Source organism: Sphingomonas sediminicola (assembly GCF_049991885.1).
GTDB classification, from domain to species: Bacteria; Pseudomonadota; Alphaproteobacteria; order Sphingomonadales; family Sphingomonadaceae; genus Sphingomicrobium; species Sphingomicrobium sediminicola.
The window spans coordinates 2665147-2721381 of sequence record NZ_CP178916.1 but is presented as its reverse complement, the minus strand read 5'-3'; the positions used below and the strand labels follow the sequence as shown (position 1 = coordinate 2721381).

The following is a 56235-nucleotide window of genomic DNA, read 5'->3' as shown; positions in this document are numbered from 1 at the left end:
AAAGATCGAGCGCTGGCCCGAGCTGCTTCTCGTAGTTGGCTATGTTCCCGGCTGTTTCGTGGTGCCCGATCAGCACGACTCCCTTCGAGCGTGCGTAGCGCGTCACTTCGGCGATATCGAAGTCCGGGTAGGGCTCGGTGAAGCTGAACTCGAACCCGCGTCCGAACCAGTCGCCATCCCAGCCCTTGTTCCAGCCTTCGACCAGCACGCCGCCGAATCCGTTCTTCGCGGCGAAATCGATCATGCGTTTGGTGTATTCGGTGGTCGCTCCATGCTTCGGGCCGGAATTCCACGTTTTCCGGTCAAGGTGCATGTCCCACCAGATGCCGACATATTTCATCGGCTTCACCCAACTCACATCGCCGAGCTTGTTGGCCTCATTGAGGTTCAGGATGATCTGTGCGGAGCGGTAGAGCGACGGCGCATCGGGAGCGATCATGATCACGCGCCAAGGAGTCGCGAATGGCGTATCGCGGCTGACCTTCGGGCCGTTGGAAGACGGCGTCAAAACCGCCTTAAAGGTCCGCCCGCCGACGCGGCGAAGGTTCATTCCTGAATAGTCGACCAGCGCCGCTTCATGGAACGACAGGTGAAGCCCGCTCACGGTGCGAACGGTCAGCGGAGTCTGAGCAGTCCCGACCTGCTCAATCGGCGTGCGGTTGTAGACATACTCCTCGCGGTTCCATTCGAACGCGGGGTCCCACCAGGCCTCCCCCGGCTCGGCGATCGCAAACTCGGTGAGTTCATCCGCGATGTTCGCATGTCCAAGCTTCGTCTGCTGCGGAAGCTCGTAACGGAAGCCGACGCCGTCGTCGTAGACGCGGAACACGACGGTCATCCGCCTTTTGTCCCAATTCTTCTCGTCGAACCTGACGGTCAGCTCATTGTAGTGGTTGCGGACACTTCGATACTCGCCCCATGGCTGTTCCCAGGCCTCGTCGAAGCCACGGGTCGACTGCCCAGCAAAGGCGAAATTGCGCAGCATCTCGGGGGCGTCGGTGAACAGGAAACCGAGGCGGCTTTCGGTGATGACCGGCTTGCCGAGCCGCGACACCTTGTAACCGACGCGGCCTTCCGGATTGAGCGTCACGTCGACATGGATCGTTCCCGAAGGAGAATCGACTCCCGCGACGGCACGCGATCCGGCAGCCGCCTGCGCCACGTCCTGAGCAGCGGCAGGGACGGCAACGAGGCACAGGACGAAGGCGGCAAGCATGCGAAGCAGGGTCATGTGATCTCCTCGATCACTGCCGAGTAAGGTCCGACCTTCCCGCCGTCGAGGCTGCCCGTGCTGAAGAAGGCTTTGCCTACCGCCACACCATAGGTCGCCGGTCGATCCGAGAGGTTGAACGTGCACCGCAATCGCTCTGATCCTGCAATCCGGTCGAAGACCAGCACGTCGCCTTCTGACTCCACGATCTCCATCGATCCTTGGCGCAGCGCAATGTGCTTGTTGCGGAGCCTCAAGGCTTCGCGTGTGAACTGCAGCAGAGACCCGCAGTCTGATTCCTGCTGATCGACCGCGAGCGCGGCGTGGCTCTCACCCACGGGAAGCCAAGGCCCCGACTGCGAAAAGCCAAGCTCTGGCGCATCACATTTCCAGGGCATGGGGGTGCGAGCGCCATCGCGGCTTAGCGTTTGCGGCCAGTTCGCGATCGCTTCAGGATCCTGCAGCCGCTCGTATGGCACATCGACCTGGGGCAGCCCCAGCTCTTCGCCCTGATAGAGAATGATCGACCCCCGCAGTGTCGCGAGAAGCAACATCTTCACGCGCGCGAATTGGTCGCGATGGTCTTCGTCGGCCCAGCGAGAAATCGCCCGGGGCGCGTCGTGATTCTCGAACGCCCAGGTCGGCCAGCCCGCGTCATTCGGCCAATCCTTCGCGACGCGCGCTACGAGCTGCGGTGTCAGCCTCTCCGCATAAAGGAAATCGAAGCCGTAGGCGCTGTTCAGCCGTGAATTGCCTTCGGTGAACGCGCGCATCTCTCCAAGCGCATGATCGCCACCGACTTCGGCAAGGGTGAAGCGGTCGCCATACTCGTTCGTGACCGCCCGCAACCGCTCGAGAAATTTCGCGATGTCGGGATGCGACTGGTTGTAGAGATGCTGCTGGAAATCGAACGGACGCGTGCGCTTGCCGCCGTTTGGAGCAGGCGGATTATCTCGCAGCTCCGGGTCGTGCATCGCGAAGTTGATCGCATCGATGCGAAAGCCGTCGACACCGCGATCGAGCCAGAAGCGCGCAACGTCAAGCAACGCATCCTGCACCGCGCAATTGTGCACGTTGAGGTCGGGCTGCTCGGGCAGGAAATTGTGCAGATAATATTGCCCGCGCCGCGCGTCCCAGGTCCACGAAGGCCCGCCGAAAACGGATTGCCAGTTGTTCGGAGGAGAGCCGTCCGGCTTTGCGTCCGCCCACACGTACCAGTCCGCCTTTGGATTATCGCGGTTCGACCGGCTTTCCTGGAACCAGGGATGCTGGTCGGAACTGTGCGAATAGACCTGATCGATGATGACCTTCAGCCCAAGCGAGTGCGCACGCTCGACCAACATATCGAAGTCACGGAGTGTCCCGAACACCGGATCGACACCGCAATAATCGGCGACATCGTAACCGAAGTCGCGCATCGGTGAGGTGAAGAAGGGCGACAACCAGATGCCGTCGACGCCGAGATCCCGGACGTAATCGAGCTTCTCGGTGATGCCGGGCAGATCGCCGATCCCGTCACCGTTCGAATCCGAAAAACTGCGCGGGTAGATTTGATAGATCGCCGCGCCGCGCCACCACGCAGTCGAAGTAGCGGCAGCGCTTTGCATACGCGCCTCGTCAGCGAGCATCGCACACCGCATAGCCGAGTGGCGGAAGCATGATTTGTACGCTTCCCGGCGCAACAGAAGTGGCAGGGCATGCACCAGCGAGCGTCGTGAATTTCGAAGACGCGGTCTCCACGCGGACGTTCTGCTCGATCGGCTGCGTCGACGTGTTGAAGACCAGCAGCACCTCATGGCCGTCCGCTGGGTCGAAGCGCGACACTGCGAACAGACCCGGCTTCTCCGACGCGAAGCGCACGACTTGGCGGCCACGAGTCAGCGCCGGATTGCTCGTCCGAATATGGGCGAGCTTCGCGATCTCGCGGTAGATCGGGTGGTTGGTGTCGAAGTTCGACTGCGCGGTCGTCGCGTTCGTCCCGAGCAATTTGTCCTCGATGTAGGTGGCGACCCGAGAAGCGAACATGTCCTGCCGTGCATCCTGGTCGCCGCCTTTGCCGACGAAACCCTGCTCATCGCCCGAATAGATGGTCGGTACGCCACGCAGGGTCAGAAGCATCGCGTGACCCAGCAGGTCGCGCTTGAGCAGCTCTTCGTTGTCCGCCTGAAGCCCGAACATCTTGAGGAGCGCAGGGAAACGGCCGGCGTCATGATTGCCGAGAAATGTGGGTAGGCGCAGCGCAGCCTCGGTGCCACCCTCGTACAGGGCGTCGGCGCGGAACAGCTTCGCGAGCTCGTCGGTGCCGGCCTTACCCGCGACGACGTCAATCACGGCGCGCGCGAATGGAAAGTCCAAGACGCTCGGCAATTTGTCGACGCGCGTATTCACGGCCGTGTGCGCCGGGTCCATTTCGCTGGTCGCGACCTCGCCGAAGATATGGAAATTCGGAATGCCTTTGGAGCGAGCCCTCGCCATTATTGCCGGTGCGAATTGCGCCCAGAATTCCGGGTTCACATGCTGCGCGGTATCAATCCGGAAGCCGTCGACGCCGAACCGATCAATCCACGATCCGTAGATGTCGATCATCCCTTGCACGACGCGCGGATGTTCGGTGAACAAATCGTCCAGCCCGACGAAGTCGCCCATCTGGCTGGACTCGCCCTTGAACGTCGTGTCGCCCCGATTGTGATAGTAGATCGGTTCGTTGAGCCAGGCCGGGACCTTGATGGCCTTCTCCACCGGCTTGACCGTGATGGTGTAGGCGTAATTGGGGTCGATCAGCTTCGAGAAATCGCGCCCGTCGAAGTCGGGGTTGATCGCCGCGCCGCTGACGCCGCCGCGCCGCTGGTACGGATAGTCAGCGATGCTGCGGTACGGGCACTCGCCCTTTCCTTCGCACTCCCTCGGATAAAGGACGTCCGCCGTGTGATTGGCGATGATGTCCATGTAAACCTTCATGCCGCGCGCGTGCGCAGCATCGACGAAAGCCTTGAAGTCGGCGTCGGTGCCGAGATGGGGATCGACGCGGGTAAAGTCCGTCACCCAATAGCCGTGATAGCCGGCACTTTCCTGCCCCTTGTTGCCCTGCACAGGCTTGTTCTTGAAAATTGGCGACAACCAGACTGCGGTAGCGCCCATTCCCTGGATGTAATCCAGCCGTTTGGTCAGCCCCCTAAGATCGCCGCCATGGAAAAAGCCCTTGCTCGTCGGGTCGAAACCGGTGGCGAGACGGTCACCCTTCAATCCACCCCTGTCGTTGGACGCATCGCCGTTCTCGAAGCGATCTGGCAGCAGGAAGTAGATGACCTCGTCTTCGGGAAGACGCGCACGGTAATCGGCTGCGGGCGCCGCAGCGGCCATCGCAGCAAGCGCAATCATTAGCGGCATCAGGCGTGTACCTCTTTACGTCGTGCGGACTTCGCGAGCATTGAATCGACGAATTCGGCGTGCGTCGGCAATGCAGCTGCAGCGCTGCGATAAGTGGCCGCGAGCTTGGCGAGATACGCCGCCATTTCGTCACGTGGGAGAGCGGCGGCCAATGGCGAGAACGAGCGCGGCTCCAGGCCCTGCCCGATCATGACTTGCCCCCAGCCTTCCTCAGTGAAAAGCTCGTTGTCCTCGCGCACGATGATTGCGGCCTCTTCGAAGAGCGCGATCTTCTCGGCCAGCGTGGCAGGGATCGGCATGTCGCGGCACTGATCCCAGAACGGCTCCCCAATACGCCGGTTGGCTTTGTAGTGGAGGATCAGGAAGTCGCGGATCTGCTCCCACTCGGTCGCCGTTTGGCGGTTGAACTTTTCGCGGACCGCGGGACCGGCGGAAGCCTTCGGAAGGAATGTTAGCAATCGGGCGATCGAGGACTGGATCAGGTGAATGCTCGTGGATTCCAGTGGCTCCATGAAGCCCGCCGAAAGGCCTAGCGCGACGACATTGTGCGACCAGACCTGCTCGCGCATGCCAGCGGTAAACCGAAGCGGCCGCGGATCGTCGAGCGCATCCCCGTCGAGATGCTCGAGAAGGATCGACGCCGCTTCGTCGTCCGAAATCTGACTGCTGCAATAGACGTGGCCGTTGCCGGTCCGGTGCTGAAGAGGGATGCGCCATTGCCAGCCCGCCTTGCGCGCAATCGACTGCGTGAACGGGCGGAAGTTTTCGCTTCTCGCACACGGAACGGCGAGCGCCCGGTCGCACGGAAGATAATTCGACCAGTCGCGGAAACCAATGCCGAGCGTCTGTCCGAGCAGCAGTGAACGGAACCCGGTGCAATCCAGGAAGAAGTCACCTTCGATCCGGCGCCCGCCGTCGAGCAAAAGGGCAGCAACATCACCGCCCTGCTCATCGCGTTCGACGCTGTCGATCTTGCCCTCGATGCGAGTGACCCCGCGCTCCTCGGCGTACCGGCGGAGGAAGGCCGCGAAGAGCGACGCATCGAAATGATAGGCGTGAACCAGTCCGAGCGCTGAATTCGCCGGCCCCTCAGGGATGGCCATCCGGCCCATGCGAGCGGCGACCTCGTTGAAATAATAGTGGCCAAATTCCTCGGCGAGGCCGTGGGAACGCGCGCTGTGCCAAAGCTGGCGGAACGGGATAACGCCGACCGCGCGGCCGACGATTCCGAACGCATGCATGTAGCGATGGCCGGGCTCCAACCAGCCGTCGAACTCGATCCCGAGCTTGTAGGTAGCCTTCGTCTCGCGAACGATGTCCGCTTCGTGGAGGCCCAGTCCACCTATGAACAAGTGTATTTGCGGGATCGTCGCTTCGCCGACGCCGACAATGCCGATCGCATCGGATTCAACCAGAATGATCGAAGTGTTTCCGAGGAAACGAGACAGCGTGGCCGCGGCCATCCATCCGGCTGTGCCGCCGCCTACGACGACGATCCGGCGCTGACCCGTTTCACTCATGTCACTCTTTCATCGCGCGGACCCGGCGACGCTTCAAGCGCCACCGGGTTCGCTCAAGATCAGCCGCGTTCGGGCGCCGGTGGCGGCGGCGGAGGCGGAGGCGGCGGAACCGGGCAAGCGTCGGTCGCCAGGATCACCGATCCATCCGCGCAGGTCTGCGTCGGCGGCGGGGCCGGCGGCGGTGGTGGCGGAGGCGCCGGAGGTGGCGGCGGCGGCGGAGCCTCTGCACCGAACTTGTACGTGAAGCCCGCAAGGAAGCGGCGTCCGTAAGTCTGGTACTTCAGGAACTGGAGGTCGTTGCTCGCACCTTGCGGAAGCGTCTTCGAAGGCTCGTCGGTAAGGTTCTGACCCTGCACGTAGAGCGACAGCCCGCGAAGCATCGACGACGTCGGGAAATCATATCCGACTTGTGCGTCGAAGATGGTTTCCGACTGCACCACCTGCCGGTCGAGGCCCCCGCTGTAGAGCGCGAAATCGCCCAGATATTCCGACCGGTAGCGCATGCTGCCGCGGAGATTGAATCCGCTATTCTCATAGAAGGCGGTCAGGTTGCCGACCCACTTCGAATAGCCCGGGATCGAACTGTAATTCCCGTTGAAGTCCTTCACCTTGGTCTTCGTGTATCCAATACCGCCCGTCAGGCCGAAACCTGCTAGCGCGTCGGAGAACACGTCGAAAGGAAGGGTGCCGGCCAACTCGGCGCCGTAGATGTAACCGCCCTTGGTATTGACCTGCCCGAACAGAATGCCGTCTGTGCTGACCGGCGGAAGGTTGGTTGGAGGCGGATAGCCGCTGTAGTCGAACGCGGTGAACCCGCTCGCGATGTAGCGGTCCATGTGCTTGTAGAAAGTCTGGAGCGCGATGTAGCCCTTCGACCCGAAATACTTCTCGAAGTTCAGGTCGACGCCCGTCGCCGCATACGGCTTCAGGTCGGGATTGCCGCCGTCACCCCGGATGATACCGCCAAGGGATAGATCGGTGAAATAATTGAAGTTGTTGGCCATGTCCGGCATCCGAGGACGGATGTGCTGCTTGGATGCAGCGAACCGGATGATGAAGTCGTTCGGCATCCGGAACGACAGGTTCAGGCTGGGAAGGACTTCCCAATACTTTCGGCTCTTCGTGCTCGAGATGAGTCCTGACACGCCGCTCGCCCCGACCAGGCCTGTCGAGCTCTGGTCCGTGTGAACGAACTGCACACCAACGTTGCCGGTCAGTTCCGTGCTTCCGAGCTGCGCATTGATCACGCCCATGACGTACGGCGTCCACAGCTTTTCGCTGACCTTGTAGGCCTTCTGGTCGCCCCAGGGAGCCGGCACCACGTCGAGCACTCCGGCGTCGATCAGGTCGCGCGGATCGTAGGTCAGGATCGGCCCGATGCCGCGATCCAGTTCCACGGGATCGAGGATTAGATCCGATGGAACGGCGATCTCGTCCACGCCGCCCGCCGGGGTCAGATAGGCCTCGACCGCACGAAGCTTCTTGCTGCGATCAGTATAGCTCACGCCGAGCTTCACTGAACTCAGGAAGGAGTCGAGCTCGCGTTCGATCTCGAAATGAGCCTGCTTGAGGTCGTCTCGGGTCTTGCGAAGGTTGTCGTAGCCTGCCTGATTGATCGGCCCGTTGAACCAGCCCCAACCCTGGACGTCTGTGAGCATAATCATGTTCGGGTCCGAATAATCGAGGTTCGGGCTGAAGACAGGACCTTCGTCAGTCCAGCTGAAATCGATGTTGTCGGAGGCTCCGCTGCGCCCGCGGCCAGTACCGACTGTCGTCTGGAGGAACCGATCGCTGCGATCGGTGCGCGACCAGCTGAGGTCGGCGAATCCTCTCCATCCGCTGTGGCTGTCGAACGCGAGGTTCCAGCCGACGGAATAGAGGTCGGCGTCGCGATCGTTCGCATAGTTCTCGACGATGCCGAAAACGTTGTTGAAAGTGCCGCCGGTAACGAGGCCGTCCTCGGTGGTGACGTTGGTCAGCGGGAAATTGCCGAACGCCGGAAACTCGAACCCGCGCTGGTTCACGTGATCCTTGAAGTTCGAATAGAAGGCATCGACGGTCGTGGAAATATTGTCGCTCAGACGAGCCTGGATGGTACCGTTGATTCCGAGGCGCTTGAGGTCGCTGGATTCGACCCACATCTTCGTTCCGTTGAAGATCTGGCTGGAATCGGTCGAGCTCAGGTTGGAATAGCCCCAGGAATTCCAGTCCTTCGTCTGATAGGGCTCGTTCGTGTAGGACGCCGACAAGGCGATGCCGACATCGCCGTTGCCGAACTGGTCGACGTAGGTGCCGTACACGCGATAGCCCAGGTCGTGAGAATCAGGCTGCAGCTTCTGGTCGACGTAGCTCCCGCGCGCTCCCACCGCGATGATGCGCTTGCCGGCATCGAGCGGGCGGATCGTGCGAAGGTCGATCGTGCCGACGAGGCCCTGGCTGGTCAGATTTGCCGCCGGGGTCTTGTAGACGACGACCTGGTTCAGGATTTCAGACGGGAACTGGTCGAACTCGACCGCGCGCGAGTCATTCGTCGTGGTCTGTTCACGGCCATTCAGCGTCGTCACGGAGAAGTCCGGACCAAAGCCACGGATGGAGATGATGTTGGCGCGGCCCTGTGCACGCTGCGCCGAAATGCCCGGAAGGCGAGCAATCGATTCGCCGATGCCATTGTCCGGAAGCTTGCCGATATCTTCCGCGGTGACCGCTTCGACGACCTGGTCGGTCCGCTTCTTCGTGGATGTGGCGCTGGCGAGAGCGGCGCGGAAGCCCGTGACGACAATCGCCTTGTCCTCGCTGGCAGGCTCCTGAGCCGCCGCTTGATCGGTCGTTTCCTGCGCCGCTGCGGCCGTTGTGTCTGCCGGCTCAGTCGTTTCGGTTTGCGCGCTTGCGGGCGTTGCGGCCACGAAGCTCAATGCGAGCGCAAGCGGGCTCGCCGCGGCGGCCAGACGCAGGCGCGAAGACGTGATGATCATCGATTTCGTTCCCCTGATTCACGGCGTTTCGCCGCGACGACTTCCTGTTGGGCATGAAGCCCTCTCCCGAAGATGAGGGATATCAGAGGTTTCAGCCTGCGGAACGGGGTCCGCGCCTATACATACGTATTCAGCCCGCCTAATCTGCTCCGAGGGGAGAAGATGCAGAGGCGGCCGACCTCATTCGACATCGCAGCGCTTGCCGGCGTGTCGCAGCCGACGGTCTCGCGCGCCCTCAACAATAGCCCGTCGGTCAGCGCCGAAACCCGCGCACGCGTCCTCGCCGCCGCAGAACAGCTCAATTACAAGGTCGACAAGAATGCGTCGGGACTCCGGCGCAGCCGCTCAAGGACCCTCGCTCTGCTCTTTGAGGAAGCGACGGCCGACGATAACCTCATCAACCCGTTCTATCTGTCGATGCTCGGCGCGATGGTCCGCAAGTGCGCGGACACGGGGTACGACCTGCTCATTTCGTTCCAGCAGCTCTCGTCCGACTGGCACGTCGATTATGCCGACACGCACAAGGCGGACGGGCTCATTCTCCTTGGCTATGGCGACTACTTCCAGTCAGAGCCCCTACTTCATCGGCTGGTCGATCGCGGCACGCATTTCGTCCGCTGGGGATCCACTGGCGGATCCCAGCTTGGAGCAACGGTCGGCTCGGACAACGAGCAGGGCGGCTTCGATGCGACGGAGCATCTCTTGCAGAGCGGACGCCGGAAGGTCGCCTTCATCGGCACTGTCCGCCCCGGCTTCCAGGAATTCCACGACCGCTGGCGCGGCTATTGCCGGGCGCTAAAGGCTGCAGGCATCGAGCCGGACGACAGCCTCTGCGTCGATGCCGAGCCGAGCGAACAGGCGGGGCGCGATGCCGTCGATGAGCTCCGCCGACGCAACGTGGAATTTGATGCAGTGTTCGCCGCCAGCGATGTCGCTGCGATCGGCGCGATGCACGCGCTTCAGAAACTCGGCCGGGCGATACCGGAGGAGGTCGCGATCGTCGGCTTCGACGATATTCCCGCTGCAAGCCTTTCGAGCCCGCCCTTGAGCACCGTGCGCCAGGACTCCCGCAAAGCCGGTGAGAGACTGGTGGAAGCAGCCGTGGAGGCCGTCGAGTTCGGGACCGCACGCAACCAACTGCTGCCGGTCAAGCTGGTGATCCGGGACTCGAGCCGGCCCGCCTGACCGGGCGAATTGTCCAACGCCGATTGTTCTGCCAGCTTGTGCGCGAGCGCATGAGGGAGAGAGCATGCCTGTGAGCGAAAAACCCCGGCAGAGTCTCGCCGGGCTCTGGAATATTTCCTTCGGTTTCTTCGGCATCCAGATCGGCTTCGCGCTCCAGAACGCGAACATGTCGCGGATATTTCAGTCGTTGGGGTCGAGCCTGGACGATCTTCCGGCCTTGTGGGTCGCCGCCCCGCTGACCGGGCTGCTTGTCCAGCCGATCATCGGGCACATGTCCGACAAGACCTGGCTAGGCCGGCTTGGGCGGCGGCGTCCTTACTTCCTGACGGGCGCCATACTCGCCGCTCTTTCGCTACTGCTCATGCCGCTATCGCAAGTGCTGCTGATGGCCGCCTTGCTGCTGTGGGTGCTGGACGCCAGCCTCAACATTTCGATGGAGCCATTTCGCGCTTTTGTCGGCGACATGTTGCCGCGCGACCAACACACTGCGGGCTATGCGGTCCAAACCGCGTTTATCGGCGCAGGCGCCGTGGTTGGCTCGATCTTCCCGTACCTGCTCGAACATTGGGGCGTCGCGAATGAGGCCGGGGCTGGCCAGATCCCCGATACCGTTCGCTACAGCTTCTGGGCCGGTGGCGTCGCACTGTTCGCGGCGGTGATGTGGACGATCGTCACCACCCGCGAATATTCGCCTGAAGAGGTGAGCGCGTTCGATGACGGTGAAATCGCGCATGACGGGACCGTAACCATCCGTGCACTCGCTGCGCGAACGCTCACTACCAGCATCGTCTGGATCGCGGCTGGCGCCGCCATTGTTGCCGGCACCGACGCCTTCGGTCTTGAGAAAGAAGTCTATCTGCTCGGCGGCCTGCTGATCGCCTATGGCTTGGCATCGATCGTCGGAATCCAGATGGCGAGGGGCGGCCGATCTTCGAACATGCTGTCAAGCATCGTCGGTGACTTTTCGGGCATGCCGCCGCTGATGAAGAAGCTCGCGCTGGCGCAATTCTTCAGCTGGTCGGCCCTGTTCATCATGTGGATCAACACCACGCCGGTAGTCGCGCAATATTTCTTCAGCTCGGCCGACGCGAATAGCGCCGCCTACCAGGAAGGCGGCAATTGGGTTGGCGTACTCTTTGCGACCTACAACGGCGTTGCCGCAATCGCAGCGCTGACGATCCTGCCATTCCTCGCGCGTCGAATTGGCAAGGTCAAGACGCACATCATCGGGCTGCTTTGCGGCGCGCTCGGCTACGCGAGCTTCTTCCTGTTCAAGAATGCCAACCAGCTGTTGATCGCAGAAGTCGGTGTCGGCATCGCCTGGGCGTCGATCTTGGCAATGCCCTACGCCATCTTGGCTTCGAACCTGCCGCAGAAGAAGCTCGGCATCTACATGGGGCTGTTCAACGTCTTCATCGTCGTGCCCCAGTTGCTGGTCGCAACAGTGATGGGCTCGATCATGAAGGCGTTCTTCCCGGACGAGCCGATCTACACCATGGCCTTTGCAGCCGCTGTCATGGCGCTGGCTGCGCTGGCGATGACCCGCGTGAGTGAGGAGAAGGCATGAGCGACGAAGAGCAAATCGGCGCAGTTATCGACGAAATGTACGCGATGATTTCCGGTCCCGCGGGCCCTCGCGACTGGTCGCGACAGCGGAACAGCTTCCTGCCGGAAGCGAGGCAGGTCCGTACCTGGGTCGACGAGCAGGGGCGTCCGGAAATGAAGATGATGGGCCTCGACGACTATGCGGAGAACACGACGCCCTTTTTCACGACCAACAACTTCTACGAGATCGAGACGGCTCGCCGGATCGATGTGTTCGGCAACATGGCTCACGTCTGGAGCAATTACGAGGCGCGGACGTCGCTCGACGATGCCGAGCCCGAGCGTCGCGGAATCAACTCTATCCAGCTCTTCCGCCACCCCGAGGAAGGCTGGAAGATCATCTCGATGATCTGGGACAACGAGCGCTAAGCGGGGACGAACTTCAGGGCGAGCCCGTTCATGCAATAGCGAAGACCGGTCGGCCTTGGGCCATCGTCAAACACATGGCCCAAATGCCCGCCGCAACGGCGGCACAGCACCTCGGTTCGCTCCATGAACAGGCTGTGATCGGCTCTCGTCAATATTGCATTCGGCAAGGGACGGAAGAAACTTGGCCAGCCAGTGCCGCTGTCGAACTTCGTCGCCGAACTGAACAAAGGTAGGCCGCATCCGGCGCAAGCGAAGGTCCCGCGTCGATGCTCCTTGTTGAGCGGGCTGGAATAGGGCCGCTCCGTTCCAGCCTCGCGCAGGATGCGATAGCGCTCGGGTCCGAGACGTTTTCGCCAGTCACTGTCGCTTAGCGCGAATTCGAAGCTCCTGCTCGCGCCATTGGCTCGTCCAACGGACAAGAAAGTCAGCGCCGCTCCGGCGGCTCCGGCGACGCCGATGAAGGCCCGCCTATTGATGTTCGTAAGTTCAGTCATCTGAACTCAGATTCGCGCCATCACCCAAAAAAGTTACAGGCTAATATGCGGAGACCACTCGTCCTACGCACTCGCCGAGCCCGATCCGCACTGCGCCCTCACGCTCACACCAGGCGCGTAGCGTCACCTCATCGCCATCTTCAAGGAAGCTACGCTTCTCGCCGGATTGCAGCTCGATCGGCTGCTTCCCGCCGCGGCTGATCTCGAGCAGCGAGCCCAGACCTTGATCGCTGTCATTCGACAGCGTCCCTGTGCCGATCAGGTCACCCGGCTGGAGGTTGCAGCCGTTCGACGAATGGTGGGTCACGATCTGCGCCGCGCTCCAGTACATCGCCGAATCCGCCCGGCCGCGCGACAGCACATGAGGCGCCTGGCGCTGCTGCCGCATCTTCTCGGTGGAAAGCGTAACCTCGAGCTGAATGCTCAGCCCCCCGCTCTGACGGTCGGCATCATTGCTCAAATAAGGTAGCGGGTCGGGATCGCCTTCCGGCCGCGGCGGCATCGGCGTGCGGAACGGCGCAAGCGCGTCGGCACTGACGATCCACGGCGAAATACTGGTCAGGAAGTTCTTGGCGAGGAAGGGCCCGAGCGGCTGATATTCCCACGCCTGCAGATCGCGCGCGGACCAGTCGTTGAGCAGGCAATATCCCGCGATGTGCTGACCGGCTTCGCCGATCGGAATCGGCTGGCCGAGGTCGTTCCCCCGCCCAATCCAGATGCCGAGCTCCAGCTCGTAATCGAGACGCCGGCTTGGCCCATATTCCGGAGCATCGGCCTCCGGAGGCTTGCGTTGGCCTCTGGGCCGGACCACCGGCTCGCCCGATGCCCGTACCGAGCTTGCACGGCCATGATAGCCGATCGGCACATATTTGTAGTTCGGAAGCAGCGGATTGTCCGGCCGGAACTGCTTCCCGACGTTCGTCGCGTGGTGAATCCCGACGTAGAAGTCGGTGTAATCGCCGATCAGGCAGGGCAGGTGCATCCGCACTTCGCTCTGGCCGATCAGGTTTATCTCGACATCGTCGCGATAGCGTTCGTCGCTCAGGATTTCGGACAAGCGCTGGCGCAACGCGCGATGCGCTTCCGGACCGCGCGACAACCAGGCGTTGAGGATCGGCTGCGACAAATCCTCGCGCCACTCCTCATCGAGAAGGTCGGCTGATGCAGTGAGGTCGAGAATATAATCGCCGATCGCGACCCCGGGCCGCCGAAGACCCTTCGCCTCCGAGAAGATTCCGATCGGTAGGCTCTGGATCGGAAAGTCGCTGCCGGGCTCAGCGCCCTCAACCCAGCTGGCGAGCTTCGGATCGTGCGTCTGGTCCAATGTCATTACCGCAACTTCGCCTTTGGGAAGCCCGCCCAGGCTTCGTCATAATCGGGCTGCGCTCGGTCGAGCGCGAACTGTGTCGGCCGGTACGGCCAGCAAGTCTCGACCATGAAGGCGAGCGTGCTTTCGATCTTGGCCGGCTTCAGCTCGGCCTCGCTCGCTTTCTTCCAGCTTTCGACATCGGGACCGTGCCCGCTCATCAGGTTGTGCAACGACAGACCCCCGGGTGCGAAGCCCTCTGCCTTCGCGTCATATTCACCGTAGATCAGCCCCATTGCCTCGCTCATCACGTTGCGGTGGAACCAGGGCGGCCGGAACGTGTCCTCGGCGACCATCCAGCGCGGCGGAAAGATCACGAAATCCGCGTTCGCCCTGCCCGGCACGTTGCTCGGGCTGGTCAGCACCGTGAAGATCGACGGATCAGGGTGGTCGTAGCTGACGGTACCGATCGTGTTGAAGCGGTTCAGGTCGTAGCGGCACGGAACGTAATTCCCATGCCAGCCGACCACGTCGAGCGGCGAATGATCGAGCGTCGTCGTCCACAGGCTGCCCAGATATTTCTGGATGACCTCGGTCGGTTCGTCGCGGTCCTCGTAGGATGCGACCGGCACCTCGAAATCGCGCGGATTGGCGAGGCCGTTTGCGCCGATCGGGCCAAGGTCAGGAAGGCGAAAAGGAAGGCCGTGGTTCTCGGCGACATATCCGCGCGCCTCGCCGTCCAGCAGCCTGACGCGGAACCTCACGCCTCTCGGAATCAGCGCAATGTCGCCCGGACCCGCTTCGATTCGGCCGAGCTCGGTCTGCAGCTCGATCGGGCCTTCCTGCGGGATGATCAGCAGCTCGCCGTCCGCGTTGATGAAGACGCGGCTCTCCATGTTCCGCTGGGCCCGGTAGAGGTGCACCGCTACGCCTTCGAGATCCGACGGATCGCGGTTTGCGAGCATGGTCACCATGCCGTCGACGAAATCGGCGCCGGAAGGAAGGTCGCCGGGAGGGTTCCAGCGCAAGCGATTGGGCGCGAGCGGCTGCTTCACCGTCCCCGGCGCAAACAGCTTCGCGCCTTCATAACGCACGAACGGACGATGGTCCGCCGTCGGTCGCAGGCGGTAGAGCCAACTCCGCAGGTTCTCGTGACGAGGTGCCGTGAAGGCGCTCCCGGACAATTGTTCGGCGTACAGGCCGAAGGCCGGCCGCTGCGGGCTGTTCCGGCCCTTCGGGAGTGCGCCCTCGACAGCTTCGCTTTCGAAATGGCCGCCAAAGCCGCTCATGTAGCGGAGATCCGTACCCTGCATCGGGCCGCGTTAGAACTTGGAAGCGACAAGTTCAAACGGGCGCAGCCCCTGTTGGAACTGCGCCCGAGCCGCGCGGGACTCGCCTACCGCGCGTTTTGGTCGACCTAGTTGACGTTGACGTTGATCTGGTCGGGGACCTTTACCTCGGTCTTGCTCCCGAAGCCCAGCTGATCACGGAAAAGGAAGAGCAGGACCAATACGACGATTATCAGCAGGACCACGGCGAGGACGCCTCCTCCGCCGCCACCGCCGTCAGTCTCGATTACGGTCGTGCGTTCCACTTCGTCACGATCGTCGGCCATGGCATTACTCCCTGTTACTCTGTTGTTATGGCGAAACGAACGAAGCTCGCGGACTGCGGTTCCGATGTCCGGCACGGAACCTTTGCGCTATGAGCGCCTTACGTCCTGCAGTTCGAGCACAAGCAAAGAGGAGACGGGGATGAGCAGCCTGGATCAAGTCCGCGAGCATATGCAGGTTATTGATGCCGAGGGCACGCCGCTCGGAAAGGTCGACAAGATCGAGGGCGACCGGATCAAGCTTACCCGTGACAGCAGCGGTGCCGGCTCGCATGAAGGTCATCACCACTTCATCCCGGCGGGGCTGGTCGCGGACGTCGAAGGCGAAACCGTTCGCCTCTCGGCGCGGATCGATGCGGTCGAAAGCATCTTTCAGACCGAAGAGGGCGGCGAGAACAGCTAGGCTCGTCCCCCGTCCGCGGGAGCAAGCTCCCGGCAGGGAAATCGTTCGCGGAAGTGGCGATTGAAGTGTGCGCCCTTTGAAAAGGCGCCACGAAATGCCTGCACGTCCTCTGGGGGAACGTCCGAGTAAATGTACCGGCGGCCTCTCACGAACTCGACCGTGAGCTCGCGGGACCCGGGAGCATAAAGAAAACGGCGGATGACGGTCGACGGCATGGAGCGATAAACGCGCAGGGCGCGGAACTTGTCGCATGACGGCGTCGGTGCGAACGGCTAATCGGCAGCCATGCCGCAAGCCATCCTTCACGATTACTACCGATCTTCCGCCTCCTATCGCGTCAGGATCGCGCTGAACATCAAAGGCGTCGAATACGAGCGCCGGCCGGTGAACCTGCTCGAGGGCCAACAGCAGTCCGATGAGTATCGCGCACTGAACCCGCAGGGGTTCGTTCCGATGCTCGAGATCGACGGTCACCGGCTGGTCCAGAGCCTGGCGATCATCAACTACCTCGACTTGCGGTTTCCCACTCCGCCCCTGATCCCTACGCCTGCCGCCGAGCGGGCGCATGTGGTGGCCATGGCGATGATGGTCGCTTGCGACATCCATCCATTGAACAACCTTCGGGTTCTCAAATATCTGAAGAACGAGCTCGGCCATTCCCAGGAAGAGGTCGATGCGTGGTACGCGCACTGGATCAGCGAGGGCTTGCCGGCGTTGGAAACTTTCGCCGCGCCGAGAGCTGGGACGTTCCTCTTCGGCGATGCGCCGACCGCGGCCGACGTCTGCCTGGTTCCGCAGCTTTTCAACGCTCGCCGCTTCAACGTTCCGCTTGACGGCTACCCGACGCTGGTGCGAGCCGATGAGAACGCGAACCGGCTGGAGGCTTTCGCGGCCGCCCATCCGGACCGGCAGGAGGTGCCACAATGAACCGCGTGGACTCGATCAATCGCGGAATGAACGACACGAAGCCGATGGAGTCGGTCGAAATCCCGTCGCTCCGGGGCAAAGTCAGCGACGAAGAATGGGCGATCCGCGAAGACCTCGCCGCAGCCTATCGCTTGGTAGCCCACTACGGTTGGGACGACCTCATCTTCACCCACCTTTCGGCGCGCATCCCGGGGCCGGAACATCACTTCCTGCTCAATCCCTACCAACTGATGTTCGAGGAAGTGACGGCCTCGTCGCTCGTGAAGGTCGACGTCAACGGCAATCCGGTCGAGCCGACGCCGTTCATCACCAATCCCGCAGGCTTCACCATCCACTCGGCGATCCACATGGCGCGAGAAGATGCACACGCCGTGATGCACCTCCACACGCCTGCGGGGCAGGCGGTATCCGCCCATCAGGAAGGTCTCCTTCCGCTGACACAGACGGCGATGCTGATCCGCGGTGAAGTGTCGTTCCACGATTATGAAGGCGTCGCAGTCGACCTCGACGAGCGCGACCGGCTGGTCGCGGACCTGGGCACGAAGAATGCGATGATCCTGCGCAACCACGGCACGCTCGCGGTCGGCAAGAACGTCGGCGAGTGCTTCATCCGCCTCTACTATTTGGAGCGGGCCTGCCAGGCGCAGATCATGGCCCTCTCGGCCGGCGACCAGATCAACAGACCGCCACAGGGTGCTCCGGAAATCACGGCGCAGCAGGGTGCGGTCGGGCTACCGCTTGCGGCGAACTTGTTGGCATGGCCGGCGCTCAAACGGAAAGCGTATCGCCTCGATCCCAAGTTCGCGACCTGAAGGCTGAATGCGGAAGGCGGCTAACGTCGACGACTATCGCGAGCTTGCGCGAGCTCGCCTTCCGCACTTCCTGTTCGAATATCTTGACGGCGGTTCTTACGACGAAGTGACTCTCGCCGCGAACATGCGGGATCTGCGCGACGTTACACTCCGCCAACGCGTTCTACGTGACGTTTCGAAGATAGATCTGACGACCGAACTATTCGGCCAGAAATGGTCCTTGCCGGTTGGCCTTTGCCCGATCGGGCTTGCCGGAATGTATGCCCGCCGAGGAGAGGTGCAGGCAGCGCGAGCAGCCCGCGCGGCTGGCGTTCCATTCACATTATCGTCGCTGAGCGTCTGCCCCGTTCGGGAGATCGCCGGCGAGCTTCAATCGCCCTTCTGGCTCCAGCTCTACATCATCAAGGATCGAGGCTTTGTCCGCGACCGGCTCGCGCAGGCTGGTGAAGCGAAGTGCGGCGCCCTGCTGCTGACCGTCGACCTTCCTGTCTCTGGTAGTCGCTACCGGGATCACCGGTCGGGGCTTTCGGGAGGCACGCGGATGCGGCGCGCCATTCAGGCGCTTACTCGTCCCCGCTGGGCTTGGGATGTGGGGTTGCAAGGGCGGCCGCACAGCCTCGGCAATCTCGAACCAGTCCTCGGCAAGGACACCGGCCTCGAAGATTATTTCGGCTGGATCGGCGCTAATTTCGACCCATCGATTACCTGGGACGACGTCGACTGGGTCCGCGCAAATTGGGACGGACCCTTGATCATCAAGGGCATACTCGAGCCTGACGTAGCCCGGGCAGCCGTGACCAACGGTGTCGACGGCATCGTCGTCTCGAATCACGGAGGCCGTCAGCTCGACGGAGCATCGTCGACCGCTCGCGCCCTGCCCTCGATCGCCGAGGCCGTCGACGGCAAACTCCCGATCCTCGTCGACGGAGGCGTTCGCTCAGGCCTCGATGTCGTCCGGATGATCGCGCTCGGTGCCGACTTCGTCCTAATCGGACGAGCGTGGGCTTACGCGCTGGCGAGCCGTGGCGAAGCCGGCGTAACGCACGTGCTCAAGCTGATCGAAGCAGAAATGCGCGTCGCAATGGCGCTAACGGGGTGCACTACGATCTCCGGGATCAACGCGGAGATCATCGATCCGCGTCAGCGGTGAATGGTCGGGGAGAGAGGATTCGAACCTCCGGCCCCTGCCTCCCGAAGACAGTGCTCTACCAGGCTGAGCTACTCCCCGACCGGAACCCGCTTTGAGTTGCGACCGGCGGTCGCGGCGGGAGCCAAGGCCGCGGCTAGATAGATGGGGGAATCGGCAAGCGCAACCCGGCAATCACCGGCCGAGGGCAGACAGCCAATCTTCGACCCGGACGAACTTCTCGCGCGGACTTCCCGGCCGGGCCTGTCCCACCTCGGTTTCCTCAATTTTCCGCCAATCGTCATAGTCGGTCGGCATGATTCCGCGTTCGTTGAGCAGCCGCTTGAGGCCTTCCGCGCCCGCGCGGTCGCTGTTGGCGGCCGCCGGCATGGCCGTCGCAACCTGCTCCGCAACTTCGTAACCGTCGGGGCGGTTGGTCCCGATCGTCCCGGTCGGGCCCCGACGAGCCCAGCCGACCGCATACAGCCGGTCACCAATGATCCCGCCTTCGTTGCGAAATTTTCCGCCACGCTCGTCGTAGGGGACGCCTGCCATCTGCGGCGTCGAATATCCGATCGCAGTGATCACCAACGACGCGGGCACTTCATAGGTCTCGCCAGTGCCCCTCGCCGCGCCATTCTCGTCGAGCTCGGTGCGCTCGACGATGATCCGCTCTGCCTTGCCGTTACCCTCGATCCGCAGCGGCTTGGCGAAGAAATCGAAGACCATCCGCTTCGGCTTGGCCGGGTCAGCCGGCGTTCCCGCGAACTCCCGCAGGATCGTGATCGACTTGCGGTGCCCCGGCTCGAGCGCATCGTCGGCCTCCATGGGCGGGAAGTCGGCGGCGTCCACGACCGGCGACGCCTCTTCCAGGTGGCCAAGCTCGCCGAGTTCCTTCGGGGTCATCGCGATCTGGTGCGGTCCGCGCCGGCCGAGGATTGTAACCGTGCGGATCGCCGATCCGTCGAGCGCCTCCAGCGCGTGCCCGACGATGTCCGACCCTTCGAACTCATGCGGGGTCTTCGACAGGATCCGCGCGCAATCGAGCGCGACATTGCCGTTGCCGATAACCGCCGCATGCGTGCCGCCCAGCGGTGGATCGAGGTCGGCAAACTCGGGATGACCGTTGTACCAGCCGACAAATTCGGCAGAGCCGACGACGCCAGCAAGATCTTCGCCGGGAATGCCGAGCTTGCGATCATGCGGCGCCCCGATCGCGAGGATCACGGCGTCGTAGAGTTCGAGCAGTTCCTCGACCGATACATCGCGGCCGACCGTCACATTACCTATGAAGTCGACGCCGGGCTCGTCCGCCACCTTGTCGTAGCGCTTGGACACGGCCTTCAGCGACTGGTGATCAGGCGCAACTCCGAACCGGATCAGGCCGTACGGAACGGGATAGCGGTCGAGGATGTTGATCCTTGCCTTGTCCCCGTACGTCTTGCTCAAAGCCTCCGCAGTGTAAAAGCCCGCTGGGCCGGAGCCGACGACCGCGAAATGGCGCATGCAGCAATCAGTCCTTCTTGCTCTTGTCTTCCAGTAGAAGATCGCGGCCCTTCATATTCAGGGCCGCCTCGATCGGCGCGGCAAAGAACGCCAGCATACCCGGAAGCATCACCCGGCAGCGAACCTTCGTCTCTTCGACATCGATCAAGGCGGCGACTTTCTGCCCCATTGCCGTGATGTCGAGATTGAGCTGGTCGCCCACCCATTTGGAACTCACCTGCGCAGCGCCGCCCGGGATATGATCCTCAAGCCTGTGTACGTTGCCGGCGATACGCCGCCGCGCTTCCTCCCGGCCCAGCTTGTGCGGCAGCTCGACTTCGACCGGGCGCTCCATTGCTGCGACGATGGGCTGGCATTCAGCGCTTTGCAAGCCGCCGGGTAGGAGTATCATGGGCGCAATGCGTTGGATCGTGAGCCTTTTGCTATTCGTCGCGGCCCCGGCCGCTGCCCAGATGACGGTCTATCCTCCGTCTTCGAATGCCGTGCCGGTGCCGATGCATGCCGGCTGGAACCCCGCCGCCGACTACATCTCGATCGGCCAAGACGAGCCCGGCTACCGCAGCTGGTACGCGGCGGGACCAAGGCATGCGGGGGCGGTAAAGTCCTTCAATGCCTACCTGACCGAATGGGGTGTTTCCGGCATCCTTCCGACCTGGCAGATTCTGCGCACGGCGACGTCCTGGCAGCGGTGCGGTGGAGCGCCGTTCGAGGTCCCGCCGACGACCGAGTGGCCGCACATCGTTCAGACGCTTCGCTACATAAAGGATTACGTCGTCCCAACCGTGGGCCCGGTCGAGGCCGTGTCCGCTTACCGCAACCCAAATCTAAACGTCTGCGCGGGTGGAGCTCCCGAGAGCGCGCACAAGCATTATTCGGCGATCGACATGGTCCCGCTCCGGCAGACGACGCGCGAGGAGCTGATGCGGAAGCTGTGCGCGGTCCATGCCCGGCGCGGCACGGATTATTCGGTCGGGCTCGGCTTCTACGCCTTCCTGCGCTTCCATGTGGATACGACCAAGTACCGGCGCTGGGGTGCTGATCCCAACGTTGCCAGTTGCCCGGCGATCATCAAGCCGAGCGATCTGGCGTCGGTAACGATGGGTCCGCAGACTCAGCCAACCGCCGAACCGGCGACGACGATCGGCGCAAAGGTCGTCTATGCGCCTCACGGAACAGACCCTTTGGCACCAACGCCCGTTTCAACGGACACCCAGCCCTAGCATCCTGTCCCTTGAGTGGTTTAACGGCCACACCATATCGGCCCCAAGGCAGAGGGGTGTTTAATGGATCTCGAAAAACTCACTGATCGAGCACGCGGTTTTCTTCAGGCGGCCCAGACGATCGCCGTCCGCGAGCATCATCAGCGGATCGCGCCAGCGCATTTGCTGAAGGCGCTGCTCGACGACGAGCAGGGAATGGCTGCCGGCCTAATACAAACGGCTGGCGGAGACCCCAAAGCGGCGAAGCGCGAAGTCGATGCGCTGGTCGCGAAGATTCCGGCCGTTACCGGAAGCGGCGCGACGCAAGCGCCTGCGCTCGACGGCGACACCATCCGCGTCCTCGACCAGGCAGAGCAGATCGCCCAGAAGGCAGGCGACAGCTACGTGACGGTCGAGCGGATCCTGCTCGCCATGGCGCTAGCGAAGGGCACCGACGTCGGGACCGCACTTCAGAAATCGGGACTCACTCCTCAGAACCTCAATGCTGCTATCGACAAGCTTCGTGGCGGCCGAACCGCGGACACGCAGTCGTCCGAGGATCGCTACGACGCGCTCAAGAAATATGCCCGCGATCTCACTGAGGCTGCGCGCGAGGGCAAGCTCGACCCGGTGATCGGCCGAGACGAGGAAATCCGCCGGACAATCCAGGTTCTCGCCCGCCGTACCAAGAACAATCCGGTGCTGATCGGCGAGCCGGGCGTCGGCAAGACCGCGATTGCCGAAGGGCTCGCACTCCGCATCACCAACGGCGATGTTCCCGACGGCATCAAGGACAAGCGCCTGCTTGCCTTAGACCTCGGCGCCATGGTCGCCGGCGCGAAATATCGCGGCGAGTTCGAGGAACGCCTCAAAGGCGTCCTCGACGAGGTGAAGCAAGCCGCTGGCGAGATTATCCTCTTCATCGACGAGATGCACACGCTCGTCGGTGCCGGCAAAGCCGAGGGCGCGATGGACGCCGGCAATTTGCTGAAGCCGTCGCTCGCACGCGGCGAGCTTCACTGCATCGGTGCGACGACGCTCGACGAATATCGCAAATATATCGAGAAGGACGCTGCTCTGGAGAGGCGCTTCCAGCCGGTGTTCGTCGGCGAGCCGAGCGTTCCCGACACTATCTCGATCCTTCGCGGGCTCAAGGAGAAGTACGAGCTTCACCACGGCGTGCGGATCACCGATGGCGCCCTGGTTGCCGCGGCGACGCTTTCTAACCGCTACATCACTGACCGCTTTCTGCCTGACAAGGCGATCGACCTGATGGACGAAGCCGCGAGCCGCATCCGCATGGAGGTCGAATCCAAGCCCGAGGAAATCGAGAACCTCGACCGGCGCATCATCCAGCTCAAGATCGAGCGAGAAGCGCTGAAGAAGGAGCAGGATGCGGCCTCGAAGGACCGGCTGAAGAAGCTCGAAGAGGAACTCGCGAACCTCGAGCAGCAGTCATCCGAACTTACGCAGCGCTGGCAGGCCGAGAAGGACAAGATCAGCGCCGAGGCGAAGATCAAGGAGCAGCTCGACGCCGCCCGCATCGAGCTGGAGCAGGCGCAGCGCAACGGTGACCTGGCGAAGGCTGGCGAGCTTCAGTACGGGCGCATCCCCGAATTGGAGAAGCAGCTCTCCGAAGCGCAGGCGGCCGTGAAGGGCGCAATGCTCCGTGAGGAAGTTACGGCGGAAGACATCGCCTCCGTCGTCAGTCGCTGGACCGGCGTTCCGGTCGAGCGGATGATGGAGGGCGAGCGCGAGAAGCTGCTCCAGATGGAAAAGCTGATCGGCGCCCGGGTCATTGGCCAGGAAGATGCGGTCAAGGCTGTGTCCGCGGCAGTCCGCCGTTCACGCGCCGGCCTTCAGGACCCTAACCGCCCGCTCGGCTCGTTCCTGTTCCTCGGCCCCACCGGCGTCGGCAAGACCGAGCTGACCAAGGCGCTCGCCGAATTCCTGTTCGACGACGCGCACGCGATGGTCCGCATCGACATGTCCGAGTTCATGGAGAAGCACGCGGTTGCACGGCTGATCGGCGCTCCTCCAGGCTATGTCGGATATGAGGAAGGCGGAGTTCTGACCGAAGCCGTTCGCCGCCGCCCCTATCAGGTCGTCCTGTTCGACGAGGTGGAGAAGGCGCACGGAGACGTCTTCAACGTACTGTTGCAGGTCCTCGACGACGGTCGCCTGACCGATGGCCAGGGCCGCACGGTCGACTTCTCGAACACCATCATCATCCTGACGTCCAACCTTGGCTCACAATATCTCGCTTCTCTCGGCGAGGACGAGCCAGCCGAAAAGGTCGAGCCGCAGGTGATGGAGGTCGTCCGCGCCCATTTCCGTCCCGAATTCCTCAACCGCCTCGACGAGATCATCCTCTTCCACCGCCTGTCGGCGGGACACATGGGCCCAATCGTCGATATCCAGGTCGCGCGGCTTCAGAAGCTGCTTGAGGACCGCAAGATCCGCCTCGACCTGACCGATGCCGCCCGCGCCTGGCTGGGCCGCGTCGGCTACGACCCGGTCTACGGCGCCAGGCCGCTCAAGCGGGCGATCCAGAAGTACCTCCAGGACCCGCTCGCGGACAAAATTCTAGCGGGCGAGGTCAAGGACGGGTCGCTGGTACGCGTCGACGAGGGCGATGGCGGGCTGGTGTTCGTTCAGGCCGAGCAATCGGTGCGGGAAGCGGCGGAATAGCTTAGAGCAACACGCCTCGCTGCTCGTCGGCGGCCGCGTAGAAACGGACGATCATTTCCCGCTCGTGCTCGCTGAGATGCGGGTTCCATGTGTCGATAATCAGGATCGCGCGGTCATGACCGCTGCGGTTCCAGGCCTCATGCTCGATGGTGTCGTCGAAGACGAACGCCTCGCCGACACGCCACTCCCGCGTTTCGCCGCCGACCCGGAAACCGCAGCCCTCGGGCACGATCAGCGGCAGGTGAACGATGCTGCGCACGTTGGTTACGCCGGTGTGCGGGGGGATGTGGCTGCCGGCCTTTAGGATCGAAAAAAATACCGCGGGAGCGCGGCCCTCGATGCGGCATAAAGGCAGCGACTCGACCAATTCAGTCGTCCGCGGAGCGCGGGCGCAGGCGTCGTCCATGCGCACGCCTTCCTTCCAGAGATGGAAGGCTCCCCAGTCCAGCGACTTGTCGAGCCTCGACCATTTGTTCGGCGGAACGCCGGGAGGCATCGAGATATAAGGCGCCACGCCGGAATCGCGCTCTGCCAGGATTGCCTGCAGTTCCTTGATGATTTCGGGCGTGGCCGCCTCGAGCTGTTCGAGCCACGGGAAATGCCCTCGATCGAAGAACTCGTCGGCAGGCAAGAACGGGTAGTGCAGCCCCTCGCAATGGTTGGCGTAGATGCCCCGCCTCCCCAGCCAGTGATCCGCCGCAGCCTGCAACCTCCGACGGTCCCGAGTGCTCGCCCCTGAAAGGTCGTCAGCCAGCTTCGCATCGATCGCGTTTGCGAGATGCTGCCGGTGCTTTTGTACGAAGGCTTTCGCGTGGTCGACGATCTGCTCGAGTTCGGGCAACCGGTCGGGAATGCCGGACGAGAGCGCGACCACGGCTCCCCACCTCTTCGCGCCCAAAGCCTCTTCACCCAGACGCTCATGGAGCTCGGCCAGCCGGATCAGCGCCAAGAGGTCCCGCTGGTCGATCGTGAGCACTTTTTCGAGCGCCGCCCGCTCGGCCTCGGAATCCCCAAGCTCACGATGCGCTCGCGCCAAGTTCATCCAGAGCGGCTGTGCCTTCGGGTCCCGGTCGCATGCAATTTCGAAATGAGCGGCCGCCGCTCGCGCGTCCCCCTGGTCCAAAGCGAACAGCCCCAGTGCATTCCGGGCATTCGGCTCCGTTGGGTCGAGTTCGATGACTGCATCGAGATGATGGCGTGCTTTATCGACTTGCCCCGCGTGCATTGCGCGCTGGGCTTCCGCGAGATGTTGCTGAATGCTCCCCGAAGTCATGTCCCGACTTGGAACCGAGCCGGGGATCAGGGTCAAGGGCGCCTCAGCAGGCCGCCCTTCCGCCAGCTCCTGTGTGAGTCACGACGCAGGGACTCTTCTGTGCGCTTTCCAGGGCTTCCCGATCCTCCCGTTTGCGGTCGGCCCATTCAGCCCGAGTTCCGCAGAACCTCTTGGTCGCTAGGCGGCTGCCGGTGAGGACGATATTCTCGCAGATCCGCTCATTGGGATTACCGGTCGAAGTATTAGGTGCCTGATCCTTCTCCGCAAACGCGGGCGTCGAAACCATCGACGCTACGAGGACTAACGCAACGGCCAGACGGCTCAGCATGACGGCGCTCCGATATTCTTGTTGGCGACCACGCTGCACGGGCCAGCGATCTGCTTCTGGATTTGATCCACTGCCTGGCGATCCTGCCGCCTCTGCTCTTCCCACTCCGCGCGCGTCGCGCACACCCGCTTCTTCGCGAGGCGGCTGCCGATCACCGGAATGCTCTCGCAAATCTTCTCGTTGGCGTCGCTGGCCATGCTGGATTGCTGTTGACCGGCCGACGGCGTTGCCGCCACAGCAGGGGTCGCCGCGACAATCACCAACGCAAACAGGCGAACAAGCATAGTCGCCTCCATCGAATGCAATTCATTCGAGCGCGCTCAGTCGGCAGCTCGATTACGCGTGTTGTAAACTCATCTTGTTGCTGCGGCCAACGAATTTTCGACCAACGACAGACGCTTAGCGGTCGGCGGCCTTCTTCTCGGCCTCGACGCTCGCATCCGCATCGACATAGGCTTCCTGCCGCTCCACGCTCCAGTACCGAAGCTCATGCAAGGGAATCCGTGTGCCCGTGACGGCGCAGATGACGTGGTCGCCGTTCGAAAGGACCCTAAACGTCCCGGGGAGATAGTGAAGGCGCGCTGCGCGTCCGGCTCCACTCATCAGCATGTCTTATTCCTCAGGCTCATCGAACAGGCCCCGCTGGGGTGCGACATAGGGTGCCCGGCGCGGGCGCTCAACCCGAGCAGGCTGGCTTGGCGCCGCCCCAGCGGTCGCGTCGACCGTCCCGTCGCCGAAGTGCAGCTTCAGCTCGCGCGCCGCGATGGCATCTGCGGCATGGGTCAGCGTCTTGCCTGCCCGGTCTGTGACGCGCGCAAATCCACGTTTGAGCGGTCTGTCGGGATGAGCGAGCTCGGCCAGTCGCCAGAGGGAAGCCAGTTGGTCTCTCGCCCGCAAGACCCGGTCGGAGAGCAATTCGCTGCGCAGCCGAGGAGCGACCGCGCTGAGGTCCGCGCGAGCATGCGCGGCCCGTGCGGCAAGCGCCCTGGGCAGCCTTCCGACGAGATCATCGACCCGCTGGTTAACGGGTGCAAACAGGGCTTCGGGCTTAGGCCAGCGATGCACCGTCAGGTCGAGCCGCTCCCGCGCGCGCCGTGCATGGACAGTCAGGCAGGACGCCGAGCGCCGCCCCAGATCGTCGACAAGCGCCATCAGGTCCGATCGAACGGGCACCGCGATCTCCGCGGCGGCAGTGGGAGTGGGCGCACGCCTGTCTGAAGCCAAGTCGATCAGGGTCGTGTCCGTCTCGTGACCGACGGCCGAAATCAGCGGGATCGGCGATTCAGCTGCAGCACGGACGACCTCCTCCTCGTTGAAGGCCCAAAGGTCTTCGATCGAGCCTCCACCGCGTGCGACGATCAGGAGATCCGGCCGCGGCACCGGCCCGCCTGTCTCGATCGCGCCGAAACCACGAATGGCCTGCGCCACCTTCGCCGATGCACCCTCGCCCTGCACCGGAACCGGCCAGACGATGACATGCGTGGGGCAGCGGTCCTCCAGTCGGTGAAGGATGTCACGAATCACTGCTCCCGTCGGTGACGTCACGACGCCGATCACGCGCGGAAGGAAGGGCAGCTTGCGCCTGCGCTCCACGTCGAACAGCCCTTCGGCCGCAAGCGCGCGTCTGCGCTTGTCGAGGAGCGCCATGAGCGCCCCCTCCCCCGCCAGCTCCATCCGCTCGACGACGATCTGGTATTTTGAACGCCCCGGGTAGGTAGTGAGCTTGCCGGTGGCGATCACCTCCGCCCCGTCCTCGGGCCGGAACGCGAGCGCCTGTGCGCTCCCCCGCCAGACGACTGCGTCCATGCACGCGCCCTCGTCTTTCAGCGAAAAATAGCAGTGGCCGGACGCATGGCGCTTGAACCCGGAGATCTCGCCGCGAACCCGCACGCGCCCGTAGGACGTCTCGATCGTACGCTTCAGCGACATCGACAGCTCGGTGACCGACAGCGCAGGCGCGTTGTCGCCGGCCTTGGCCTCGGCTAACAGGCCGCTGCCGCTGTCTTCGGGGAGATCCATGAACATCCTGCTGCTGGGTTCGGGTGGACGCGAAGATGCGCTCGCGTGGCGGCTGAGGCAATCGCCCAGCTGCGTCGAGCTTATTGCGGCACCCGGAAATCCAGGCATTGCCCGGTGGGCGGAATGCGTCGCAATCGACCCATGCGATCCGACGGCGGTGACGTCGCTTGCGAAGGAGCGCTCGATCGGTCTCGTCGTCATTGGTCCGGAAGCACCGCTCGTGGCCGGCGTCGGAGATGCATTGCGCGAAGCGGGATTTGCCGTGTTCGGTCCCAATGCAGCAGCAGCTCAGCTCGAAGGCTCGAAGGGCTTTACCAAGGACCTTTGCGCGGCGAACGCGATTCCAACGGCGGGCTATGTTCGGATCGAAACTGCGGCGGCGGCGCACGACGCGCTGAAACAGTTCGGAATTCCGGTCGTCATCAAGGCCGACGGCCTCGCCGCCGGGAAGGGCGTGACCGTCGCCATGAGCCGCCAGGAAGCGGAGGCCGCGATTGATGCCGCCGGTGACGGCCCAATGGTCATTGAGGAGTTTCTCGAGGGCGAGGAAGCGAGCCTGTTTGCGCTGGTCGACGGCGAGACCGCCGTCCCGCTCGCGTCGGCACAAGATCACAAGCGCGTTGGCGAAGGCGATACCGGACCGAACACCGGCGGAATGGGCGCCTACAGCCCGGCGCCAGTCCTCACCACCGAGCTTGAGCAGCAAGCGATGGATGAGATTGTCCGCCCCACCGTTCGGGCACTTGCCGAGGCGGGCACGCCTTTCTCAGGCGTGCTCTACGCCGGCCTGATGCTTACGAGCGAAGGTCCGAAGCTCATCGAATACAATGTCCGTTTCGGCGATCCGGAATGCGAAGCCATCATGCCGCGCATCGAGGGCGACTTCGCCGAGCTGCTTTACGCCGTCGCGACCGGGCGACTGGGCGAGCAGAGGCCGGAGCTGTCGGACAACCACGCGATGACGGTCATCGTCGCCGCCCATGGATATCCGGGCACGCCAAAGGGCGGCGGGCTCATCCGGGAAATCGAGGCTGCCGAGCAGGTGCCCGGCGTGACCGTCTTTCACGCGGGGACCGCGCGTTCTGGAGAGACATTGGTCGCTAAGGGGGGGCGGGTTCTGGCCGTGACCGCCGTGGCTGACACGTTCGCCAATGCCCGGGCGCGCGCGTATCGCGCCGTTGACCAGATCGACTTCGCTGACGGCTTCCACCGTCGCGATATCGGGTGGCGCGAGCTCGAGCGCGCCGAGCCGGCGGTGAGCGAATGAACCTTCTCTGGGATCTCTATTGGCCGGTCCTGACCCTGGCAGTCGTCGCAGGGGTCAACGTCGGCGCAATCGCCTTCCGCAAGCGGGCGCCAAACCAGTTCAGGACGATAAACTGGAGGCGCCGGCGAGTGCTCGTGCTTGCCGGCGGGGCCGCCCTCGTCCTCGCGTTCGGAGCCATCTGGCACGCTCCGGTCGGTAAGGGCGAGCGCTTTGCATCTCAAACCGAGCGCTTTACTCGCAAGGTCCTCGTCGACTGGGAAATGGCACCGGTCACCGCCGTCGTCCCCCGCAATCCGATCAGACGGGCGCTCGTCCTTTCCGGGCCGGCCGACGATTTCCAGCGCAGCGAACTGGTACGAATTCTCAACGATGTTCCGGGCGTGGCCAATGTCTGGTGGGCCGACCGGCCGCCGAATTTCACGCTGCCATTGTTGCTGGAGGTGGAACTTGCGGCGCTTGTCAGCTTTGGCGTTGGGCTGGTGCTGGCGTATCTGCTCGAGCTTCGGCGCCGCTCGAATGCGCAGTGGAGATGGTGATGGATTTTGGTGGGAATCTCTGGCTGATCGTCATCGCGGCGATTGTCGTTCTTATTGTCGCGTGGTTGCTCCTGCGGCCTCGCCAGCGCATTCAGCTGGGCGATTCCACGCCGCTGCGTCCGCACATGTCGAATCCGAGGCCGGAGGCCGAAGGGCGTGGGCTCGCAGGTGAAGCCGCGGCGGCGACGAGCGACGTTGCCGGAGAGATCATCAAAGCGCCGGTTCACCAGGCGCTGGCCGGCGGAGAAGCGCGCGATGAATTCACCAGGATCAAGGGCGTCGGCCCGAAGTTCGCGGATGCGCTCCACGCGCTCGGTTACAATCGTTTCGAGCAGCTCTCGCGCCTAACCCCGGAGGAGCTCGATCGGCTCGACGGGCAGCTCGGGCCGTTCCGCGGCCGACTGCAACGCGACCGTGTCATCGAGCAGGCCGACTATCTTGCGCGTGGAGACACTGACGGCTTCGAAAGCCGCTTCGGCAAGCTCTAGTCCTGCTCGACCTGCGCGGGCTCATGCTCGCGCGAGCGCCGCTTGGGGCGCGAAACGAGCAATTTGTCGATCTTCCGCCCGTCCATGTCGACAACTTCGAACTTCCAGCCGTCGTGGGCGAAGGTCTCGCCGGTCTGCGGGAGCCGCTTGAGGACCGACAAGGCAAAGCCGGCGACGGTCGAATAATCGCGGTCGTGGGGCATGTGCACTCCAAGACGATCGGACAGCAAGTCCGCGCTTGCTGCCCCCGACACCAACCAGCTTCCATCCTCGCGCTCGAACAGATCCGGCTCCTCACCCTCCTCGACATCGTGAGCGAAGGTTCCCGCAAGCGCGGCAAGAATGCTCCCCGGAGTCACGATCCCGTCGAAATGCCCATATTCGTCATGAACTAAGGCGAGCGGTACATCGGCCGACCGGAGCACGACTAACGCGTCCATCGCATCCATCAGGTCGGGAATCACAGGAGCCGAGCGAGTAAGTTCGCGCAAATTGAGTTCTCGCCCGTCGAGAAGCGCCTCGAGCAGGTCGCGAGTTTGAATCACCCCAACGATATTGTCGACTGAACCGTCCGCGACAGGGATGCGGCTGTGCGGAGTGTCCTTCAGCGCGGCGCGGAGATCCTCAGAAGATGTACCTACGTCGACCCAGTCGACATCGGTGCGAGGGGTCATGACCTCGCGAACCGGGCGGTCGGCCAAGCGAACAATGCCGGAAATGATCGCCCGCTCGCTTTCCTCGAGCACGCCGGCCGTCTGCGCCTCCGCGACCACAAGGTGAAGCTCTTCCGCAGTCACCGTGTTCTCGGACTCACGATTGAGACCCAGCATCTTGAAGATCAAAGCGCTTGTGCGGTCGAGAAGCCAGACGATCGGGCGGGTGAGCCACGAAAGCCACAGCATCGGACGGGCAACAATCGCCGCGATCGGCTCAGGCGAACGAAGGGCGAATTGCTTTGGCACGAGTTCGCCGATCACAACCGAAGCGAATGTCGTCAGAATGATCACAACCGCAAAACCGATTGTCTGGGCCGTCTCGGGTGACAGCCCCAATAACGCAACTCGCTCGCCAACAGGCTTGCCGAGAGTCGCTCCCGAATAGGCGCCCGCAAGGATGCCGACCAAAGTGATCCCGATCTGCACGGTCGACAGGAAGCGCCCGGGATTGGCGGCGAGGTCGAGTGCGCATTGGGCGCCGCTGCTCCCGCTCTTTGCCATCGCCTTCAGTCGCGCCTCTCGCGACGAGACAATCGCGAGCTCGCTCATCGACAGGACGCCGTTGAGCAGCACCAGCGCGAGGATGATGACGATATCGAACCAGGGAAGTGGGGAAGGATCGCTCATGGGCGTTGCGTTAAATGCCTAGCAGCGCTTTTGTTCACAAGCGAACATCGATTCACATACGAAACGGCTCGGCTTTAGCGACGCTCTTCGAAGAAGGCCTTTAACAGCTCCGCCGATTCGGCTTCGCCAATCCCGCCGAGCACGTCGGGTCGATGGTGACAGGTGGGCTGGCTGAATATGCGCGCGCCGTGGACCACACCGCCGCCCTTTGGGTCGTCAGCGCCAAAGCGGACGGCTTCCACGCGAGCAAGCGCCATCGCGCCAGCGCACATCGCGCAAGGCTCCAGTGTCACCCAGATCGTACAACCGTCGAGGCGCGACTGGCCGAGCTTCTCGGCGGCAGAACGGATGGCGACGATCTCTGCATGCGCAGTCGGGTCGAGACTTCCGCGCATCGCATTGCGCGCCTCGGCGATGACCTCGCCGTCCTTGGTGACGACCGCTCCGACGGGCACCTCCCCTTCCTCGGCTGCCTCGCGGGCGAGGTCGAGCGCGCGGCGCATCGGCAAGGGCAGCGGAAAACTCACCGTGAAGCGGCTAATCCACGCCGCCCGCCCTGTCGATTCGTCGATTATTGCGCGGTGTTGGTTACCGGCTGCGTCTGATTGCCCTGTGCCGCGTTTACCCGGACGGTCGGAACCGGGACGGAGACGTCCTTCTGGTCCGTCCCGACACTGACGGTTCCGGTTTCAACGTCGAAAGCGGGCGTTTGCCCGCCGGTAGCGGTGATTCCGTTTTGGGTCACCGACACTTCCGGCGCCTTCGCGGGCCGAATTTGATTGATATCCAGGAGGCCCGTGGCCACCAGCACGATCAAGGCGACGACCGCCAGGATCAAGACGAGAAGAACTGCGCGCATCCCCTGCTCCCTCTGTTACGTTGCCGACACAACGCAGTTGTTGGCGTCCGGGTTTCCTCGCAAGAGTTGACGTGTCTCCCCCTTAAGGGTATCGGGCCACGGCTTTCCGGGCCCCTCTTGTGGGTGGCCCGTCCCAAAGAATCAGGATTGAACATCATGTCGCGCGTTTGCGAGCTGACCGGCAAGGGCCGGCAGGTGGGACACAATGTTTCCCACGCCAATAACAAGACCAAGCGGACGTTCCTGCCGAACCTGCAGAACGTGACCTTGATCTCCGATGCTCTTGGCCAGAGCGTGAAGCTGCGCGTTTCGACGCACGGCCTGCGTTCGGTCGAGCATGTCGGCGGCCTCGACAACTGGCTGCTGAAGACCAGCGACGACAAACTGTCGCCAAAGGTCCGCAAGCTGAAGCGCGAGATCGCCAAGAAGGGTCAGGCCGCGGCCTAACCCTGCGGCAGCCCGAGCAGGGCTGCTAGTTCGCCAGAGCTTCTTCCTCTGCAAACGCCGCAGCGCTGCGCCGATGCTTTCTGCGCCGCCGGCGCATGCGCAGCCACATCAATATCCCCGTGACCGCCAGGGCCGCCGGCAGGATCCCTCCCAAGAAGATGACCACCTGCCACAGCAGCGGCATTCCGGTGCCGTCGTGAATTCGGCGCATCGTCCGCGCGAATGTCTCGGGCGTGGCATTCGCAACGGATGCGTCTGCGTCCGAATCCTTCACACTCACTTCGACCGGCTTGCCCTCGCTTCTGACAGATATGATCCAAGCGGCCTTCTTGTCCGTCGGCCAGGCAATCGACGCGACCTCGCCCGGCACTACCAGTTGGGCTGCCGCGACGGCTTCATCAGGACTTTGTGCCGGTGCCGCCAGCGGCTGCGACGGCCCTGATTGAGGTCCGTTCGGAGGGTTGAACACCGCCGGGAAGGAAATCCACACTCCGGTCGCTGACAGCACGGCGAGCGGGAGCGCGATCCAGAAGCCTCCCGTGTGATGCAGGTTCGAATTGAAATCCGGCCGGCGCCGCCAGCGTAGTCCGCGCGCGAAGCTGCCCTTCAGCGGCCACCATAACCAGATGCCGGTGAGCGAAGACAGTAGCATCGCAACCCCGATCCAGCCGACAATCTGCCTTCCGATGGGTCCCAGCATGAAGGTGCCGTGGATCACATGCAGCAGGCCCAGCGCGCCGTCCCGAGGACCTCCGCGTTCGATCGGTTGCGCGGACTTCGGATCCAGCCAAACAATCGCCCGCGAAGGCCTCCCCCCGCCTGCCGGCTGCTTCGTCAAAGTTATTTGGACCGCGCCATTCTCTTGGGGAAACGTGAGCATGGAAATTTGCTCGCCAGGCTGCGCGAGCTTCAAGGCGCCGACGGCATAAGCCGAGGGCGGCAGGTCTGCCGATCCCGCGACTGGATATCGCTCGGGGTAGAGCTGCCGGTCGATCCAGTCGTGCCAGACCAGCGCCGCACCGGTCAGCGAGATCGGAATGATCAGGATGGCAAGTGAGATGCCGAGCCATTTGTGAATCTGGAACCAGAGGCCGCGGAGGCGAATCATTTTCGGACTCATGTTTAGCCCATAGCTTCTTGAGAATGGCTCGCAATAGGAAGCCTATTTCCTGAACGAATGTTGCGAGTTCCGTTCAGTTTCAGTGAAGGACGAATCGGGCATAAGTCTCTCAAGTGACGAGGTTTCCCCCTTTTCCTCGTTGCCCAAAGAGGCCGGCCACGGCCGACTGTATCCCTCGCGTCGCGTAACGAGGGGGGCCCGGTGTGCGTAGTGCGCCGGGCCCAACTTCGTCCGGTCAGGGCGTTTCGAACAATCGGGCGAGCTGCTCGATCATCGCCCCTCCAAGCTGCTCCGCATCCATGATCGTCACTGCACGGCTGTAATAGCGCGTGACGTCGTGCCCGATTCCAATCGCGACCAGCTCGACCGTAGACCTGCGCTCCACCCATTCGATGACCTGCCGAAGGTGACGCTCGAGATAGGCGCCGCCGTTGGCCGACGCAGTCGAATCATCGACCGGAGCGCCATCGGAAATCACCATTAGGATTCGGCGCTCCTCCGGCCGCGCGATCAGCCGATTGTGTGCCCAGAGCAGCGCCTCGCCGTCGATGTTTTCCTTGAGCAGGCCCTCGCGCATCATAAGGCCGAGGTTGCGCTTGGCATGGCGGTAAGGCTCGTCAGCCCTTTTATAGACGATGTGGCGGAGGTCATTGAGGCGGCCCGGGTTCGCCGGACGGCCGTCCGAGAGCCATAGCTCGCGGCTCTGCCCGCCCTTCCACGCACGTGTCGTGAAGCCGAGCACTTCGCTGGCGACTCCGACCCGCTCCAGCGTCCGAGTGAGGATGTCGGCGCAAATTGCGGCGATGGCGATCGGGCGCCCGCGCATCGATCCGCTATTGTCGATCAGGACGCCGACGACCGTGTCACGAAATTCCGTGTCGCGCTCGATCTTGTAGCTGAGCGAATGCATCGGGTTCACGACGACGCGTGCCAGCCGCGCAGCGTCGAGCAACCCCTCCTCTTGGTCGAAGTCCCAGCTTCGGGCCTGCTGTGCCATCAGGCGCCGCTGCAGCCGGTTTGCGAGCTTTGTCACAACATTGTGAAGTCCGCCCATTTGCTGGTCGAGATAGGCGCGGAGCCGGGTCAGCTCTTCTTCGTCGCAAAGCTCGTCCGCCTCGACCATCTCATCGAAGCGCGTCGTGAAAGGCTTGTAGTCTGTTTCCGGGGAAAGGTCCCAGTTGCGACGGGCCGGAGCGGACAATGCGCTTTCGGCGGTGTCGTCACCATCGGCCAGATCGTCGTCGCCGAGCTCCATCTCCTGCGGCGAGGTGTCCGCGTCGCCCTCTTGGTCGACCTGCTCGGCACGCATCTCGGCCTCGCCAGCACTGGGACCCGTCTCATTCTCGTCCTCGCCCTGCTCGGGCCCGCCTTCCTCTCCCTCTTCGCCTTCTCCGCCTTCTTCCGGAGGCTGCTCGCTTTCCTCGGATGCTGCCGCCAGGTCGAGGTCCTCTAGCAGCCGTCGGGCAACCTTCGCGAAGGCGGCCTGGTCGTCGAGCGTCAGTGCAAGCGCATCGAGCTCGACGCCGGCCTTCTCCTCGATCCACGGCGCGACGAGATCGAGGCCAGACCTGGCGGAAGCAGGCGGTGCATCGCCGGTCAGGCGTTGGCGGGCGAGGAGGCCGATCGCCGTTGCAAGCGGCACTTCCTCCGCGCTCCGGGCGCGAAGGATCGCGTCGCCACGAACACGAGCCTCGGTCAGTTCAGAAAGGTTGTTCCGAACGCCGGACATGGTCCGCGCACCGAGCGCCTCGAAGCGTGCCGTCTCCAGCGCATCGAAAACCGCCCGCGCATCCGGGTCGACGGGCGCTGCGGACGCATGAAGCCGGTCGTTGTGATGGCGGAGCCGCAACGCCAGCGAATCGGCAGCCCCGCGCGCCTCGGCGACAAGCTTGGGCTGCATCGAGGGGCCAGGCGACGGGACGCGGGCGGTCTTTCCTGATGGCGGCGCAGCTTCGGACGCGAAGGCAACCTCCACATCCGGATCGCGAGCGATCGCCCGCGCCGCCCCAGCAAGGGCACGCCGGAACAGGTCGATCGCCTCTGCCATTCGGGTTCAGCTGGCCTTGGAGGCCACGCTCTCGGGAAGGTCCGTGCCGAAGACCCGCTGATAATATTCGGCGATCAGCGGTCGCTCGGCTTCGTCGCACTTGTTGAGGAATGTCACCCTGAACGCGAAACCGACGTCGCCGAAGATCAGGCTGTTCTGCGCCCAGCTGATCACCGTCCGCGGGCTCATCACGGTCGAAATATCGCCGTTGATGAAGCCCTGCCTCGACAGGTCCGCCACCTTGATCATCTTCTCGACGGTCGTCTTGCCATCCGGATTGTCATACTCGCCCGACTTGGCGAGCACGATCTGCGCCTCGACCGCGGCCGGCAGGTAGTTGAGAGTCGCGACAATGTTCCAGCGGTCCATCTGGCCCTGATTGATCGCCTGGGTGCCATGATAGAGGCCGGTCGTATCGCCGAGCCCGATGGTGTTGGTGGTGGCGAACAGCCGGAAGAACGGGTTCGGGCGGATCACCCGGTTCTGATCGAGCAAGGTCAGCTTGCCTTCGGTCTCCAGCACGCGCTGAATAACGAACATCACGTCCGGACGGCCGGCATCATATTCGTCGAACACGAGCGCAACCGGGTGCTGGAGCGCCCACGGAAGCAGGCCTTCGCGAAACTCGGTAACCTGCTGACCTTCCTTGAGCACGATCGCGTCGCGGCCGACGAGATCGATGCGGCTGATGTGCGCGTCGAGATTGATGCGGATCAGGGGCCAGTTCAGCCTCGCCGCAACCTGCTCGATGTGGGTGGACTTGCCGGTCCCGTGATAGCCTTGGACCATCACGCGGCGGTTCTTCGCGAAGCCGGCGCAGATCGCCAGCGTCGTGTCCGGGTCGAAGACGTAAGCAGGGTCGAGATCGGGGACGCGCTCGTCGGCCTCGCTGAACGCGGGCACTTCCATGTCGCTGTCGATCCCGAAAAGGTCGCGGATCTTCGCCATCTTGTCGGGTGCGGCCATTACGGTCTCGCCGCGGCTCTCGGGCTTCACGTTGGATAGTTCGGTCATCGTGGAGTCCCTTACGGGAAGGGCGCTGGCGCCTCAATAAGATGGATGGTGCTAGTCGACCTTCTCGGGAAGCGGGAAGAGCGTGACGAATCGCCGCGCCAGTTCGACGTCCCCTTCGACGCCGATCGTCTCTAGGGGCGCTCCGCCGTAGATCACCGCCGCGAGGCCCTCTGGAGTGGTCGTCATGACCACGTCACACCGCGCATCCAGTCGCCGCTCCACATGCAGCTCGCCGCCGCAGAGCTTCGCGGAGTAGCTCGTCTCCCCGAAGCGGAAGCCGAAAAGGCCCTCCATGCCTTGCGCCCGGTCCGCATCGATCATGGTTTCAAGCGACATCATGATCGCCGCGTGGCTGAGCGGAAGCGTCGGGTCGTGAAGCGGACTGCGCGCCGCCCATTTGCCGAGCTTTCCGATCACCGGAGCCACTTCGAGCGCCCATGGCGTCGCTTCATAGACCTGCACGGACGCAGGAGGCGGCAGGCGCATCTTCCGTACGAGCCCGCGCTCTTCAAGTTCGGTCAGGCGCTGTGTCAGCACATTGGCGCTGATTCCCGGTAGATCCGCTCTCAATTCCGAGAAGCGCTTCGAACCGTACGTTAGCTCGCGAAGGATCAGCATCGCCCAACGCTCGCCGATCAGCTCCAGCGCATGGGCCAGCCCGCAGGCATCGTCGTACCGTCTCTTTGCCTCTGAATTCGCCAACTTAGTTACTTTTTCTAACGAGTCAGTTGCAATTTATGACTTCACGGGCCAGAAGGCAAGGAAATCGAGTCGCAAGGGAGAGAAAGATGGCGCGGTTGATCTTCGTGAACCTGCCGGTTGATGACCTCGAACGGTCCAAGCTTTTCTACGAAGCGATCGGCGCCCGGAACGAGCCGAAGTTCTCCAACGAAGCTGCGGCGATGATGGTTCTGTCGGACACCATCCACATCATGCTGCTGACCAAGCCCTTCTATTCGACGTTCACCAGCAAGCCGATTGCTGACGCTCACAGCAGCAGCCAAGTCATCCTCTGCGTGTCGTGCGCTAGCGCGGCCGAAGTGGACCAGCTCGTCGAGGTCGCTGCCGCCAATGGCGGAAGGGCCGATCCCGGCCCGAAGCAGGACATGGGAGGAATGATGTACGGCCGCAGCTTCGAGGATCCGGACGGGCATCACTGGGAGCCGATGTGGATGGACCCACAGATGGCCGAACAGGGCGCACATCCTGTCGAATCCGTCACTGCTGATAGCTGATAGTGGAGTAAGGAGCGCACGCCATGCCGGTCGATTCGACTGCATCTTCCGAAGTGACGGCCTATCGCTGGGTACCGGATTTTGCCCAAGGGCTGGTCAGAGACCTTCGGGTCCGCTGGGCGCTCGAGGAGATCGATCGGCCCTACCGGGTTCGCCTGCTCGACGTCACCAAGCCCCGGCCGGACGAATATTTCTGCGAGCAGCCCTTCGGGCAGGTCCCGGCATACCGCGACGACGAGGTTCAGCTGTTCGAGAGCGGCGCGATCCTGATCCACCTGGGTTTGCAGGATGAGCGCCTTTTGCCGGCGGATCACGCGCAAAGGATGCGCGCGATCGCCTGGCTCATCGCCTCACTGAATAGCGTCGAGCCGGCCATTTTCCCGCTGCTCATGATCAATGTCTTCAACAAGGGCGAACCGTGGACGGAGGAGGCGCGCCCGAAGTTTCTCGAACGTCTCAACAGCCGACTGAAATGCATGTCCGATGCGCTAGGCGACAAGGAATGGCTTGAGGGGCGTTTCACCATCGCCGACCTGATGCTCGTCACCGTGCTCCGGCAGCTCCGCGGTGGAAAGACAGTCGACCAATTCCCCAATCTCGCCGCACTAGTTGCTCGCGGCGAGGCGAGGCCCGCCTTCCAGCGCGCGCTCGCCGACCAGCTCGAAGTCTTTGCGAAGAACCAGCCGGAGCCGCAGCCGGCCTGAACCAGGATATCCTGAATTCCCGAACCCGAAGGAGAGGACAATGACCTATTTCGAAGGATTCGTGCTGCCAGTCCCGGAGAGCAGGCGGGAGGAGTATCGGAAGCACGCGGCAGGCGCGGCTCCTCTGTTCCACGAGATCGGCGTCCAGCGTCACTTCGAGGCTTGGGACAGCGACGTTCCGGAAGGCAAGGTGACCGACTTCCGAAAAGCCGTCGACGCCAAGCCCGATGAGAAGGTCGTCTTCTCCTGGTTTGAATATCCCGACCGGGCGGCCCGCGACGCGGCCAATGAGAAGATGATGAGCGATCCGCGAATGAAGGAAATGGGTGAGACCATGCCCTTCGACGGCAAGCGGATGATCATGGGCGGCTTCGACGCGATCGTCGAGGAAGGCGGCTCGACAGGCGGATATACGGACGGCTTCGTCGTGCCGGTGCCGGAGAGCAAGAAGGAAGCATACCGCGAACTCGCTTCCAAGATGGCGAAGGTCTTCCGCGAGCACGGCGCAAACCGGGTCGTCGAGGCAATCGCCGACGACGTGAATCATGGCAAGGTCACCGACTTCTACCGCGCGGTGAAGGCCGAGGACGGCGAAACGGTCGTCTTCAGCTTCATCGAATGGCCGGACAAGCAGGCTCGCGACGACGCCTGGGCCAAGATCATGGCTGACGAGAGCATGAAGCCGGATGGTGACATGCCATTCTCCGGACAACGTATGTTCTGGGGCGGCTTCGAGCCGATCCTCGACAGCACGCCCGCCAGGACAATCGAGAACGCCTGAACGGCGTCAAAGCGCAAAGAAAGGGACGGACAATGTCCGAAGTGACTGACGCGCCCACCAGATCCGAAACGGCAACCACGCCCCGGCCGCTGCAGGGAAGCAATGTCTGGTACGAGCTAATGACGACCGATCCCGATGGCGCGACGGCGTTCTACGGAAACGTGGTCGGCTGGAAGATCAGCGAGAGCATCCCGGGCAACCAGGACTATCGAATGATCGGACGGAGCGACGGCGGCTTTGCCGGCGGAGTACTCGGCCTCACGGACGAGATGCGACAGCACGGCGCCCGGCCGATTTGGCTGGGCTACATCGGGGTCGACGACGTCGACCCGACGGTCTCGAAGATCGAGGCGAAGGGCGGCAAGGCGCTGATGCCCGCCTTCGATATTCCGCAGGGCCGGATTGCGATGGTCGCTGACCCGCAGGGCAATCCCTTCTACGTCATGAAGCCCATTCCGCCGGCCGATAAGCCCGACGCCGAAAGCGACGTCTTTTCGGCGACGGCTGAGCAGCGTGTCGGATGGAACGAGCTGACGACGGCCGATCCGGCCGCCGCGCGCCAATTCTACGACGAGCTGTTCGGCTGGACGAGCGACGACTTCATGCCGATGGGCGAGCTCGGCGAATATCGCTTCTTCGCTCACAACGGGACGACGATCGGCGCGGTCTGCGGCGTCATGCCCGGCGGAAGCAGCGGCTGGCGCTACTACTTCCGCGTCCCGTCCATCTCGACTGCGGTCGAGGCGGTGAAAGCCGGCGGCGGAACTGTCTCCATGGGACCGCACGAAGTCCCGGGTGGCGATCACATCATCATCGGAAACGACCCGCAGGGCGCGGAATTCGCACTCGTGGGCAAGGCCTGAGGAGAGAGAAAATGGCCAGTAACAAGCTGACCACCTGCCTGTGGTTCGACAAGGGCGAAGCGCGCAAGGCGGCCGAATTCTATGCCTCGGTCTTTCCCGATACTCATGTCGGCAAGGCCCATTCGGCAAGCTCGGATTTCCCTGGCGGCGAGCAGGGCGAGGAGCTGACCGTCGATTTCACTGTTCTCGGCCAGAGCTTCGTTGGCCTCAACGGCGGTCCCAACTTCAAGGCCAATGAAGCGGTCAGCTTCATGGTCGTGACCGAGGACCAGGAAGAGACCGACCGCTACTGGAACGCCATCACCCAGAATGGCGGAAAGGAAAGCGAGTGCGGCTGGTGCAAGGACAGGTGGGGCTTCTCATGGCAGATCACGCCGCGTGTTCTGCTCGAAGCGATGGACAATCCCGATCGAGCGGCCGCCAAGCGCGCATTCGAGGCGATGATGACGATGCAGAAGATCGACGTCGCAAAGATCGAGGCGGCCCTGCGCGGGGACAAGGTCGATGCGTAAGCTGACTGGCGCCGTTTTCCTTTCGCTCGACGGCATCATGCAGGCGCCGGGCGGACCCGAAGAGGATCCGACCGGAGGCTTCCGGTTCGGAGGCTGGACGGCGCCTTTCTGGGACGAGGACATGGGTCCGTTCGAGAAGATACTTGGGTCCGAGTACGACCTGCTCCTGGCAAAGCGGACTTACGACATCTTCTCGGCCTACTGGCCGTACAACCAGGACAATCCGATCGGCGCCAGGTTTCAGCGCATCAACAAATATGTGCTGACCCATTCGGAAGAGCCGCTGAGCTGGGAGAATAGCCACAAGCTATCCGGCGATACGGCCGCGGCCGTCGAAGAGCTCAAGCGCAGCGGAAGCCGGGACCTTCTGATCCAGGGAAGCAGCACGCTATACACGCCTCTCATCTCGGCGGGGTTGATCGACCGATTGGTGCTGATGACGTTCCCCGTCGTACTCGGGGAAGGAAAGAGCATCTTCGACGGGTCGCTGGAGCCGCGTGGCCTGAAGCTTGTCGACAGCTTCGTCTCCGGAACGGGAGTCGTCACGGCGATCTACGAGCCGGCGGGCGACGTGAAGACCGGCACGTTCGAGACCAAGGAGCCGAGCGAGGCCGAGCTTGAGCGCCGCGAGAAATGGGCCCGGGAGGACGCATGAGCCTGGAGTTCTTCGGGCACCCGTTCAGCAGCTACACTCAAAAGGTGCTGATCGCCCTATGGGCCGACGAAACGCCGTTCAACTATCGGATGATCGAGGATCCGGCCAATATGGAAGAGCTCAAGCGGCACTCGCCGTACGGGCTCTTCCCGCTGCTGATCGACGAGGGCCGGCCAGTGTTCGAGTCCTCCACGATCATCGAGCATCTCCATGCCCACCATCGCGGATCCAACGATTGGATTCCGGAAGGCGAGACGGGGCGGCGAGTCCGCTTCCTCGACCGCTTCTTCGACCTGTACGTCATGGGCAACATGCAAAGGCCGGTAGCCGATACGATCCGCCCGGAAGGCGCCAATCGCGATCCGTTCGGAGTGGAGAAGGCGCGCGGGGACCTGCACACGGCCTACGACTGGCTGGAGGCAAATCTCGGCGAAGGCCCTTGGGCCGTCGGCGAGAGCTTCACAATGGCCGACTGCGCCGCCGCTCCCAGCCTGTTCTACGCCGACTGGATCGAGGAAATCGGACCAGACCGGCCAAGGCTGGCGGCGTATCGCGCCCGCCTGCTTGCGCATCCCATTGTCGCCAGGGCGGTCGACGAGGGGCGCCCCTACAGGCATTATTTTCCACTTGGCGCACCCGATCGCGATTAGTCGCGTAACCAATTGGCTGGTCGCCGCGAATGGCAGATGTGAGAACCTTCCGGAGCCAAATCGATGCCTAACCGAGCCCCCGTTCTGAGCGCCCTCGCCGCGGCGTGCCTCTCGTTGGCCACCGCCGCCTCCGCCAAGGCGCCCATCGAGACAGCCGTCCTTGCCGGCGGTTGCTTCTGGGGAATGGAGGGCGTGTTCGAGCACGTGAAAGGCGTGACCAACGTCGTATCGGGTTATGCCGGAGGCTCAGCTTCAGACGCGAACTATGACCGGGTGAGCACCGAACGGACGGGCCATGCCGAGGCGGTCAGGATCAGCTTCGACCCGAGCCAGGTCAGCTACGCGCAGTTGCTGAAGATCTATTTCTCGGTTGCCCACGACCCCACGCAGGTGAACCGGCAGGGCCCCGACGTTGGGCCGAGCTATCGCTCGGCGATCTTCCCGCAGAACTCCGCGCAAAGGCAGATTGCAGCAAGCTTCATCGCGCAGCTGCGCGCGAGGCGGCCGATCGCGACCAGAATCGAGAGTGGCCCCTTCTTCCCCGCCGAAGCCTATCACCAGGACTTCATGCGGCGGAATCCGTACTACCCGTACATAATCGTGAACGACCGGCCCAAGCTTGCAAAGCTCAAGCAAGCCTATCCACAATATTGGAAGGCGTAAGCGGGCTTACTCGCCCTTCATTCCCCGCCGCGTTTGCGCGCGCTCGAGATCCTGGCGATCCTGGAGCTTGAGGTCCGCCCACTCGGCCCGAGTATGGCAAACCTTTCTCTTTGCGAGCCTGCTGCCCAGGATTTCCTGCCGCTCGCAGACTACCTCGTTGGGATCGGGTGTCGACGCTTGGGCGGGAGCCTGCGGCGCAGGAGCGGCTGCTTGGGCAATCGCAGTGCCGGTCATTCCAGCAAGAAGCGCTGCAGCCATGGACGCAGAAAAGGCTTTGAACATACTGAACCCTCCTCAGGGGAAGCGAAGATTATCGCCTCTGTGGACCTCAACCTCAAAGATTTTTTCGACGAACGGCGTCAGCGCGGCGCCCCGACGTCGAACGCAACCGTCAACCTTTCGCCCTCCGCGAACGGAACGGTCCCGTGCCACATCCATGACGGGAAGAGGACGAGTTGCGCCACTTTCGGCTCGATTTTTCGCCAGGGTGGCAGGTCGATACCAAGCAGCTGATCCGGTTCGCCCAAAGTGAACCAGCCCGCATCCTGGCGCTCGCCCGGCCCGCGCTCGGGTAGCGCGACGTAGAGCGCGGAGCTGATCCAGCCCAAGGGGTGGACGTGGTTGGAATGATGGCCCTCGGACCTCAGCCGCACCGACCAGCTGCCGGTGAATCTGACCCGTCGATCGCGTGGATGCCGAAGCAGCGGATGCTTCTCGTCGGTAGGCGGAAGCTGCGCCTTGAAATTTTCGACGGCGCCGACGATCGCCCGTCGCAGGTGGCGGATGGCGGGATCGATCCGACTGAGCAGCGGGCCGTCGGTTTGCGTGCCGCCGCGCACGGATTGGTCCAGATATTCGCCCTTCGCGACGTGAAGAGCCCTCAGCGTCTCCGCCAGTGTTTTGATCGGAGGCAGCGCATCTGACAGGTCGATAACGGAGACGAGCCGGGGATCACCTTCGAGCCATTCCGAGCGCGGGTCACCCGCCAGCCGCCAGGCCGTTGCCGTATAGGCCCAGATCTCCGCGTTCGGGTCGGTCTTCAAACGGCGATCGATCAGCGGCAATGCGGCATCGACCTCGCCGACGCGCAGCAAGTGACGGATTCGCCAACTTTCTAGCGCCTTGTCGATTGCCTCCGGGAAGGATCCGAAGAGCGCCGCCGGTTGCGCCTCCTCGTCGAACTCCGCCGCGTGAATGCCCTCGTAGATCTGGAACTCAGGCGCGCTCACGCCCGACGATCTCGCTCGTTCGACGATCTCCTTGAGCGAGCCGTAGGCCCCGCGGCGGAGCTGCACGTGCAGCAGGGTCTCCCAGAGCGGCTGCGCTGCGGGGAACAGCATCAGGGCTTGCTCAAGAGAGGACGTCGCTTCCGCGGCACGGCCTTCCGTCGCCATCAGTTGGGCGAGCTGCTCGTGCCCGTACAACCATGCAGGTGCCCGCTCGAGCCTCGTCTGCAGATCTGAAATCGCAATGTCGCCCTCCCCGCAGGCGGCACGCGCAGCGGCCATGCCGACAAGGAGTTCGCCATTCTTGGGTGCAAGGGCGAGTGCGCGTTCGTAGAGCGGTCGGGCGTCCAACCCGGCCTCCATGGCCGTGCGCGCATGACCGTGAGCGATGCTCGCATCTCCGGGGGCGAGCTTCGCGGCTTCTTCGAACGATTGCAGCGCTCGGTCATGTTCGTCGAGCGAGCGTTCCAGCAGCCCCTTCCACTGCCACAGAAGCGCGCTTCGTGCCTGACTGGCTCCACGCTCGATCAGCGGAAGCGCGCATTCCTCTTCGCCTTCCTCCAGCGCCTTGCTCGCAAGATCGGCGAGGGCCGCGACATCGACAGAGCTGGAAAGCGCAGACGCCATCGATGCCGTCTCGCTCATAACGCGCCAACTCCGCCCTCACTTCCGATCAGCGCCGCGACCGCGTTGCGCTCCGCCTCGCTGAGATCGGGATGCCAGACATCGAAAATGAAGACGACGCGCAGCTCATTGCTTGGATTGAGCGCCTCATGCTCGATCGTGTCATCGAACACGAAGGCTTCGCCGCGATTCCAGTAGCGGGTCTCCGCTCCGACCCGGAACCAGCAACCCTCGGGAACGACAAGCGGGAGGTGGCAGACGAGCCGAGCATTATTGACACCCACGTGCGGCGGAATCGCCGTATTCGGCGCTAGCAGTGAGAACATGGCATTGGGGCCAGAGCCACCGATGGTCGGCTGCGGAAACTTCTCGAGCAGCTCCAGCGTCCGCGGGCAATGGCGAGCATTGGCGTCGATCAGCTCGCCGTTCCGCCACAGGTGAATTGCGGTCCAGTCCGGGTTGCGATTGAGCGGCCGCCACTGCGCAAGCGGAAGATGATCGTCGTACTGAATGTACGGCACGAGCTCGGCGCGCTCCGCAGCCATCACGGCTTGAAGTTCGGACGCTATCGTTTCGGTCGCCGCCTCGAGCTCATCGATCCAGGGGAACAGGAGACGCGGATGGAATTCGCGCTGGGCAAGCTCCGGAAAGAAGAAGTGCGTCGGCGTGCTGTAAAAGGGCTTCGTTCGGCCGAGCACGTTGTTCCGAAAACGCTCGATACGCGCCCGTTCCTGGTCGTCCGCGCCTTGCTCGACTCCCCCCATCGCCGCCTTCATGCGGCGTTCCCGGGCGTCGATCCATGCAGCATGTTGCCGCTCGCCCTCTGCGACGACAGATGCGAGCTGCGGCGGAAGGTCCGCGTCCGGTTTCTGGGCAAGGGCATGGCTCCAGGCCTGTCCCGCGTCCGGATGACCGAGCCTTTGCAGAAGGCTCGCTCGCATCAGCAGCATGGTAAAGTCGAGCGGCGATATGGTCAGCGCACGGTGGACAGCTTCCAGCGCGGCGTCGGGGCTGCCGGTCGCCCGATGAAGTGCAGCCACCTTCATCCAGAGCTCGGCATTACCCGGGCTTCCTTCCGCAGCCTCGCTGAGAAGGGTCACCGCCCGACGCAGATCGCCCGCCGCGACGGCCTGCTCTGCTTGAGTAACGAGGCCGCCGGACTGCATCAGATCACAGGCTGTAGCCGAACTTGGCTAGCCATGGCTCGAGAACGGGGAGGACCGGCTCGAGGTGCTCGCGGAAGTTCGTCCAGCGTCCCGCCGCCTGACTGTAGATCGGCTGCGCAACCTGAGCGTAGCTCGCGGTCTTGATGCGGCCGCGGCTGAGAGCGGTCAACTCATGGTCGAGAACATCGTCGCTCCATTCGAGGCCAAGGAAATCGAGCAAAGACCGAAGCTCGATTTCGCGATCGCCGACGACATTCTCGTAGACGACCTTGTGAACGGATAGCCCGAGCAAGCCCTGCGCCTTTTCGAAATAGGAGAAGCTGAGGTCATAGAGCTCCGCAGCCGTGTCGAGGCCAAGGAAGTTGGACATGCCGTCGTTCAGCTTGAAGTTGGTTGCGTAGCAGCTGAACACAACGTCGCACGGATGCCGCAGCGCGAGGATGATGCGTGCTTCCGGGAATAGCCGGCGGATCGTCGGCAAGGCGTTCATCGACAATGGGTTCTTGTCGATCAGCAGCTTGCCGGGCGCGAGCGGGGTGCGCTCACCGGCGACCTTGAAATATTCATTCCTCGCTTCCTCGATCCGCTGGTCGCTCGCATCAGCAAGCGCATCGAAGGGCAGGATCTTGGACGCCTTGAGCAGCGTCGGCTCTTCTTCGAGGACTTCGACGTTGGGATGTCCCATGAGCATCGTGTCGAGGAGGGTCGTGCCTGAACGCGGGAAGCCGACCAGGAACGCCGGGGACGGACGATCGCACTTGGAAGCGTCTTCGCGCCAACCCTTCAGCCACTTGGCCGAAATGGTCTCCCGCTGGTTGCCGACGACGGTACGGTAAGCCGCAGCGCGCTCCTCAGGCCGGGTCGGATCGCCACGCTGGATTTCGTTCATTCGCGTGTAGGCGGCAAAGGCTTCGTCGTAGTGGCCGGCCCCTTCTTCGAGTTGGCCGAGAAGGTGGCAGCGGCGCGCAGTCTCCAGCTCGTCGGGAACCTTCTCCAGCGCAGCGAGGCCCTCATCGAACTTCTTTTGACGGCGATAATCGAACGCCCGAATGAAGTTCAGGACATCTTCGCCAACTCCGCGCTTCTGAGCTTCGTTGACCAGGTTCGAAAGGTCGCCGGTCCGGTTGGTCAGCTCGAAAACCACCGCAAGGCCCAGATTGGCGAGCGAATTGCCAGGTTCACGCTCGACCGCCTTGCGATAGGCTTCCTCTGCAGCCTCGGTGTGAAGGAGGTTGAGACGCTGGCTCGCGAGCGCGAGAAGAAGTTCGATGTCAGCAGGATCGCGTTTCGATGCAGCCTCGATCGCTTCGAGGGCCGGTTCTTCCCTGCCCAGCTCCTTCAGCATTGCGTGCAGCTCGCGAAGGGATTTGGTGTCTTGCGGAAAATCCTCCGCCATTCGGCGAAGCTGGGCTTCCGCATCGTCGACGCGGCCTACCGCCGCAAGAGCCGTCGCGTAATTCAATCGGATGGGCGGCGCTGCCGAATTGAGATCCGAAGCGCGCTCGAGCGCCGCCACGCTGCCTTCGATGTCGCCGGCCAGCCGACGGGCATTGCCCAGGTTATTCCAGCTCTCCCAATCCTCTGGCGCTACGGCGACGATGGATTCGTAAGTCCGGATCGCCGCAGAATAGTCGCCGACCTGCTGGGCAAGGAATGCCCGAACGCGCAAGAGTTGCATGGTCGGATCGGTACGCGCCACATCCTCCGACAAAGCATCGAGCGCCCCTGCGAAATCGCCTTTCTGGGCCAGAGCGGTTGCCAGGTTGGAGGAAACGACCGGGTCGGAAGGGCGCGCCTGCCGGGCGGCTTGAAGGTGCCGAATCCCTGCGTCCAGATTGCCGGTCTGACAGTGCAAAGTGCCGATCATCGCATTGAGAGCGGCGACGTCTCCGCCGTTGGCGAGCGCGCGTTCGGCGATGCTTACTGCTTCGGGGATTCTGCCTGATCGAGCAGCCGTTATGGCTTCGCGGATTGCGGCGGCGGTTTGGTCGTCGAGAACGGAAACGGCGGTCATGAGCGGCTGTCTAGCGCAATTGCCGACGAGTGACAGCCTCAGCCGTCGGTATGGCGCGCAAAAGAAAAGGGCGGCGGATCCGAAGACCCACCGCCCAATTCTTGGCTAGCCGTTACGCTTAGCCGCGCTCTGGCGCAGGCGGCGGCGGAGGCGGCGGAGGCGGCGGGGCCGGGCAGGCCTCGGTCGCCAGGATCACCGAACCATCCGGGCAGGTCTGCGTAGCAGGCGGCGGCGGAGGCGGCGGCGGCGGCGGGGCTGCCGGCACAACCGGAGCCGGAGCCGGCTTCGGAGGCAGGAAGTCGATCGTCGCACCAACCCACAACAGGCGGCCGAGAGCATCCCAGGTACCCGGGTAGGTGTTGCCATTGCACGGACCGGCCGGGCAGAGGTTCGAACCGCTACGGTTGGCGTTACCACCCGTGATACGCGGCGGGTCGTTGTCGAACAGGTTGTTAATACCTGCCCGCAGGCTGACCCGATCCATCAGGTTGAACGTACCGGAGAGGTCGAAGTAGTTCTGCGCCTTCACGCTCAGGCCCGGCTCATAGTTGAAGTCGCCTCCAACCGTGTTGTTGTCCTGAGTCGTTTCAGCCTTGACCTTGCCGACATAGCGCCACGCCAGCGACAGGCCGAGACCGAAGTTCGACTGCCACGACGCACGCATCTTGTGACGCCATTTCGGGATCGGGGCCGACGCGGCAACCGTGCCGCCCGAGCAGACCGGACCGTAGAAGCCGACGCAATCGTACGGCTCGGACAGGCCGTTATCGACCCGCGCCTTAAGCATGCGCGTTCCGAGGAAGCTCCACGACATCTTGCCGAAGTTGAACAGCGGATGCGAGTAGGCGGCATTCACGTCGATACCGCGGTTGCGCATCTTCGCCGTGTTCAGCGGCAGATCGCTCACGTAGCCGTTCGGCGTCAACCAGATCGAGCCCGCGGTGTCGCGGTTGATCAGGTCGCAGGCCGGCGACGTGAAGCTTGCCGTCGAGTCGGCAACGCAGGTCTTCAGGATGGCATCCGCGCCCAGACCCTGGATCGCGTTCTCCAGCTTGATGTCCCACCAGTCGACCGTCAGCGCCAGCCTCGGGATGAAGCTCGGCTGGATCACGGTGCCCAGTGTGATCGTCGTGCCCTTTTCGGGTGTCAGCTGGGGGTTACCACCGAGCAGGCCGTTGTACTGTCCGGCCGGGTTGGCAGTCGGCGACTGACCGACGACGAGACCCTGTGCGAGACAGCCGTAATCGGTGGCGGTGATGACCTTTGCGCAAGGATCATCGCTGCCGTCGAGTCCGACGAACTGCGGGGCGAACAGCTCCTGGATGTTCGGGGCGCGAACCGCGCGGTTGTACGAGCCGCGGAAGCGGATGTCGCGGATTGGTGCAAACTCGAGAGCGAGCTTGTACGTGTCCGTGTCGTACTTGCGGTCGTTGCTGGTCGTGTACCAGGACTTACGATAGCCGGCGCTGAAGGTCAGCTCATCGATGAAGCTGTTCTGGATGATCGGCACCTGCATTTCGCCGAACACTTCCCAGACCCTGAAGTTGCCGCTGACCGGAAGCGTTGGTGCTCCCTGGCCAGTGAGGTCGCCCGTCTGGAACGACTGGTCGGGGTTCAATTCGAGCGACTCACGCCGATACTCGACACCCGCGTTAACCGCGACGCCATCCTCGGCCCACGGAGTCTTCCAGCCCATCTCGCCAAGCAGTCCGGTCACGTTGAAGTTGGCGATCTGCTCCGAGGTAATGCCCTGAATGACGCCGAAGACGTTCAGGTAGTTGACGGCGGCGGCCGACGGACCGGCACCGAACGGATCGTACGGTACGCAAGTCGGATCCGACTGATCGAGAACCGAACGGCAGACGATCTGCGAACCCGCCGTTCCCACCGGAACGACTGCGCCATTGGCGTCGACGTTCACGACATTGAGAGCGCGGTTCAGACGCGCAATCGAGAACTCGTTCTTGTAGACCTGCGTGTAGTTCGTACGGCCGTACTGGAAGTACGAGTCATACGAGAACACGTTCGACAGGTCGCCACGCATGCCGAGCACGCCACGCCATGCCTGGTGACGAAGATCGGAAATACGCGGGCCGCCTTCCGTGTTGCGACGAAGCAACTGGAAGAAGCCCTGATTGTACGTGTTGCCGCGAGCATCGAAGAAGTTGATCGGCGCAGCACCCGGGTTCGGGTTGTACGAGGCACCAGCCGCGAGCGGGAAATTCCCGACAAACCCGTTGATCAGGTTGTTCGGATTGCCGCAAATCGCCGCGAGCTGCTGAGCCGACATCAGCGGGTTGTCGCAGTTGATGGTCAGCGTGTTGCCGAAGTCGCCCGACGGCGCGATCTGCGCCAGCGTGCGGTCGTCCATGAACATGAACTCAAGGTACGGCTTGAAGGCCGGGCTGATTTCATAGTTCGCGAACGCGCCAGCAATGTAGCGCTCGTCAGGCCGCTGGAAATAGTTCAGCGGAGCGAAATTGTAGAGGTTCTGGGCAAATGGCGTAATCGTTCCCGGCCCGAGAGCCGCGACCGTCGACGTGACACTGCCTTCCGTGGTCGTCGCGAAGATGACCGCAGTTCCGGGATTTGCAGTCGCCGAACCGCCGCAACGCGGAGTGCCGCGAGTCGTGTTCTGCAGAACGCAGGCCGAGTAGTCGCGGTCGCGCTGAAGGACGGGCTTCGTGTTGCGATATCCGAAATAGGCAACCGCATGGCCGCGGCCGTCGTCGAAGCCGGCGCCGATGGTGACGGTGCCGTCGATCGAGCGGCCGTCCGTAACGCTGCCAGTCGGAAGCGGGAAACCGCGATTGTTGATGATGTCCGCCATGTGGATCGTGTCGCCAACGGTCCGGCCAGTACAGTAGCCCTGTCCTGCTGCGACGCTGGCACAATTGCCCACACGAGGATTATCCTGGTTGTGCTGCCAGGTGCTCCAATTGCCGTCGAAGCGGATACCTTCGAACTCAGTGTCCATGATGAAGTTGACGACGCCCGCGACCGCGTCCGCACCGTACACCGACGATGCACCGCCGGTCAGGACTTCCGCACGGCGGATCAGCGCCGACGGGATGACGTTAAGGTCGGCCGACAGGTTCGCGCTGTTCGGGTCGCCCGGCATCATGCGGCGGCCGTTGATCAGGACGAGCGAGCGCTTCGCACCCATATAGCGAAGGTCGACTTCGGCGGTGCCGGTTGCGCCGTTCGAAACGCCCGACGCCTGCGCAGCGCCGACCGACGGCAGCTGGTTGAGAACGTCCTCGACCCTGGTCGAACCGGAGAGCTTCACGTCCTGGTCGTTGACGACCGTGACCGGAGCGGCGCTCTCGAGGTTCGGCTGCGGAATGCGCGAACCGGTGACGATGATGTCCTGTCCACCCTGGACGTCCTCACCCTCGGCCGAAACCGACGGCGTGGGCTGGGCTTCGACTGGACCGCTGGGTTCAGATGCGGCTGGTGCCGTATCCTGCGCCCAGGCGGGCGCTCCCAATGCGCTGGCGCCGACCAGCAAGGTCGTCGCGAGCAGGTTTTGCCGCAGGTTCGTTCTCATTCTACTCCCCTTATTCGGCCCATGATTGCTGGGCGCACGTGGCGCTCTCATTGTCCGATAAGTTTAACAGAACAAGATTCCGCGACCCGCTTGCGACGCTTTTCCGGAATGGTGTGTCGGCGAAACAACATAAACGCGCCGGTAAGGATTGGCGGACCGCCACGAGCCAATGGCCCCACTCGGCCCTTCCCTAAAGGCTGCGCTCCTTGTCATGCCGAGACAGCACGTAACTCAAGACGAACAGAGGGAAGATCCACGCCAGGCGCGCCTGGTATCGATCGGACAACCCAGACGCCAACACACAGAAAGCTGCGTTGACCGCGAGAACCGAGATAATCAGCGAAATAGCCGTCAACTGAGATTGCGTCAGGCGTCGAGCATTGATGCCGATCCAGACCGTGCAAAGTGCAATCACGGCGTAGATGGCCACATTCAGGGCATAGATCGTGGCGGACGGGATGTTGGCCATTTCCACGAAATCGGGGTTTCCCGATGAATCCGGACGGACCTGGTCTCCGTACCGGGCTGGCCGCACCCAGAACCAGACGGATTGTTTCACGACGTGTTGCGCCAGGTTCCCAAGCTCTGTCCCAGGATAGGCGAGCGCGGCCCGGAAGACGATTTCGCTCTCTTCGGCGCGTATCCTGTCCATCTGTTCCGGGGTTGCGCGTCCGTCGAGACCGGTATCGTTGAACAGGAATCCGCCCACGGTCGTGGGGATCTTTGTGCCGAAGACCTCGCACACGGCATACCGAGGGGTCCGGCATTCCTTTTCCAGATACCAGCGCGCCGGTCCGTCGGAGACCGACCGGGCCAGCGCGTGGGGATAGTGCTTCGCGACGACGCTCGTTTCGCCGAAGGCGACGAAGCCGGCGCCGACCGTGATGATCCCGCCAGCCAGGAGGGGCGCCCAAAGCCATGCCAGTCGCATTGCCGGCCGCAGCTCGGATTTGCGGCGCCAAAGCGCGACGCCCGTCCCAGCGATGCATAGCCACAGGGCCAGCGGAACGATGCTCGCGTGAACTGCGACGGCCAGGCTTGCGATTGCGGCCAGGGCGAAACGAACACCCCGCGAGAGACGCTCGAGACCGGTAAACAGGACGATCTGGCAGGCCGCGACAATACCGGCGAAAACGTCGGGCAATGCGAATGCAGTGAACATCGGGAGGGACGACGCAGCTGACAGCGTGATGCCGAGGATCAGATAGGCTTTCTTCGAAACAACGCCGAGGCTCGAAGCAACGACTGCGCAAGCGAAAGCGGCCAGCACAGTCTGGAAAAGGGCAAGGCCGATCATGGTGTAGGCTGGCCAGCTGAAGAGATAGGCCAGGACGCTGTAAGGGATCGATCGGACGCCCCTGGCGCTCGCGGCTTCGGAGCGTGCGCGCTCTACCGAACTCGTCTCTACGGCTTCATTTGCTCCCCTGCTTTGACCGGATGGGGGGCCAGCCATGAGATCCGCCTTGCCGATGACGAATTCGACGGATGCCTTGCCGCCCTTAACGTAAGCGGCGCTGTCGGCGATGTAGGCGGGGCGCCCGAAAAGGATGAGCGGCCAAAGAAGGAGCGCGGCGAACAATAAGGTTCGCCAGGCCAGGTCTCGATCCAGACGCACGATCCCAGCACCGTTCCGAAGCCCTGAAACCTCATGATTTGACCGAATGCGATCCACTTGAATTCCCAAGACGTCGGAATGCGACAGCAAGCTATAAGCACGCCACGGCGTCAACCTCCGCTCTATCGGAAAGCATTTGGAGACAAGCCGGCTCAGCTTCCTTGGTTCAAATTGGAACAGGACTTGCGGGAAGAGCCTCGAGAGACTTGCGAACCACGCAGCGCTTCAGCCAGCTACTTGCGCGGAATCCGAAGGGCGCGGGGGGACGCGCGTTGACAGTGAAACGTCCGGTTGCTCTGTTCCAATCGCCCTCAGAGGCAGGAAAATAGCAATGCCGGCGAAGTCTCGACGCGGACCAATCCATTCACGAAGCCGCGCGCGATGAATCGCGTCCTGGTTACTGGCGCGAGTGGATTCATCGGATCCCACGTGACACGCCACCTTCTGGCAGAAGGACGTGAGGTTCATGTGCTCCTTCGCCCGGATTCCACTCCACCGCGGCTGGAAGATCTTGGCGGAGTTCGCCGATGGACCGGCGATCTGCATGATAGGGCTGCACTTGAAGTTTGTCTGAAAGGCGCTCGACCCGATCGCATCATTCATTGCGCGGGGGTTTCGCGTGCCCGGCACATGTCAGGCTGGGCTCCGATCCGGGAGGCTTTTCGCGTCAATGTCGACGGTCTCATTAATTTGGTGGAGGCCGCCTGCGCGAGCGGGGCACCGATCCGCCGCCTGGTCCGGCTCGGCGGCCTGGAAGAATATGGCAGCGGACCTTCCCCGTTTGTCGAAACGCAGCGAGAGATGCCGCGATCGGCCTATTCGGCCAGCCAGGTGGCCGGAACGCATCTGCTCGAGGCGCTCCAGCCTACCCTTCCCTTCGAAGCCGTGACCCTGCGGCCAACCCTGATCTACGGGAGCGGCCAGTCGACCGACTTCATGATCCCCGCTTTGATAGAGGCCCTGCTGGCGGAGCGGCCATTCCCATTGAGCGAAGGACGACAGCGGCGCGACATGCTCCATATCGACGATCTCGTGACGGCGATCCTGGCTGCTTCGACCGCAGACAATGCAGGAGGCGAAGTGATCAATATCGCGAGCGGAAAGGCGCCAATGGTCCGTACCATAGCTCTCACGATTGGGCGCATGATGGGGCGCCCCCATCTCCTCAGGCTAGGCGAGCTTCCGGATCGTCCGAACGACATCGTCGACCTTCGCGGCGACGCGTCGAAGGCAGAGCGTCTTCTCGCCTGGAGGCCGACGATCTCGCTAGTCCGCGGCCTCGCTCAAACGATCGAGTGGCACCGGTCGAGAATTTCGGCAGGATGCGCGGCATGAGCCTTGCGAGTGGCCTTCACGCACTGTTCGCGCCGATGCGGCAACGCGCGATCATGGCGATATCGGCCTATCGCGTTCGCGCGCGTCATTCGACCCTCAACGCACATGCGACCTCTATCTGGGACTACGGATTTCACGATCTCGACGCCATCGAGCTCGGGAAAGATGTAACGGTCGGACCGCATGCGGTCATACTGGTGTATCATCGCTCGCCATTTAGCGACGTGCCTGGACGCCTGATCGTCGGCGACCGGTCAAGCATCGGCGTCGGTTCCAATGTGCGCGCGGCCGGCGGCACGATCCGCATCGGCGCGGGTACAGGAATTGCGCAGTACAATGTGCTTGTTGCGGCGAACCACGTTTTGCGGCCGGGCGAACCTCGCTTCCATGTTCGGTGGGATGAAAGCCGATCTGGCATCGAGATCGGAAACAATGTCTGGATCGGCGCCGGCTGTGTAATCCTGCCCGGCACCGTGATTGGCGACGATGCAGTCATAGCCGCAGGCAGCGTAGTCCGGGGTAATGTTCCATCCGGGGAGCTCTGGGGCGGCGTGCCGGCTCGCAAGATCAAGGCAGTCGGCGAAGAGCGAGCTGAGTAAACCGGGCGATTGCCTCTCAGCCGACAGGGGCCGCGGACTGCCGGCCGAAGCGCCTGATCGAGACCTTCTCATCAGGCGTGAGGAATGGCCACAAGCCCCCAATCAGAACGAGGCAGGCGACCACTCTGAGCGGGATTGAGCCGAGGACCTCGCCCTGCGCCAAATAGGGCGCGATCATCAGTGCCGCGACTGCGTATCCGACAAGCAGTATCGAAGATCCGGTCATCACATAGCCACGGCGATGCAGCCGTTGCGCGCCCAGGGCGAATGTCACGATGGCCCCGGCGAGCATTGCTGCAGCGGCGCCGTTCATGCCGAAATGCGGAATGAGGGCGACGCACAGCAGTGTCGAGACAATGCATCCCGCAATCGACTTGACGGTCACGATCCAGAGCTCGTCGAGCGCGAACAGCAATTGCATTTGGACGTTCGTCTGGATGATGACCAACTGCCAAACGAGAAATGCAGGAAGCCAACCGGCGGCCACGATGAATTTGGATGAAAACAGGACGATCAGCGCGAATTTAGCGAACAATACCAGTGGCACGGACATCGCGATCAGAAGCATGAGCTGGCGGCGGCGGAACAGGTCGAACGTGGCGAATTTATCGGCGATAGGCGAAGGCCGGTTGAGCTGTGGGCCGAGGTATCGCGCCGCCATTGCGACCATCACCGCTCCCACTGCGAGGACCATGCTCAGTATTGCCTGAAGCCACCCGCCGGTCTCGATCCCCAGTGAATGTGCAGTCACGTATCTTACGACGAGCAGCGAAAAGGCAGTGCCGACTAGCGACGCGTAGAACGCAACGGCCGTGGGAATGATGTCCGGCCTCGCGCGTATCTCGGCAATCAAGCTCGCATTCCTGTCGAAAACCGGCAGGTGGAGGGTCCGCTTGAAATAGATGAGCGCCCAAGCAATCAGTACGGCGATCGCGATGGCCTGAGCCACATAGATCTCGAGTATATCGCCCCACAGCA

The 56235-nt window shown here is 63.0% G+C and carries 53 protein-coding genes and 1 tRNA gene (2 of these 54 cut by a window edge); 23 read left to right on the top strand and 31 right to left on the bottom strand.

Annotated features, from left to right (window positions below):
* The 5 genes in view from ACMC5O_RS14145 to ACMC5O_RS14125 are tightly spaced (at most 59 nt apart) and all read right to left on the bottom strand, a layout consistent with a single transcriptional unit that may run on beyond the window.
* Positions 1–1231: the 5' portion of a glycoside hydrolase family 97 protein gene (locus tag ACMC5O_RS14145; RefSeq protein ID WP_426693044.1), read on the bottom strand. Its footprint begins 833 nt before the window's first position; only the first 1231 of its 2064 coding nucleotides appear in the window; it begins with the start codon at positions 1229–1231; its stop codon lies beyond the left edge, outside the window.
* Positions 1228–2817, bottom strand: a complete 1590-nt coding sequence (locus ACMC5O_RS14140) for an alpha-amylase family glycosyl hydrolase (RefSeq protein ID WP_187708248.1) — start codon at positions 2815–2817, stop codon at positions 1228–1230. The genes ACMC5O_RS14145 and ACMC5O_RS14140 overlap by 4 nt, the downstream gene beginning before the upstream one ends.
* A 10-nt stretch (positions 2818–2827) precedes the next feature.
* On the bottom strand, positions 2828–4597 hold the full coding sequence (locus ACMC5O_RS14135) for an alpha-amylase family glycosyl hydrolase (RefSeq protein WP_187708249.1): 1770 nt from the start codon (positions 4595–4597) through the stop codon (positions 2828–2830).
* Positions 4597–6117: a tryptophan halogenase family protein gene (locus tag ACMC5O_RS14130; protein WP_426693043.1), complete on the bottom strand. Its 1521-nt coding sequence runs from the start codon at positions 6115–6117 to the stop codon at positions 4597–4599. The genes ACMC5O_RS14135 and ACMC5O_RS14130 overlap by 1 nt, the downstream gene beginning before the upstream one ends.
* Before the next feature lie 59 nt (positions 6118–6176).
* Positions 6177–9089, bottom strand: coding sequence for a TonB-dependent receptor (locus ACMC5O_RS14125; protein ID WP_426693042.1), 2913 nt, complete (start codon positions 9087–9089; stop codon positions 6177–6179).
* Positions 9090–9251: 162 nt separating this feature from the next.
* Between ACMC5O_RS14125 and ACMC5O_RS14120 the strand changes: the two genes are divergently transcribed.
* The 3 genes from ACMC5O_RS14120 (at position 9252) to ACMC5O_RS14110 (ending at position 12248) form a co-directional block, all read left to right on the top strand.
* Positions 9252–10274, top strand: a complete 1023-nt coding sequence (locus ACMC5O_RS14120) for a LacI family DNA-binding transcriptional regulator (protein WP_187708250.1) — start codon at positions 9252–9254, stop codon at positions 10272–10274.
* Between the two features lie 64 nt (positions 10275–10338).
* A complete protein-coding gene (locus ACMC5O_RS14115) occupies positions 10339–11841 on the top strand; it encodes an MFS transporter (RefSeq protein ID WP_426693041.1) in 1503 nt (500 codons plus the stop codon).
* Entirely contained in the window at positions 11838–12248 is a 411-nt protein-coding gene (locus tag ACMC5O_RS14110) for a hypothetical protein (protein ID WP_426693040.1), read from the top strand. Before ACMC5O_RS14115 ends, ACMC5O_RS14110 begins: the two co-directional genes overlap by 4 nt.
* Here ACMC5O_RS14110 and msrB read toward each other — a convergent pair.
* The 4 genes from msrB to ACMC5O_RS14090 form a co-directional block, all read right to left on the bottom strand.
* Entirely contained in the window at positions 12245–12742 is a 498-nt protein-coding gene (msrB, locus tag ACMC5O_RS14105; RefSeq protein ID WP_187708252.1) for a peptide-methionine (R)-S-oxide reductase MsrB, read from the bottom strand. The genes ACMC5O_RS14110 and msrB overlap by 4 nt on opposite strands.
* A 40-nt stretch (positions 12743–12782) precedes the next feature.
* Entirely contained in the window at positions 12783–14072 is a 1290-nt protein-coding gene (gene fahA, locus ACMC5O_RS14100) for a fumarylacetoacetase (protein WP_426693039.1), read from the bottom strand.
* Positions 14072–15361 (bottom strand): homogentisate 1,2-dioxygenase, encoded by a 1290-nt coding sequence (hmgA, locus tag ACMC5O_RS14095; protein WP_426693038.1) that lies wholly within the window; start codon positions 15359–15361, stop codon positions 14072–14074. The genes fahA and hmgA overlap by 1 nt, the downstream gene beginning before the upstream one ends.
* A 104-nt stretch (positions 15362–15465) precedes the next feature.
* Entirely contained in the window at positions 15466–15663 is a 198-nt protein-coding gene (locus ACMC5O_RS14090) for a hypothetical protein (protein ID WP_187708253.1), read from the bottom strand.
* A 139-nt stretch (positions 15664–15802) separates the two neighbouring features.
* Here ACMC5O_RS14090 and ACMC5O_RS14085 point away from each other — a divergent pair, with 139 nt between their 5' ends.
* Positions 15803–16063 carry a DUF2171 domain-containing protein gene (locus ACMC5O_RS14085; RefSeq protein ID WP_187708254.1) on the top strand — a complete coding sequence of 87 codons (261 nt, stop codon included), beginning with the start codon at positions 15803–15805 and terminating at the stop codon, positions 16061–16063.
* Here ACMC5O_RS14085 and ACMC5O_RS14080 read toward each other — a convergent pair.
* Complete coding sequence (locus ACMC5O_RS14080) at positions 16060–16278, bottom strand: KTSC domain-containing protein (protein ID WP_426693037.1); 219 nt, start codon at positions 16276–16278, stop codon at positions 16060–16062. The genes ACMC5O_RS14085 and ACMC5O_RS14080 overlap by 4 nt on opposite strands.
* Before the next feature lie 70 nt (positions 16279–16348).
* On the opposite strand from ACMC5O_RS14080, the gene maiA reads away from it, so the two are divergent.
* From maiA to lldD, 3 genes are read left to right on the top strand one after another with little or no spacing between them, the layout of a single operon-like run.
* Positions 16349–16990: a maleylacetoacetate isomerase gene (gene maiA / locus ACMC5O_RS14075; protein WP_426693036.1), complete on the top strand. Its 642-nt coding sequence runs from the start codon at positions 16349–16351 to the stop codon at positions 16988–16990.
* A 44-nt stretch (positions 16991–17034) separates the two neighbouring features.
* The gene (locus tag ACMC5O_RS14070) at positions 17035–17802 is read left to right on the top strand and encodes a class II aldolase/adducin family protein (RefSeq protein WP_187709966.1); all 768 of its coding nucleotides are present in this window, start codon (positions 17035–17037) and stop codon (positions 17800–17802) included.
* A gap of 7 nt (positions 17803–17809) precedes the next feature.
* A complete protein-coding gene (gene lldD / locus ACMC5O_RS14065; RefSeq protein ID WP_187708255.1) occupies positions 17810–18952 on the top strand; it encodes an FMN-dependent L-lactate dehydrogenase LldD in 1143 nt (380 codons plus the stop codon).
* Between the two features lies 1 nt (position 18953).
* Here the strand turns inward: lldD and ACMC5O_RS14060 are convergent.
* The 3 genes from ACMC5O_RS14060 to ACMC5O_RS14050 form a co-directional block, all read right to left on the bottom strand.
* Positions 18954–19030 (bottom strand) — tRNA-Pro (locus ACMC5O_RS14060).
* A 93-nt stretch (positions 19031–19123) separates the two neighbouring features.
* Complete coding sequence (locus ACMC5O_RS14055; RefSeq protein WP_426693035.1) at positions 19124–20434, bottom strand: FAD-dependent oxidoreductase; 1311 nt, start codon at positions 20432–20434, stop codon at positions 19124–19126.
* Between the two features lie 7 nt (positions 20435–20441).
* A complete protein-coding gene (locus tag ACMC5O_RS14050) occupies positions 20442–20768 on the bottom strand; it encodes a polyhydroxyalkanoic acid system family protein (protein WP_187708256.1) in 327 nt (108 codons plus the stop codon).
* Between the two features lie 64 nt (positions 20769–20832).
* Between ACMC5O_RS14050 and ACMC5O_RS14045 the strand changes: the two genes are divergently transcribed.
* A complete protein-coding gene (locus ACMC5O_RS14045) occupies positions 20833–21654 on the top strand; it encodes a D-Ala-D-Ala carboxypeptidase family metallohydrolase (protein ID WP_187708257.1) in 822 nt (273 codons plus the stop codon).
* A gap of 63 nt (positions 21655–21717) precedes the next feature.
* Entirely contained in the window at positions 21718–24324 is a 2607-nt protein-coding gene (clpB, locus tag ACMC5O_RS14040; RefSeq protein ID WP_187708258.1) for an ATP-dependent chaperone ClpB, read from the top strand.
* Position 24325: 1 nt separating this feature from the next.
* Here clpB and ACMC5O_RS14035 read toward each other — a convergent pair whose 3' ends face one another.
* The 4 genes from ACMC5O_RS14035 to xseA form a co-directional block, all read right to left on the bottom strand.
* Entirely contained in the window at positions 24326–25597 is a 1272-nt protein-coding gene (locus ACMC5O_RS14035) for an aspartyl/asparaginyl beta-hydroxylase domain-containing protein (protein WP_187708259.1), read from the bottom strand.
* A 321-nt stretch (positions 25598–25918) separates the two neighbouring features.
* A complete protein-coding gene (locus ACMC5O_RS14030; protein WP_246444159.1) occupies positions 25919–26209 on the bottom strand; it encodes a hypothetical protein in 291 nt (96 codons plus the stop codon).
* 115 nt (positions 26210–26324) lie between these two features.
* A complete protein-coding gene (locus ACMC5O_RS14025; RefSeq protein WP_187708261.1) occupies positions 26325–26534 on the bottom strand; it encodes a DUF2093 domain-containing protein in 210 nt (69 codons plus the stop codon).
* A 3-nt stretch (positions 26535–26537) separates the two neighbouring features.
* Complete coding sequence (gene xseA / locus ACMC5O_RS14020; protein ID WP_426693034.1) at positions 26538–27944, bottom strand: exodeoxyribonuclease VII large subunit; 1407 nt, start codon at positions 27942–27944, stop codon at positions 26538–26540.
* On the opposite strand from xseA, the gene purD reads away from it, so the two are divergent.
* Genes purD through ACMC5O_RS14005 form a run of 3 tightly spaced genes read left to right on the top strand, consistent with a single transcriptional unit; the run spans position 27943 to position 30235 of the window.
* On the top strand, positions 27943–29211 hold the full coding sequence (gene purD, locus ACMC5O_RS14015; RefSeq protein WP_187708262.1) for a phosphoribosylamine--glycine ligase: 1269 nt from the start codon (positions 27943–27945) through the stop codon (positions 29209–29211). The genes xseA and purD overlap by 2 nt on opposite strands.
* A complete protein-coding gene (locus ACMC5O_RS14010) occupies positions 29208–29747 on the top strand; it encodes a hypothetical protein (protein WP_187708263.1) in 540 nt (179 codons plus the stop codon). Before purD ends, ACMC5O_RS14010 begins: the two co-directional genes overlap by 4 nt.
* On the top strand, positions 29747–30235 hold the full coding sequence (locus ACMC5O_RS14005) for a hypothetical protein (RefSeq protein WP_187708264.1): 489 nt from the start codon (positions 29747–29749) through the stop codon (positions 30233–30235). Before ACMC5O_RS14010 ends, ACMC5O_RS14005 begins: the two co-directional genes overlap by 1 nt.
* Here the strand turns inward: ACMC5O_RS14005 and ACMC5O_RS14000 are convergent.
* The 3 genes from ACMC5O_RS14000 to ACMC5O_RS13990 all read right to left on the bottom strand — a co-directional run bounded on the left by ACMC5O_RS14000 (position 30232) and on the right by ACMC5O_RS13990 (position 32437).
* Complete coding sequence (locus ACMC5O_RS14000) at positions 30232–31578, bottom strand: hemolysin family protein (protein ID WP_187708265.1); 1347 nt, start codon at positions 31576–31578, stop codon at positions 30232–30234. The genes ACMC5O_RS14005 and ACMC5O_RS14000 overlap by 4 nt on opposite strands.
* Positions 31579–31652: 74 nt before the next feature.
* Positions 31653–32081: a nucleoside deaminase gene (locus ACMC5O_RS13995; protein ID WP_187709967.1), complete on the bottom strand. Its 429-nt coding sequence runs from the start codon at positions 32079–32081 to the stop codon at positions 31653–31655.
* Positions 32082–32149: 68 nt separating this feature from the next.
* Positions 32150–32437 (bottom strand): hypothetical protein, encoded by a 288-nt coding sequence (locus ACMC5O_RS13990; protein ID WP_187708266.1) that lies wholly within the window; start codon positions 32435–32437, stop codon positions 32150–32152.
* A 156-nt stretch (positions 32438–32593) separates the two neighbouring features.
* Between ACMC5O_RS13990 and rpmB the strand changes: the two genes are divergently transcribed.
* Positions 32594–32884: a 50S ribosomal protein L28 gene (rpmB, locus tag ACMC5O_RS13985; RefSeq protein WP_187709968.1), complete on the top strand. Its 291-nt coding sequence runs from the start codon at positions 32594–32596 to the stop codon at positions 32882–32884.
* 25 nt (positions 32885–32909) lie between these two features.
* Here the strand turns inward: rpmB and ACMC5O_RS13980 are convergent, their stop codons facing one another.
* The 4 genes from ACMC5O_RS13980 to ACMC5O_RS13965 form a co-directional block, all read right to left on the bottom strand.
* Positions 32910–33992 (bottom strand): PepSY-associated TM helix domain-containing protein, encoded by a 1083-nt coding sequence (locus ACMC5O_RS13980; RefSeq protein ID WP_187708267.1) that lies wholly within the window; start codon positions 33990–33992, stop codon positions 32910–32912.
* Between the two features lie 247 nt (positions 33993–34239).
* A complete protein-coding gene (gene cobT, locus ACMC5O_RS13975; protein ID WP_187708268.1) occupies positions 34240–36051 on the bottom strand; it encodes a cobaltochelatase subunit CobT in 1812 nt (603 codons plus the stop codon).
* Positions 36052–36057: 6 nt separating this feature from the next.
* Positions 36058–37065: a cobaltochelatase subunit CobS gene (cobS, locus tag ACMC5O_RS13970; RefSeq protein WP_187708269.1), complete on the bottom strand. Its 1008-nt coding sequence runs from the start codon at positions 37063–37065 to the stop codon at positions 36058–36060.
* 51 nt (positions 37066–37116) lie between these two features.
* Entirely contained in the window at positions 37117–37767 is a 651-nt protein-coding gene (locus tag ACMC5O_RS13965) for a winged helix-turn-helix transcriptional regulator (protein ID WP_246444161.1), read from the bottom strand.
* Between the two features lie 86 nt (positions 37768–37853).
* Here ACMC5O_RS13965 and ACMC5O_RS13960 point away from each other — a divergent pair, with 86 nt between their 5' ends.
* From ACMC5O_RS13960 to msrA, 8 genes are all read left to right on the top strand, one after another.
* Positions 37854–38300, top strand: coding sequence for a VOC family protein (locus tag ACMC5O_RS13960; RefSeq protein WP_187708270.1), 447 nt, complete (start codon positions 37854–37856; stop codon positions 38298–38300).
* A 23-nt stretch (positions 38301–38323) separates the two neighbouring features.
* Positions 38324–39004: a glutathione S-transferase family protein gene (locus tag ACMC5O_RS13955; protein ID WP_187708271.1), complete on the top strand. Its 681-nt coding sequence runs from the start codon at positions 38324–38326 to the stop codon at positions 39002–39004.
* Between the two features lie 40 nt (positions 39005–39044).
* Entirely contained in the window at positions 39045–39785 is a 741-nt protein-coding gene (locus tag ACMC5O_RS13950) for a DUF1428 domain-containing protein (RefSeq protein WP_187708272.1), read from the top strand.
* Between the two features lie 32 nt (positions 39786–39817).
* The gene (locus ACMC5O_RS13945) at positions 39818–40648 is read left to right on the top strand and encodes a VOC family protein (protein ID WP_426693033.1); all 831 of its coding nucleotides are present in this window, start codon (positions 39818–39820) and stop codon (positions 40646–40648) included.
* A gap of 11 nt (positions 40649–40659) precedes the next feature.
* The gene (locus ACMC5O_RS13940) at positions 40660–41160 is read left to right on the top strand and encodes a VOC family protein (protein WP_187708274.1); all 501 of its coding nucleotides are present in this window, start codon (positions 40660–40662) and stop codon (positions 41158–41160) included.
* Positions 41153–41815: a dihydrofolate reductase family protein gene (locus ACMC5O_RS13935; protein WP_187708275.1), complete on the top strand. Its 663-nt coding sequence runs from the start codon at positions 41153–41155 to the stop codon at positions 41813–41815. Before ACMC5O_RS13940 ends, ACMC5O_RS13935 begins: the two co-directional genes overlap by 8 nt.
* Entirely contained in the window at positions 41812–42465 is a 654-nt protein-coding gene (locus ACMC5O_RS13930; protein WP_426693032.1) for a glutathione S-transferase family protein, read from the top strand. The genes ACMC5O_RS13935 and ACMC5O_RS13930 overlap by 4 nt, the downstream gene beginning before the upstream one ends.
* A 63-nt stretch (positions 42466–42528) precedes the next feature.
* Positions 42529–43128, top strand: a complete 600-nt coding sequence (gene msrA, locus ACMC5O_RS13925) for a peptide-methionine (S)-S-oxide reductase MsrA (RefSeq protein WP_187708276.1) — start codon at positions 42529–42531, stop codon at positions 43126–43128.
* 6 nt (positions 43129–43134) lie between these two features.
* Here msrA and ACMC5O_RS13920 read toward each other — a convergent pair whose 3' ends face one another.
* The 6 genes from ACMC5O_RS13920 to ACMC5O_RS13895 all read right to left on the bottom strand — a co-directional run bounded on the left by ACMC5O_RS13920 (position 43135) and on the right by ACMC5O_RS13895 (position 53323).
* A complete protein-coding gene (locus ACMC5O_RS13920; protein WP_187708277.1) occupies positions 43135–43410 on the bottom strand; it encodes a hypothetical protein in 276 nt (91 codons plus the stop codon).
* A 77-nt stretch (positions 43411–43487) separates the two neighbouring features.
* Positions 43488–44999, bottom strand: coding sequence for a putative 2OG-Fe(II) oxygenase (locus ACMC5O_RS13915; protein ID WP_426693031.1), 1512 nt, complete (start codon positions 44997–44999; stop codon positions 43488–43490).
* Positions 44996–46144 (bottom strand): aspartyl/asparaginyl beta-hydroxylase domain-containing protein, encoded by a 1149-nt coding sequence (locus ACMC5O_RS13910; protein WP_426693030.1) that lies wholly within the window; start codon positions 46142–46144, stop codon positions 44996–44998. The genes ACMC5O_RS13915 and ACMC5O_RS13910 overlap by 4 nt, the downstream gene beginning before the upstream one ends.
* A gap of 4 nt (positions 46145–46148) precedes the next feature.
* Entirely contained in the window at positions 46149–48158 is a 2010-nt protein-coding gene (locus ACMC5O_RS13905; RefSeq protein ID WP_426693029.1) for a tetratricopeptide repeat-containing sulfotransferase family protein, read from the bottom strand.
* Between the two features lie 118 nt (positions 48159–48276).
* The gene (locus tag ACMC5O_RS13900) at positions 48277–51708 is read right to left on the bottom strand and encodes a TonB-dependent receptor domain-containing protein (RefSeq protein ID WP_426693028.1); all 3432 of its coding nucleotides are present in this window, start codon (positions 51706–51708) and stop codon (positions 48277–48279) included.
* A gap of 190 nt (positions 51709–51898) precedes the next feature.
* Complete coding sequence (locus ACMC5O_RS13895; RefSeq protein ID WP_426693027.1) at positions 51899–53323, bottom strand: hypothetical protein; 1425 nt, start codon at positions 53321–53323, stop codon at positions 51899–51901.
* A 381-nt stretch (positions 53324–53704) separates the two neighbouring features.
* Between ACMC5O_RS13895 and ACMC5O_RS13890 the strand changes: the two genes are divergently transcribed.
* Together ACMC5O_RS13890 and ACMC5O_RS13885 are read left to right on the top strand one after the other, a co-directional pair.
* Positions 53705–54658 (top strand): NAD-dependent epimerase/dehydratase family protein, encoded by a 954-nt coding sequence (locus ACMC5O_RS13890; RefSeq protein ID WP_187708283.1) that lies wholly within the window; start codon positions 53705–53707, stop codon positions 54656–54658.
* The gene (locus ACMC5O_RS13885; protein ID WP_187708284.1) at positions 54655–55257 is read left to right on the top strand and encodes an acyltransferase; all 603 of its coding nucleotides are present in this window, start codon (positions 54655–54657) and stop codon (positions 55255–55257) included. Before ACMC5O_RS13890 ends, ACMC5O_RS13885 begins: the two co-directional genes overlap by 4 nt.
* 16 nt (positions 55258–55273) lie before the next feature.
* Here the strand turns inward: ACMC5O_RS13885 and ACMC5O_RS13880 are convergent, their stop codons facing one another.
* Positions 55274–56235, bottom strand: the 3' portion of a protein-coding gene (locus ACMC5O_RS13880) for a polysaccharide biosynthesis C-terminal domain-containing protein (RefSeq protein ID WP_187708285.1). It continues 493 nt past the right edge of the window; the window shows 962 of its 1455 coding nt (coding positions 494–1455); the start codon falls outside the window, past its right edge; the stop codon is at positions 55274–55276.

Bases quoted from the DNA above. Each gene is read 5' to 3' on its own strand.
- ACMC5O_RS14050 (WP_187708256.1), bottom strand. From the start codon at position 20,768: ATGGAGCGCCCGGTCGAAGTCGAGCTGCCGCACAAGCTGGGCCGGGAG.
- maiA (WP_426693036.1), top strand. From the start codon at position 16,349: ATGCCGCAAGCCATCCTTCACGATTACTACCGATCTTCCGCCTCCTAT.
- ACMC5O_RS14005 (WP_187708264.1), top strand. From the start codon at position 29,747: ATGGATTTTGGTGGGAATCTCTGGCTGATCGTCATCGCGGCGATTGTC.
- ACMC5O_RS13915 (WP_426693031.1), bottom strand. From the start codon at position 44,999: ATGAGCGAGACGGCATCGATGGCGTCTGCGCTTTCCAGCTCTGTCGAT.
- ACMC5O_RS13955 (WP_187708271.1), top strand. From the start codon at position 38,324: ATGCCGGTCGATTCGACTGCATCTTCCGAAGTGACGGCCTATCGCTGG.
- ACMC5O_RS14030 (WP_246444159.1), bottom strand. From the start codon at position 26,209: ATGCTTGTTCGCCTGTTTGCGTTGGTGATTGTCGCGGCGACCCCTGCT.
- ACMC5O_RS13945 (WP_426693033.1), top strand. From the start codon at position 39,818: ATGTCCGAAGTGACTGACGCGCCCACCAGATCCGAAACGGCAACCACG.
- ACMC5O_RS13960 (WP_187708270.1), top strand. From the start codon at position 37,854: ATGGCGCGGTTGATCTTCGTGAACCTGCCGGTTGATGACCTCGAACGG.
- ACMC5O_RS13900 (WP_426693028.1), bottom strand. From the start codon at position 51,708: ATGAGAACGAACCTGCGGCAAAACCTGCTCGCGACGACCTTGCTGGTC.
- ACMC5O_RS13995 (WP_187709967.1), bottom strand. From the start codon at position 32,081: ATGCGCCGCGCGCTCGACCTCGCCCGCGAGGCAGCCGAGGAAGGGGAG.
- ACMC5O_RS14045 (WP_187708257.1), top strand. From the start codon at position 20,833: ATGCGTTGGATCGTGAGCCTTTTGCTATTCGTCGCGGCCCCGGCCGCT.
- clpB (WP_187708258.1), top strand. From the start codon at position 21,718: ATGGATCTCGAAAAACTCACTGATCGAGCACGCGGTTTTCTTCAGGCG.
- ACMC5O_RS14090 (WP_187708253.1), bottom strand. From the start codon at position 15,663: ATGGCCGACGATCGTGACGAAGTGGAACGCACGACCGTAATCGAGACT.
- ACMC5O_RS14130 (WP_426693043.1), bottom strand. From the start codon at position 6,117: ATGAGTGAAACGGGTCAGCGCCGGATCGTCGTCGTAGGCGGCGGCACA.
- ACMC5O_RS14080 (WP_426693037.1), bottom strand. From the start codon at position 16,278: ATGCCGTCGACCGTCATCCGCCGTTTTCTTTATGCTCCCGGGTCCCGC.
- msrA (WP_187708276.1), top strand. From the start codon at position 42,529: ATGCCTAACCGAGCCCCCGTTCTGAGCGCCCTCGCCGCGGCGTGCCTC.
- ACMC5O_RS14000 (WP_187708265.1), bottom strand. From the start codon at position 31,578: ATGAGCGATCCTTCCCCACTTCCCTGGTTCGATATCGTCATCATCCTC.
- ACMC5O_RS13890 (WP_187708283.1), top strand. From the start codon at position 53,705: ATGAATCGCGTCCTGGTTACTGGCGCGAGTGGATTCATCGGATCCCAC.
- hmgA (WP_426693038.1), bottom strand. From the start codon at position 15,361: ATGCAGGGTACGGATCTCCGCTACATGAGCGGCTTTGGCGGCCATTTC.
- ACMC5O_RS13910 (WP_426693030.1), bottom strand. From the start codon at position 46,144: ATGCAGTCCGGCGGCCTCGTTACTCAAGCAGAGCAGGCCGTCGCGGCG.
- ACMC5O_RS13950 (WP_187708272.1), top strand. From the start codon at position 39,045: ATGACCTATTTCGAAGGATTCGTGCTGCCAGTCCCGGAGAGCAGGCGG.
- purD (WP_187708262.1), top strand. From the start codon at position 27,943: ATGAACATCCTGCTGCTGGGTTCGGGTGGACGCGAAGATGCGCTCGCG.
- lldD (WP_187708255.1), top strand. From the start codon at position 17,810: ATGCGGAAGGCGGCTAACGTCGACGACTATCGCGAGCTTGCGCGAGCT.
- ACMC5O_RS14110 (WP_426693040.1), top strand. From the start codon at position 11,838: ATGAGCGACGAAGAGCAAATCGGCGCAGTTATCGACGAAATGTACGCG.
- cobT (WP_187708268.1), bottom strand. From the start codon at position 36,051: ATGGCAGAGGCGATCGACCTGTTCCGGCGTGCCCTTGCTGGGGCGGCG.
- ACMC5O_RS14140 (WP_187708248.1), bottom strand. From the start codon at position 2,817: ATGCAAAGCGCTGCCGCTACTTCGACTGCGTGGTGGCGCGGCGCGGCG.
- cobS (WP_187708269.1), bottom strand. From the start codon at position 37,065: ATGACCGAACTATCCAACGTGAAGCCCGAGAGCCGCGGCGAGACCGTA.
- ACMC5O_RS14135 (WP_187708249.1), bottom strand. From the start codon at position 4,597: ATGCCGCTAATGATTGCGCTTGCTGCGATGGCCGCTGCGGCGCCCGCA.
- ACMC5O_RS13990 (WP_187708266.1), bottom strand. From the start codon at position 32,437: ATGCGCGCAGTTCTTCTCGTCTTGATCCTGGCGGTCGTCGCCTTGATC.
- ACMC5O_RS13905 (WP_426693029.1), bottom strand. From the start codon at position 48,158: ATGACCGCCGTTTCCGTTCTCGACGACCAAACCGCCGCCGCAATCCGC.
- ACMC5O_RS13920 (WP_187708277.1), bottom strand. From the start codon at position 43,410: ATGTTCAAAGCCTTTTCTGCGTCCATGGCTGCAGCGCTTCTTGCTGGA.
- rpmB (WP_187709968.1), top strand. From the start codon at position 32,594: ATGTCGCGCGTTTGCGAGCTGACCGGCAAGGGCCGGCAGGTGGGACAC.
- ACMC5O_RS14070 (WP_187709966.1), top strand. From the start codon at position 17,035: ATGGAGTCGGTCGAAATCCCGTCGCTCCGGGGCAAAGTCAGCGACGAA.
- xseA (WP_426693034.1), bottom strand. From the start codon at position 27,944: ATGGATCTCCCCGAAGACAGCGGCAGCGGCCTGTTAGCCGAGGCCAAG.
- ACMC5O_RS13930 (WP_426693032.1), top strand. From the start codon at position 41,812: ATGAGCCTGGAGTTCTTCGGGCACCCGTTCAGCAGCTACACTCAAAAG.
- ACMC5O_RS14055 (WP_426693035.1), bottom strand. From the start codon at position 20,434: ATGCGCCATTTCGCGGTCGTCGGCTCCGGCCCAGCGGGCTTTTACACT.
- ACMC5O_RS13980 (WP_187708267.1), bottom strand. From the start codon at position 33,992: ATGATTCGCCTCCGCGGCCTCTGGTTCCAGATTCACAAATGGCTCGGC.
- fahA (WP_426693039.1), bottom strand. From the start codon at position 14,072: ATGACATTGGACCAGACGCACGATCCGAAGCTCGCCAGCTGGGTTGAG.
- ACMC5O_RS14120 (WP_187708250.1), top strand. From the start codon at position 9,252: ATGCAGAGGCGGCCGACCTCATTCGACATCGCAGCGCTTGCCGGCGTG.
- msrB (WP_187708252.1), bottom strand. From the start codon at position 12,742: ATGACTGAACTTACGAACATCAATAGGCGGGCCTTCATCGGCGTCGCC.
- ACMC5O_RS14010 (WP_187708263.1), top strand. From the start codon at position 29,208: ATGAACCTTCTCTGGGATCTCTATTGGCCGGTCCTGACCCTGGCAGTC.
- ACMC5O_RS13940 (WP_187708274.1), top strand. From the start codon at position 40,660: ATGGCCAGTAACAAGCTGACCACCTGCCTGTGGTTCGACAAGGGCGAA.
- ACMC5O_RS14115 (WP_426693041.1), top strand. From the start codon at position 10,339: ATGCCTGTGAGCGAAAAACCCCGGCAGAGTCTCGCCGGGCTCTGGAAT.
- ACMC5O_RS14025 (WP_187708261.1), bottom strand. From the start codon at position 26,534: ATGCTGATGAGTGGAGCCGGACGCGCAGCGCGCCTTCACTATCTCCCC.
- ACMC5O_RS14125 (WP_426693042.1), bottom strand. From the start codon at position 9,089: ATGATCATCACGTCTTCGCGCCTGCGTCTGGCCGCCGCGGCGAGCCCG.
- ACMC5O_RS14035 (WP_187708259.1), bottom strand. From the start codon at position 25,597: ATGACTTCGGGGAGCATTCAGCAACATCTCGCGGAAGCCCAGCGCGCA.
- ACMC5O_RS14085 (WP_187708254.1), top strand. From the start codon at position 15,803: ATGAGCAGCCTGGATCAAGTCCGCGAGCATATGCAGGTTATTGATGCC.
- ACMC5O_RS13885 (WP_187708284.1), top strand. From the start codon at position 54,655: ATGAGCCTTGCGAGTGGCCTTCACGCACTGTTCGCGCCGATGCGGCAA.
- ACMC5O_RS13935 (WP_187708275.1), top strand. From the start codon at position 41,153: ATGCGTAAGCTGACTGGCGCCGTTTTCCTTTCGCTCGACGGCATCATG.